General features: G+C 66.4%; 45 protein-coding genes and 3 pseudogenes (1 of these 48 running past the window's edge). 21 read left to right on the top strand and 27 right to left on the bottom strand.

Features of this window, described 5'->3' with window-relative positions; translation table 11 throughout:
* The first annotated feature begins 48 nt into the window (after positions 1-48).
* The 4 genes from ACH82I_RS09280 (at position 49) to ACH82I_RS09265 (ending at position 5,151) form a co-directional block, all read left to right on the top strand.
* Positions 49-1,473 carry a M20 family metallo-hydrolase gene (locus tag ACH82I_RS09280; protein WP_413332064.1) on the top strand — a complete coding sequence of 475 codons (1,425 nt, stop codon included), beginning with the start codon at positions 49-51 and terminating at the stop codon, positions 1,471-1,473.
* The gene (locus ACH82I_RS09275) at positions 1,470-3,014 is read left to right on the top strand and encodes an amidase (RefSeq protein ID WP_413332062.1); all 1,545 of its coding nucleotides are present in this window, start codon (positions 1,470-1,472) and stop codon (positions 3,012-3,014) included. Before ACH82I_RS09280 ends, ACH82I_RS09275 begins: the two co-directional genes overlap by 4 nt.
* Complete coding sequence (locus tag ACH82I_RS09270) at positions 3,011-4,312, top strand: amidase (RefSeq protein WP_413332060.1); 1,302 nt, start codon at positions 3,011-3,013, stop codon at positions 4,310-4,312. The genes ACH82I_RS09275 and ACH82I_RS09270 overlap by 4 nt, the downstream gene beginning before the upstream one ends.
* Before the next feature lie 92 nt (positions 4,313-4,404).
* Positions 4,405-5,151, top strand: a complete 747-nt coding sequence (locus ACH82I_RS09265; RefSeq protein ID WP_413332058.1) for a DUF1345 domain-containing protein — start codon at positions 4,405-4,407, stop codon at positions 5,149-5,151.
* Between the two features lie 64 nt (positions 5,152-5,215).
* Here ACH82I_RS09265 and ACH82I_RS09260 read toward each other — a convergent pair whose 3' ends face one another.
* The gene (locus ACH82I_RS09260; protein ID WP_413332056.1) at positions 5,216-5,944 is read right to left on the bottom strand and encodes a sulfite exporter TauE/SafE family protein; all 729 of its coding nucleotides are present in this window, start codon (positions 5,942-5,944) and stop codon (positions 5,216-5,218) included.
* Between the two features lie 301 nt (positions 5,945-6,245).
* On the opposite strand from ACH82I_RS09260, the gene ACH82I_RS09255 reads away from it, so the two are divergent.
* Positions 6,246-7,619: an Nramp family divalent metal transporter gene (locus ACH82I_RS09255; protein ID WP_230748506.1), complete on the top strand. Its 1,374-nt coding sequence runs from the start codon at positions 6,246-6,248 to the stop codon at positions 7,617-7,619.
* A 104-nt stretch (positions 7,620-7,723) separates the two neighbouring features.
* Positions 7,724-8,893 carry a sialidase family protein gene (locus ACH82I_RS09250; RefSeq protein WP_413332053.1) on the top strand — a complete coding sequence of 390 codons (1,170 nt, stop codon included), beginning with the start codon at positions 7,724-7,726 and terminating at the stop codon, positions 8,891-8,893.
* A 36-nt stretch (positions 8,894-8,929) separates the two neighbouring features.
* Here the strand turns inward: ACH82I_RS09250 and ACH82I_RS09245 are convergent, their stop codons facing one another.
* From ACH82I_RS09245 to ACH82I_RS09235, 3 genes are all read right to left on the bottom strand, one after another.
* On the bottom strand, positions 8,930-9,703 hold the full coding sequence (locus tag ACH82I_RS09245; protein ID WP_413332051.1) for a DeoR/GlpR family DNA-binding transcription regulator: 774 nt from the start codon (positions 9,701-9,703) through the stop codon (positions 8,930-8,932).
* Positions 9,704-10,010: 307 nt separating this feature from the next.
* Positions 10,011-11,006, bottom strand: a complete 996-nt coding sequence (pdxA, locus tag ACH82I_RS09240; protein ID WP_413332049.1) for a 4-hydroxythreonine-4-phosphate dehydrogenase PdxA — start codon at positions 11,004-11,006, stop codon at positions 10,011-10,013.
* Positions 11,003-12,409 carry a four-carbon acid sugar kinase family protein gene (locus tag ACH82I_RS09235; protein ID WP_413332047.1) on the bottom strand — a complete coding sequence of 469 codons (1,407 nt, stop codon included), beginning with the start codon at positions 12,407-12,409 and terminating at the stop codon, positions 11,003-11,005. The genes pdxA and ACH82I_RS09235 overlap by 4 nt, the downstream gene beginning before the upstream one ends.
* Before the next feature lie 152 nt (positions 12,410-12,561).
* Between ACH82I_RS09235 and ACH82I_RS09230 the strand changes: the two genes are divergently transcribed.
* Both ACH82I_RS09230 and ACH82I_RS09225 read left to right on the top strand, forming a co-directional pair.
* Entirely contained in the window at positions 12,562-13,542 is a 981-nt protein-coding gene (locus ACH82I_RS09230; RefSeq protein ID WP_413332045.1) for an aldo/keto reductase, read from the top strand.
* A 95-nt stretch (positions 13,543-13,637) separates the two neighbouring features.
* Positions 13,638-14,531 carry a dihydrodipicolinate synthase family protein gene (locus tag ACH82I_RS09225; RefSeq protein ID WP_413332043.1) on the top strand — a complete coding sequence of 298 codons (894 nt, stop codon included), beginning with the start codon at positions 13,638-13,640 and terminating at the stop codon, positions 14,529-14,531.
* A gap of 159 nt (positions 14,532-14,690) precedes the next feature.
* Here the strand turns inward: ACH82I_RS09225 and ACH82I_RS09220 are convergent, their stop codons facing one another.
* The 6 genes and pseudogenes from ACH82I_RS09220 to ACH82I_RS09195 form a co-directional block, all read right to left on the bottom strand.
* Positions 14,691-15,635, bottom strand: a complete 945-nt coding sequence (locus ACH82I_RS09220) for a phosphoglycerate dehydrogenase (RefSeq protein ID WP_413332041.1) — start codon at positions 15,633-15,635, stop codon at positions 14,691-14,693.
* The gene (locus ACH82I_RS09215; RefSeq protein WP_413332039.1) at positions 15,635-17,110 is read right to left on the bottom strand and encodes an Nramp family divalent metal transporter; all 1,476 of its coding nucleotides are present in this window, start codon (positions 17,108-17,110) and stop codon (positions 15,635-15,637) included. Before ACH82I_RS09215 ends, ACH82I_RS09220 begins: the two co-directional genes overlap by 1 nt.
* Before the next feature lie 232 nt (positions 17,111-17,342).
* On the bottom strand, positions 17,343-18,785 hold the full coding sequence (locus ACH82I_RS09210; protein WP_413332037.1) for a lipase family protein: 1,443 nt from the start codon (positions 18,783-18,785) through the stop codon (positions 17,343-17,345).
* Positions 18,786-19,170: 385 nt separating this feature from the next.
* Positions 19,171-20,601 carry a purine-cytosine permease family protein gene (locus ACH82I_RS09205; RefSeq protein ID WP_413332035.1) on the bottom strand — a complete coding sequence of 477 codons (1,431 nt, stop codon included), beginning with the start codon at positions 20,599-20,601 and terminating at the stop codon, positions 19,171-19,173.
* A gap of 215 nt (positions 20,602-20,816) precedes the next feature.
* Positions 20,817-21,953 (bottom strand): acyl-CoA dehydrogenase family protein, encoded by a 1,137-nt coding sequence (locus ACH82I_RS09200; RefSeq protein WP_413332033.1) that lies wholly within the window; start codon positions 21,951-21,953, stop codon positions 20,817-20,819.
* Positions 21,954-21,993: 40 nt separating this feature from the next.
* Positions 21,994-23,066 (bottom strand): annotated as a pseudogene (locus tag ACH82I_RS09195) (CaiB/BaiF CoA transferase family protein).
* A gap of 347 nt (positions 23,067-23,413) precedes the next feature.
* Here ACH82I_RS09195 and hutU point away from each other — a divergent pair.
* From hutU to ACH82I_RS09165, 6 genes are all read left to right on the top strand, one after another.
* Positions 23,414-25,135 (top strand): urocanate hydratase, encoded by a 1,722-nt coding sequence (gene hutU, locus ACH82I_RS09190; RefSeq protein WP_413332031.1) that lies wholly within the window; start codon positions 23,414-23,416, stop codon positions 25,133-25,135.
* A gap of 121 nt (positions 25,136-25,256) precedes the next feature.
* Positions 25,257-26,630 (top strand): imidazolonepropionase, encoded by a 1,374-nt coding sequence (gene hutI / locus ACH82I_RS09185; protein ID WP_413332029.1) that lies wholly within the window; start codon positions 25,257-25,259, stop codon positions 26,628-26,630.
* Between the two features lie 91 nt (positions 26,631-26,721).
* Positions 26,722-28,407, top strand: a complete 1,686-nt coding sequence (gene hutH, locus ACH82I_RS09180; RefSeq protein ID WP_413332027.1) for a histidine ammonia-lyase — start codon at positions 26,722-26,724, stop codon at positions 28,405-28,407.
* A gap of 1 nt (position 28,408) precedes the next feature.
* Positions 28,409-29,629: an allantoate amidohydrolase gene (locus ACH82I_RS09175; RefSeq protein ID WP_413332025.1), complete on the top strand. Its 1,221-nt coding sequence runs from the start codon at positions 28,409-28,411 to the stop codon at positions 29,627-29,629.
* The gene (locus ACH82I_RS09170) at positions 29,626-31,068 is read left to right on the top strand and encodes an amidohydrolase family protein (protein ID WP_413332023.1); all 1,443 of its coding nucleotides are present in this window, start codon (positions 29,626-29,628) and stop codon (positions 31,066-31,068) included. Before ACH82I_RS09175 ends, ACH82I_RS09170 begins: the two co-directional genes overlap by 4 nt.
* A gap of 3 nt (positions 31,069-31,071) precedes the next feature.
* On the top strand, positions 31,072-31,815 hold the full coding sequence (locus tag ACH82I_RS09165; RefSeq protein WP_230748487.1) for an IclR family transcriptional regulator: 744 nt from the start codon (positions 31,072-31,074) through the stop codon (positions 31,813-31,815).
* Positions 31,816-31,836: 21 nt separating this feature from the next.
* Here the strand turns inward: ACH82I_RS09165 and ACH82I_RS09160 are convergent, their stop codons facing one another.
* Genes ACH82I_RS09160 through ACH82I_RS09150 form a run of 3 tightly spaced genes read right to left on the bottom strand, consistent with a single transcriptional unit; the run spans position 31,837 to position 34,984 of the window.
* Positions 31,837-32,136, bottom strand: a complete 300-nt coding sequence (locus ACH82I_RS09160; RefSeq protein WP_413332021.1) for a hypothetical protein — start codon at positions 32,134-32,136, stop codon at positions 31,837-31,839.
* Complete coding sequence (locus ACH82I_RS09155; RefSeq protein WP_413332019.1) at positions 32,133-33,548, bottom strand: acyclic terpene utilization AtuA family protein; 1,416 nt, start codon at positions 33,546-33,548, stop codon at positions 32,133-32,135. Before ACH82I_RS09155 ends, ACH82I_RS09160 begins: the two co-directional genes overlap by 4 nt.
* Positions 33,536-34,984 (bottom strand): CitMHS family transporter, encoded by a 1,449-nt coding sequence (locus ACH82I_RS09150; protein WP_413332017.1) that lies wholly within the window; start codon positions 34,982-34,984, stop codon positions 33,536-33,538. Before ACH82I_RS09150 ends, ACH82I_RS09155 begins: the two co-directional genes overlap by 13 nt.
* An 85-nt stretch (positions 34,985-35,069) precedes the next feature.
* Between ACH82I_RS09150 and ACH82I_RS09145 the strand changes: the two genes are divergently transcribed.
* Positions 35,070-35,954 carry a LysR family transcriptional regulator gene (locus ACH82I_RS09145; RefSeq protein ID WP_413332015.1) on the top strand — a complete coding sequence of 295 codons (885 nt, stop codon included), beginning with the start codon at positions 35,070-35,072 and terminating at the stop codon, positions 35,952-35,954.
* A 50-nt stretch (positions 35,955-36,004) separates the two neighbouring features.
* Here ACH82I_RS09145 and ACH82I_RS09140 read toward each other — a convergent pair whose 3' ends face one another.
* Entirely contained in the window at positions 36,005-36,385 is a 381-nt protein-coding gene (locus ACH82I_RS09140; RefSeq protein ID WP_413332013.1) for a VOC family protein, read from the bottom strand.
* A gap of 369 nt (positions 36,386-36,754) precedes the next feature.
* Between ACH82I_RS09140 and trpS the strand changes: the two genes are divergently transcribed.
* Positions 36,755-37,795 carry a tryptophan--tRNA ligase gene (trpS, locus tag ACH82I_RS09135; RefSeq protein WP_413332011.1) on the top strand — a complete coding sequence of 347 codons (1,041 nt, stop codon included), beginning with the start codon at positions 36,755-36,757 and terminating at the stop codon, positions 37,793-37,795.
* Between the two features lie 27 nt (positions 37,796-37,822).
* Here trpS and ACH82I_RS09130 read toward each other — a convergent pair whose 3' ends face one another.
* On the bottom strand, positions 37,823-39,124 hold the full coding sequence (locus ACH82I_RS09130) for a methyltransferase domain-containing protein (protein ID WP_413332009.1): 1,302 nt from the start codon (positions 39,122-39,124) through the stop codon (positions 37,823-37,825).
* A 186-nt stretch (positions 39,125-39,310) separates the two neighbouring features.
* Between ACH82I_RS09130 and ACH82I_RS09125 the strand changes: the two genes are divergently transcribed.
* The 3 genes from ACH82I_RS09125 to ACH82I_RS09115 all read left to right on the top strand — a co-directional run bounded on the left by ACH82I_RS09125 (position 39,311) and on the right by ACH82I_RS09115 (position 42,613).
* Positions 39,311-40,783, top strand: a complete 1,473-nt coding sequence (locus ACH82I_RS09125) for an amidohydrolase family protein (protein WP_413332007.1) — start codon at positions 39,311-39,313, stop codon at positions 40,781-40,783.
* Positions 40,780-41,490 carry a sulfite exporter TauE/SafE family protein gene (locus tag ACH82I_RS09120; RefSeq protein ID WP_413332006.1) on the top strand — a complete coding sequence of 237 codons (711 nt, stop codon included), beginning with the start codon at positions 40,780-40,782 and terminating at the stop codon, positions 41,488-41,490. The genes ACH82I_RS09125 and ACH82I_RS09120 overlap by 4 nt, the downstream gene beginning before the upstream one ends.
* A 97-nt stretch (positions 41,491-41,587) precedes the next feature.
* Positions 41,588-42,613, top strand: coding sequence for a LacI family DNA-binding transcriptional regulator (locus ACH82I_RS09115; RefSeq protein WP_230748481.1), 1,026 nt, complete (start codon positions 41,588-41,590; stop codon positions 42,611-42,613).
* Positions 42,614-42,711: 98 nt separating this feature from the next.
* Here the strand turns inward: ACH82I_RS09115 and ACH82I_RS09110 are convergent, their stop codons facing one another.
* From ACH82I_RS09110 to ACH82I_RS09085, 6 genes are all read right to left on the bottom strand, one after another.
* The gene (locus tag ACH82I_RS09110) at positions 42,712-44,100 is read right to left on the bottom strand and encodes a uracil-xanthine permease family protein (protein ID WP_230748480.1); all 1,389 of its coding nucleotides are present in this window, start codon (positions 44,098-44,100) and stop codon (positions 42,712-42,714) included.
* A gap of 168 nt (positions 44,101-44,268) precedes the next feature.
* Entirely contained in the window at positions 44,269-45,891 is a 1,623-nt protein-coding gene (locus tag ACH82I_RS09105; RefSeq protein ID WP_413332003.1) for a cryptochrome/photolyase family protein, read from the bottom strand.
* Between the two features lie 154 nt (positions 45,892-46,045).
* Positions 46,046-46,558 (bottom strand): hypothetical protein, encoded by a 513-nt coding sequence (locus ACH82I_RS09100; RefSeq protein WP_413332000.1) that lies wholly within the window; start codon positions 46,556-46,558, stop codon positions 46,046-46,048.
* A 150-nt stretch (positions 46,559-46,708) separates the two neighbouring features.
* Complete coding sequence (locus ACH82I_RS09095) at positions 46,709-47,539, bottom strand: class I SAM-dependent methyltransferase (protein WP_413331998.1); 831 nt, start codon at positions 47,537-47,539, stop codon at positions 46,709-46,711.
* Positions 47,540-47,705: 166 nt separating this feature from the next.
* On the bottom strand, positions 47,706-48,158 hold the full coding sequence (locus tag ACH82I_RS09090; protein WP_413331996.1) for a DoxX family protein: 453 nt from the start codon (positions 48,156-48,158) through the stop codon (positions 47,706-47,708).
* Positions 48,155-48,871 (bottom strand): TetR/AcrR family transcriptional regulator, encoded by a 717-nt coding sequence (locus ACH82I_RS09085; RefSeq protein WP_413331995.1) that lies wholly within the window; start codon positions 48,869-48,871, stop codon positions 48,155-48,157. Before ACH82I_RS09085 ends, ACH82I_RS09090 begins: the two co-directional genes overlap by 4 nt.
* Positions 48,872-49,032: 161 nt before the next feature.
* Between ACH82I_RS09085 and ACH82I_RS09080 the strand changes: the two genes are divergently transcribed.
* Complete coding sequence (locus tag ACH82I_RS09080) at positions 49,033-50,319, top strand: Nramp family divalent metal transporter (RefSeq protein ID WP_413331993.1); 1,287 nt, start codon at positions 49,033-49,035, stop codon at positions 50,317-50,319.
* Here ACH82I_RS09080 and ACH82I_RS09075 read toward each other — a convergent pair.
* A pseudogene (locus ACH82I_RS09075) lies at positions 50,288-51,873 on the bottom strand (lipase maturation factor family protein). The gene ACH82I_RS09080 and the pseudogene ACH82I_RS09075 sit on opposite strands and share 32 nt — an antisense overlap.
* A 128-nt stretch (positions 51,874-52,001) precedes the next feature.
* A complete protein-coding gene (locus ACH82I_RS09070) occupies positions 52,002-52,544 on the bottom strand; it encodes a hypothetical protein (RefSeq protein ID WP_413331991.1) in 543 nt (180 codons plus the stop codon).
* Between the two features lie 96 nt (positions 52,545-52,640).
* Here ACH82I_RS09070 and ACH82I_RS09065 point away from each other — a divergent pair, with 96 nt between their 5' ends.
* Complete coding sequence (locus ACH82I_RS09065) at positions 52,641-53,315, top strand: metal-dependent transcriptional regulator (RefSeq protein ID WP_413336731.1); 675 nt, start codon at positions 52,641-52,643, stop codon at positions 53,313-53,315.
* 69 nt (positions 53,316-53,384) lie between these two features.
* Here the strand turns inward: ACH82I_RS09065 and ACH82I_RS09060 are convergent, their stop codons facing one another.
* The 4 genes and pseudogenes from ACH82I_RS09060 to ACH82I_RS09045 all read right to left on the bottom strand — a co-directional run.
* The gene (locus ACH82I_RS09060; RefSeq protein WP_413336730.1) at positions 53,385-54,887 is read right to left on the bottom strand and encodes an inorganic phosphate transporter; all 1,503 of its coding nucleotides are present in this window, start codon (positions 54,885-54,887) and stop codon (positions 53,385-53,387) included.
* A 655-nt stretch (positions 54,888-55,542) separates the two neighbouring features.
* Positions 55,543-56,265: pseudogene (gene erm, locus ACH82I_RS09055) on the bottom strand (23S ribosomal RNA methyltransferase Erm); the annotation flags it as partial.
* Positions 56,266-56,763: 498 nt separating this feature from the next.
* On the bottom strand, positions 56,764-57,360 hold the full coding sequence (locus tag ACH82I_RS09050; RefSeq protein ID WP_413336729.1) for an HdeD family acid-resistance protein: 597 nt from the start codon (positions 57,358-57,360) through the stop codon (positions 56,764-56,766).
* 99 nt (positions 57,361-57,459) lie between these two features.
* Positions 57,460-57,671: the end of a glutamate racemase gene (locus ACH82I_RS09045; protein WP_413336728.1), read on the bottom strand. Its footprint extends 586 nt past the window's final position; 212 of the gene's 798 nt are visible here — the last part of the coding sequence; its start codon lies off the right edge, out of view; it ends in the stop codon at positions 57,460-57,462.

Raw genomic sequence — 57,671 nt, 5'->3', positions numbered from 1 at the left:
CAGCCCCCGCAAAGTGACAGCCCGACAAAAAGAAAGGGAACACGCACCATGACCGCACCATCCCCCACCCCCTCGACCGACGCCGCCTTCCTCGCCGACTTCCACCATGTCGCGAGCATTGGCGCCACCGACAACAACGGCGTCGACCGCCAAGCGCTCACTCCCGAGGACAAGGCGACGCGCGACTGGATGCGCGACTGGGCGGCACGCAACGGATTCGACCTCCGAATCGATGCGATCGGCAATATGTTCGCCTGTCTCCAGCTCGTCCCCGAGGGCACCGCCACCGCCGCCTCCACCCACAACCCCGACACCACCGACAACCCCACGGCTCCCTACGTCCTCATCGGCTCCCACCTCGACTCCCAGCCGCTCGGCGGGCGCTTCGACGGCGCCTACGGTGTCATCGCCGCACTCTTCGCGGCACTGCGAGTCAAGGAGAACCTCACCGAATCCGGGCAGGTGCCCGAATTCAACCTCGCCGTGGTCAACTGGTTCAACGAGGAGGGCGGCCGCTTCGCCCCCTCGATCATGGGCAGCTCGGTCTACGCGGGCCTCTTCGACCTCGAGGAGATGCTCGCCGTGGAAGACCTCGAGGGGACCTCCGTCGCCGAGGCGCTCAAGACCATCGGCTACGCCGGCACCGATACCCCGCCCGAGGCGATCTCCTACGCCGAGATCCACATCGAGCAGGGCCGCATCTTAGAGCGCGAGGCCACCGACATCGGCGTCGTCGAAGCCAGCTGGTACACGCAGAAGCTCGATATCGACGTCCTCGGCGAACAGTCCCACACCGGCGCCACCGCCATGGCCGACCGCCACGACGCCCTCGTCGCCGCCTCCAAAGTCGTGCTCGCCGTCGCCGAGGTGGTCAACGATTTCGAGGACGAGGCCCTCGTGTCCTCGGTCGGTCAGCACGTCGTCGAACCGAACTCGCCCATCGTCGTGCCCCGCCGTGTGCACATGGTCGCCGACCTCCGCTCCTCCGACCCGGCCATCGTCACAGCCGCCCGCGACCGCCTTCGCTCCCAGATCGCCGAAATCGCCCGCGACCACGACATCACCATCGATGTCGCGGACTTCGACCTCCGCGACAAACGCCACTTCCCCGAAACCGGTGTCGAACTCGCCGAGAAGTCCGCGGCCAACGAAGGGCTGAGCATCCGCCGCCTCGAGACCATGGCCGGCCACGATTCCGTGGCGATGAACCACCGCGTGCCCGCCGTGATGATGTTCGTGCCCAGCGTCGACGGAGTGTCCCACTGCGAACGCGAGTTCACCACCGATGAGGACATGGTCCGCGGCCTGCGAGTCCTCACGAATGTGGCCACGGAATTGGTCGGCGGGGAGCTCGGCGAGGACCGCAACGGCGAAGTATGGGTCGGCAGATCCGTCGCGGAGGTTCGGGTTGGTTCGCCCGCAATCGCCGAAGGCGCCACCGTGTCAGCCTCGAACGCTAGGGTGGACGCATGAGCTCCACACCCACCTCGGCGGGCACACAGAGCACGACCGCCGACACGGAGACCTGGGCCCTGTCCGCCACCGAGGCGCTGGCCCGGTTCCGGTCGAAGGAGCTCTCCCCGGTCGACTACCTGTCCGCCCTCATCGGCCGCATCACCACCGAGGACGAGCGCATCAATGCGGTCACGGAGGTCGTCGAGGAGGCGGTCACCGCTGCGCGGGAGGCCGAACGCTTCTACGCGAACGCCACATCCGATGACCTCGCCGAGGCGGCAGACTCCCGGCCGCTGCTCGGACTGCCTGTCATCGCCAAGGAGAAGCACGCGATCGCCGGGCGCAGCCTGAGTCAAGGTCTCATCCACGAACGCGACACCATCGCCGAGGCGGACGCCGCCGTCATCGCCCGCATCCGTGCTGCCGGCGGCTTCGTCCACGCCCGCGTGACCTCGCCCGAGTTCAGCTGCGCGACGGTCACGCATTCGCCGATGTGGGGCGTGACCCGCAACCCCTGGAACCCCGATCTCTCACCCGGCGGCTCGTCCGGCGGGTCCGGGGCGGCTCTGGCCGCCGGTTTCGGCCCGTTGGCGACGGCCTCGGACATCGCCGGTTCGACGCGGCTGCCCGCCGCCTTCACCGGCACCGTCGGTTTTAAGGCACCCTACGGTCGGATCCCCGGCGCCCAGCCTCTGGCCGCCGACTGGTACCGCGGGGACGGACCGATGACGCGCACCGTCGCCGACGCTGCGCTGGTGTCGCGGGTGATGGTCGGCGTCGATCCCGGCGATCACGCGACGATCGATTCGCCGGATTTCCTCTCCGATTTCGACCCCGCCGAGGCGGTCGAACGTCTGCGCGGACGTCGGGTGGCGCTGTGCCTGCGCTTGGGGGACTTCCCCGTCGGCGAGGGCATCATCGCCAATACCCGGGCGGTCGCCTCGGCGCTGGAGGCCGCAGGAGCCGTCGTCGAAGAGATCGAACTGCCATGGACGGCCGAGCGGATCTTCGAGACCGCCTTCACCCATTTCGGCCATCTGCTCGCGCCGGCGATGCGGGCGGCGACCCGCGGTCACGAAGACACCCTGGCCGACTACACGCTGCGATTCATGGCCGACGCCGAGGCGGTGGCCGACCGCCGCTCGTTCTTCGAAGGACTGACGATGGAAGCGCAGATCCAGGCGGAGCTCGCGGCCGCGATGGACGGGTTCGATGTGCTCTTGGCGCCCACCTCGGCGGTGGCGGGATTGGAAGCCGGCGGCAGCTATCTCGACGGGATCACGATCGACTCGACCGGTGTGGGGCGGGAAGATGCCGGCGACGGTGGAAATGGCGCCGCCGGGGGAGTGCGGCTCGAGCACTACTGGCAGGCGCACATGACGATGCCTTTCAACATCTGCAATCGGGTGCCGATCGTCAATGTGCCCTCCGGCATGGCCGACTGCGGAATCCCGACCGGACTGCAGGTCATCGCCCACCCCTATGACGACCGGACCGCCTTCGACGTGGCGGCCGCGGTGGAGCAGCTGAGGCCGTGGACGGGGATTGCGCCGGGATGAGCCTGGACGAGACGATCGCCGCCGTCGACGGCCTCGGACGCGAGCTCAATGCGGTCACCTCGGTGATGGCCGATCGGGCGCGCAACCTCGGGCGGAAGTCCGCGGAACGTGTCGCTTCCGGTGAACCTGCACGTGCCCTCGAAGGGGTGCCCTTCGCGATCAAGGACGTCATCGACGTGGCAGGCTTTCCGACGACGATGGGGTCGAACGTCAGCACCGGGCCCGACCCGAGCACCACCGCGCCAGTCGTCACCCTCTTGGAGAAGGCCGGGGCACTGCCGGTGGCGAAGACGAACTGTCAGGAATTCTCGTACGGCATCCTCGGCGACGAGAGTGCCTTCGGGCGCGTGGTCAATCCGCTCGATCCCGCACTGTGCACCGGAGGATCGAGCTCCGGCTCGGCAGCGCTGGTGGCCGCCGGGGTGGTGCCGCTGGCGCTCGGCACGGATACTGCCGGATCGGTGCGAGTTCCGGCAGCATGCCAAGGCATCATCGGCTTCAAACCGACCTTCGGAACCGTGTCCCCCGACGGGGTGTTTCCCCTGTCACCGTCCTTCGACACGGTCGGACTGTTCGCACGCGACATCGGGCTGCTCACCTCGGCGTTCGAGGTGATTGCGGGCTTCGGGGAGGGTGACTCCCGAGCGGACGACTCTGGGTCAGACGTCTCTGGGGCGGATACCGTTCCCGCTGTCGACCTCAGTCTTCTCAACGCAGCCGAGGCATCGGCGGACACCGCGCACCGCTGGGTCGAGGCGCACCTCGGGAACGTCAGGACCACCTCGTCGAGGTCGGAAGAACTGGGCGAGATCATAAAACGGCTGTTCGGAATCTATGACATCGTGCGCCGATTCGAGGCCACGGTCCTGCACCAGCGGTTCGCCGAGGAACAGGGGGAGCTGTACCAGCCGGGCGTGTGGGCGAAGATCATGGCCGGGCAGACCATCACCGAGGTGGAATACCGGGAACAGGTCGGGGCGCTGGAAGAGCTGCGCGCCTCGGCACTGGGGATCTTCGACGAGGTCGACTTCATCGTCACCCCGGCCATCGAGGGTGACGTCCTGCGCTGGGATCAGGTCGGCCCGGAATCTTCTTCACCATTCATCCGCTATGCGATGCCATTCAATGTGCTGGGCTGGCCCGCGGTGACAGTGCCGATCGGTGCTGTCGCCGAGGTGGTGTTGGGGGATGACGCGGATGGTGCCGGTCTGGTGAAGCCGGAGTCGGTGCAGATCGTCGGCCGGCCACACGACGATCGCCGACTGCTCGATTTCGTCGCTGGGCGATTGGGTTCCTGAGGGCATCGAGGCTGAACCGGTCGCTCGAAGCTCGGCCTCGGCTAAGCTGAAATCGAGCCCACCGGCCACGAACGAAGCGGAGCTGTCCGGACATGCGACCCAAGCACAGTCAGACCATTACGATCTCCGACGATACACGCGCGAACGTGGCCATGGTGCCCGCGCTGATCGTCGGACTCGTCTTGGTGCTGGGATTCGGATTCGACCCGCTCGACACGGAAGCTGACGCCACTGACCTGGTCGGTCTCACCGAGAGGCTCATCTCGATCTTCCTTGTCGCCTGGCCGCTGTTCGCGTTCGTCTACCTGCTGTGGACTCATGCCGGGCTGAACGAGCTGGACGAAACCGAACTCATCGTGCATTCTCGGTGGGCACTCGCCCGCAAGCGCACGCCCTGGGCGCGGTATTTCACCATGGGCGGAGCGGTGTCCTGGGCGGCGTTCGCGGCGTATATCGCGGTCATTCTCAACGTCTTTCTCGTCACGACGGGATCCGGGGCGAGCGTCAGTCTCGCTGTGATCCTCGGACTGGCGAACGTCGTCGCCTCGTGGGCGGTCATGGTGTATTCGTTCGCCCTCGAATACATGCGCCTCGACCTCGGAGGCGGAGGCAGCGCACACGCTCGGCAACTTGAGTTCGATATGCCGGAGGAGCGCGCGTTCGGCGACTATCTGACCTTCTCCGTACTCTCCTCGACGATGACGGCCGCACTCCCTGGGAAAGCGACGACCCGACCCGGATGGCGACTGGTGCGCACCAACGTCATCCTCGCGTTCGTCTTCAACTCGGTCGTCGTGGCCACGCTGGTGTCGATGTTCCTCACCTACATCCCGACGTAGGCAAGAGGCGATTTCGAAGGTCGCGTCCTACGTGGAGAGCCCTCGAATGCTTCACCCGGCTGCTTCACCCGATCGCCGAGAACACCACCTCGCCGATGACCAGCAGCGCGCCGGCGATCGACGCGCACACCGCCAAACGGTAGAGAACCTTGCGGTCGGCGCGGCGAATGACGAAGTTCGACAGCCACAGGCCGACGAGCATGAACGGCAGCAGGGTCGCCGCGGCAATGAGGTGGTCGCTTCTGACTTCGCCTCCGATGGTCAGGCCCGTCAGCGAGAGGATGCTTCCCAGGGTGAAATAGGCGCTCATCGTCGATCGCATCTGAGACGGATCCAGAGCGCGGAGGACCAGGGCGATGGGAGGTCCGCCGATGCTCGTGGCGGTGCCGAAGATGCCGGAGACGCTGCTCGCGAAGAACATATTGCGTCCGTTTGCCTCGGGGGACCAGCCCACCAGGCTGAAGGCCACGCCGCCGAGGACGGTGATCGCGAGCAGAAGTGAGAGGCCTGTGTCCGGCAGCATCACGACGGCGGCGGTTCCCACGGCGATGCCGGGCAGCCGGCCGAGGGCACCCCATCCGACGAGTCTCCAATCGACATCGCTGCGTTCGCGCAGAAACGCGGTGAGCGAGGTCAGCGTGGCCAGGAGAAGCAGGGCCGCCGGCAGCAGATCGGGTCGCAGCAGTGCGAGAACCGGGGCGGTGATCATGCCGAGACCGAAGCCGATCGAGCCTTGGAGACACGCTGAGCCGAGGACGACGACACCGATGATGATGTAGCTGACGATCTCCATCGGCCCAGTGCTCCTCTGCTTCGTCGCTCGACTTCTCCGATGCGGGCAATGAGCGGCAGCGACATTGCGCTCGGAGGTCTGCGCTGCCGATGCCAACGTATCCACTCTGCCACGGTATTGCGCGAACCGTTCCGTCGTCCTATGATTTGGACACAGCATCTGCGCGAAACACGCAATATGTGTTTCACTGATTACGTAAATCACGCAGAAGGCAACAGAGAAACAGCCGGTGGCACAATGTCGTGAATGCACGACGCTGTGGACACCTCCACATAGTCAATCAGCAATCGGAGCGTACGACATGGCCAGTGACGTCCATAGCCCCACTCAGCATTCCGCTTCGGCCAAACCCGAGCAGGTGCCCATCCCGCGCGGACTCTCACTGATCACCTCGGTGGGTCCGGGACTCGTTCTCGCCATGTCGTTCCTCGGCACGGGCGACCTCGTCAGCTCGTCGGTCTCGGGTGCTTCGTACGGCTACGCGCTCCTGTGGACCTTGGTCCTCTCGCTCGTTGCCCGCACGTTCATCATCTCGTCGATCGCCAAGTACACGCTGATGAACAAGCACGGGGACACCCAGATCCTCGACGGCTTCGCGCGGCTCTCGCCGATCCTCCCCGGTGTCATGGCTGCGGTCGTCCTCATCGCGGGCTTCATCACCCAGGCGACCTTCGTTCTCGCGGCGGCCACGGGCCTTCACGAGCTCACCGGCGGCGAATGGGGAGGTGGTTGGGGTCGCTTCATCTGTGCCGTGATCATCGTGGCGCTCACACTCACCCTGGTGATGCTGCGCAAACAGTTCACCGTGCTCGAGTACTTCGCCCGTTTCGCCTCGGTCGCCATGATCGCGGCCTTCGTCTACGCGCTCATCCAGATCGGCACCTTCGACATCGCCGGCTTCTTCCAAGGCCTGGCCTTCGAGATTCCCAAGGAGCAGAACACCTCGGCCTTCGCTCCGATCGTCATCGCCTCGGCGACCATCGGCACGATCGCCGGCAATATGCCCAACCTCCTGTATTCGGGATTCATGCGCGACAAGGGTTGGATCGGCCCGAAATACAGGAAGCTCCAGCAGTTCGACCTCATCGTCGGCATGGCCCCTCTGCTCATCATCAACCTGCTCTTCTGGATCGTCGCGGCTGAGTTCCGCTCCGGCAACCCGGGGTTCTCGATCGGCGATGAGTACGACCTCTCGCATATGCTCACCGTCGCAGTCGGGCCGGTCGGTCCCTTCCTGCTGTGGATGTGCATCTTCTTCGCAGCGATGACGAGCTTCCCACCGCAGTCTCGCGGCTTCGCCCAGCTGGCCATCAACGGCATCAACCACACTGTGCCGTCGATGCGTCGATACCTCGGCCGCGACGAGGAGAACCCGGCTTTCCGCTGGATCCAGGCCATCGTCTTCATCATCGTGCCCCTGGTCTCCACAATTCCCGGCGCACCAGATCTAATCTCCCTGAATATCGTCGGCACCGCGATCTCGACGGTGCTGAGCCTGCCGATCATCGTCGTCTGCATCCTCCTGCTCACCTCGCGGAAGAAGCACATGACGAACTACGGTGTGAACCGGGTGTGGCAGACTATTCTGCTGGCCGTCCTCGGCCTCATCGCCATCATCGTCGGTGTACAGATCGCACTGCAGATTCCGGCCATGTTCGCCACGGCCTTCGGGTGAGTCACGCTCGGCGCCCATGAGGACATGCGACCAGCGCCGCACATGACCGGTGCGAGACACGACCGACGTCACAAGCAACCATCACAGCACCACAGGAGTGAGACATGAACCTGCTCTCGAATCCGTCACTCGACCACATCGCCCCGGTTCCGGCCGACGGTCGCCTGCGAGTCTTCGAGGACTCCGGCGAAGCTGCCGCGGTGATCCCGACGGATCGTCGCTCGAATCATGCTCCCTCGATCCTGGCGCTTCGCAGCGGTGGCCTGCTGACGGCCTGGTTCGGCGGCAGCGACGAGGGAAACAAAGACATCGACATCCTCGTCTCCGCCTTCGACCAGGCCTCCGGCACCTGGTCAGAAGCGGCGGCAGTCACCCACGACGAGATCCGCTCCGCCCAGAACCCCGGCCTGTTCGAGGCACCGGATGGGCAGGTGTGGCTGGTCTACACCTCCCAGCTCTCGCGGCAGTCCGGAGTTCCGGAGACCTTCAATCTGCAGCACACCTCCGTGATCAAGGTCGTCCGCTCCGCCGATCAGGGGCAGACATGGTCCGATCCGGAGACCCTCTTCTCCCGTGAGGGCACTTTCGCTCGGCAGCCGATCCAGGTCCTCAGCGACGGAACCTGGGTGCACCCGCAGTGGCTGTGCTTCGACGATGACACGAAGAACGGCTCGGACCTGCCGGTGCTGCAGCTCTCCTCCGACAGCGGCGAGACCTGGGAGCAGATCGATCTTCCGAACAGCGCCGGCCGAGTCCACCCCAATGTCGTCGAGCTCGAGCCGGGCCGACTGGTCTGCCTGTTCCGCTCGCGCTTCGCCGACTGGGTCTACCTCAGCCGCTCCGAAGACGGCGGACGCACATGGACGGAACCGTCAGCAACGGAGATTCCCAATAACAACGCCGGTCTCAGCGCGTTTCTCCTGCCCTCGGGAAGGCTCGCGCTGGTGTCGAACGAACACCAAGCGGCGCAGGGTCCCGGTGAGGTCGTCTGGCCCTACGAGCGCATGCGCATCGTCATCGCCGTGTCCGCCGACGAGGGACGTTCGTGGCCGGTGCGTCGCGTGATCGAGGCCGGCGACGGCTTCGCCGGCGACGGCAACCTCCGCAGCAATCGCCGACAGGAATACCCGCATGGAGTCGTCGACGCCGACGGACTCATCCACGTCGTCTACGCCTACAGCTCCCGCCGCGCGATCCGCCATGTCGTCTTCGCCGAGGACTGGATCTCCGGCGTGGAAGATCAGGTGCACACCGACTGCAAGCTCTGGGGCTGACCCCGGCGCCGAGGTACGGGCTCAGTCCGAGGCGGCTCAAAGGCCCTCGGCATCGACCCTGACCACGGTGATGCCCCGCGCCTCGAACGGTGCGATCTGATCGTCGGTGACCGCAGAATCGGTGACGAGCGTCCAACCGCCCCCGAGATCGGCCCAAGCATGGAAGGGCCGCTGCCCGACCTTGGCGGCATGGGCCACCACAAAGACGTGCGCGGCACGGCGGCTCATCAGCTCCTTGAGACGCACCTGCTCGACCGAAGCCTCGCACACCCCATCCTCCGCGGTCACGGCGTCGGCGCCGAGGAAGGCGAAGTCGAAGGTGAACCTCTCCAGCCCAGCCTCGGTGACCGGACCGATGAAGCCCTGGCTGAGAGGCCGGAAACGACCGCCGAGGAGGGTGAACTCCACATCCTCGACGTCGGAGAGCTGCTGTAACGGGGTGAGACCGGTCGAGACGACCGAGAGCGGCGTCGTCCCGCGCAGGGACCGCGCGATCTGCGCGGTGGTGCTGCCGGCGTCGAGGAGGACGTGCGAGCCGGCCGGAACCTGACCGGCGCACCACGCTCCCAGCGCTCGTTTCACCTCGGGGACTTCGTGAGAGCGTTCGTCGAGTGTGGTCTCGGCCTGAGCGGCCACGGCGATCACTCCGCCGTAGGTGCGCGCGAGATCGCCGGAATCTGTCAGCCGGGCCAGATCGCGGCGGATCGTCGAAGCGGTGACGCCGAGCATCTCGGATAGCGTCTCGACGCTCATCTCGCCCTTCGTCCTTGCCAGCTGGACGATCTCTTCGCGCCTATCGCGTGCGTTCATCTCTCTCCCGGCTCGTTCGTCCGGCGACGATCACGCGACCTCTGAGGCCGGTTGATCGTGCCGTGCTGTTCTGCGTCCCGTCAGGGGATTTCTCGTGCGGCGCCTCGATGCGCCGTCGTGCCGTCACTGTATCGCGAAACGACGCGAACGCCCGTGCGAGCCGCGTTCCCGTCCCGTGGGCGGACCCAGCTGGCGGACCCTGCGAACCCTGTGGCCGCTCGCGAACCTCGCGGCCGCTCGCGGACCCCGCGACCGCCGCTGCCGAGCTCGCCCTCGCACTCGAGGGCCCACCTCGGCGGGGGTGGACTCAGTCGACCGAGGCCAGCGCGGCGGCCTGCCGCATCGCCTCGCTCATCGATTCGGTGTCGACTTTGCCGGTGCCGGCGATGTCGAACGCCGTGCCGTGGTCGACGGAGGTGCGGATGACGGGCAGGCCGACGGTGATGTTGACTCCGGCGTCGATGCCGAGGACCTTGATCGGCCCATGTCCCTGATCGTGGTACATCGCGACGATGAGGTCGTAGTCGCCGCGACCGGCGAGGAAGAAGGCGGTGTCGGCCGGCAGCGGGCCGGTGGCGTCGATCCCGTCGGCCTTGAGCGTCTCAATGGCGGGCACGATCTTCTCCTCTTCCTCTCCGTAGCCGAAGAGGCCGTTCTCTCCCGCATGGGGATTGATCGCGCAGACGCCGATGTGGGGCGCCGCGATCCCGGCGCGGATGAGCGCATCGTTGCCGCGGCGGACCGTGCGCTCGACGAGACCGGGTTCGATCTTGGCGACGGCATCGATGAGCCCGATGTGGGTCGTGACGTGGATGACGCGCAGCTTCGGTGACGACAGCATCATCGACACCTCCTCGGTGTCGGTGAGGGAGGCGAGCATCTCGGTGTGGCCGGGGTACTTGTGGCCGGCCGCGTGCAGGGCCTCCTTGTTCAGCGGTGCCGTGCAGATCGCCTGGACCTCGCCGGACATCGCCAGGCTCGCCGCCCGTTCGATGTAGCGGAAGGCAGCATCCCCGGCGATGGGGGAGAGTTCGCCCCAGGGGAGGTCCGCCGGCAGCAGGTCGAGGTCGAAGACGTTGATGATGCCGGTGCCGTGTTTGGCCTCTGTCGGGGCCGCAACGACGCGGATCTCAGCGTCCACGCCGAGCACCTCGGCGGCTTGCCGCAGTCGCGCGGCATCTCCGATGACCACCGGATCGGCCACCTCCAGCACCGAAGGGTCGAGGCAGGCCGCGATGCAGATCTCCGGACCGACGCCTGCGCCGTCGCCCATGGTGACGGCGACCGTGGGAAGCGAGTTCATTCATTCTCCTTCGTGGTTCCCGGAGTCGCGGCGGGCTGCGGGAGCCCGACTCCGGTCAGAACTTCGTGGATGAGGGTCAGCGACGAGACCTCGCCCTGGTTGCCCGGTCGAGTCACGACGCGGTTGAGTCGAGGTGCGATTCCCGCCGAGGCTGCTGTGACCTCGGACAGCACCGCCCCCGGATGGATCTCCCCGGTCACGTCGAGGGCTCCGACGCCGAGGCGGTCGAGCACGGCCCGGGCCGTCTCGCCTCCGGAAGCGACGAGGTCCACCGGCCAGAGTTCGCTGTGCTCGATTGGAACGTCGGCGGAACCGGCCGGCGGTCCGGAAGTGGTGAGGGCTGGTTCCGGTTCGGACGCCGGGAGCTGGTCCGGCCGGGCGGCGAGCACCCGCGCGGTCAGCTCCGCGAGCAGACCGGGCAGCGGCCGGGGGTCGATGGTTCGACCGTCGTCGGCGATGCGCACGACGACATGGCCGGCTGCCAAGCCCGCGCGTACGCGGTCAGCGGCCTCCTGCAGGGCGGCGCACTCGGTCGTCCACGAGGACAGCGCCGAGGCGGGCAGGTCGATGACCTCGACCGTGACGTGTTCCCGGAGGTCCTCGACCTGTGCTCGCGTTCGCTCGGCGGCGGTGCCGAGCACGGTGAGGACGCTGGAGGAGGCCGGCCGGGGCGAGCTGGAAGAGGCTGACCGCGGCGAGCCGGCAGTGGATGAGGGCGAAATGGTTCGCTTCGTGGCAAAGGCCCGGGCCAGCGCGGCGGTGCCGACCACGGTCGCCTCGAGCGAGACGGCGAGGTCGACGATCGCGGCGATGTCGGACATCGACTCGGCATCGGCGATGATGAGCCGGCCGTCGCGGCTGACGTCGAGGAGTTCCTCGGGCGTCGCGGTGCGCAGCCGGTCGAGAGTCAGATGGAGTGTGGGCTGCGGGCAGAGGTCGCGCAGGGATTCCGGCGCCGGTGAGTCTTCGACGCTCCAGGCATCGGTCTCGGCGAGGCGGACCCCGTCGACGATCGGAGCACCGTCGACGATGGTGCGGTTCAGCTGCGGCAGCGCCGGTGCGAGGATCACCGGGGCGTCCGTCGACTCGAGAGCAGCCTCGATCAGTGCGGGAACATTGCCGCGCAGCAGCGAGTCGATCTTGATCAGCGTCTTGCGGCGATCGCCGGTAGAGCGTTGAGCCGCTCGATGCGCTTCCAGGGCCTGCTTCGCCCGCAGAGATGCCTGCGCGGGGGAGAGGTATCGGCAGTCGAGATCGACGGCGAGGTCGAGTGTGTCGCTCGAGCCGTTGTTCGCGGACCCACAGAGATGGATGCGCACTGCCGATCCCAAAGTGGCTGCGGCCTCTGCCGCGCCGCTGAGGTCATCGGCGAGGATGAGCAGACCGGAGTCGACGGTTGTCATGCCACTCCTTCGGGTCCGATCGGTGATTCGGATACCAGGTTTCCATGATTGCGCGAAATACGCAAGTTGTTGCACGTTGCGCGCATAAGTGGGAAGATTCTCGAAGACGCACCACCTGATTCGACCGCCGACTCACTCAACGAGGAGACCGTATGACCGCTGAGAAGAATCTCTCCATCGACGGAGTCTCCGTCCCACTGACCCCGCTGGTCCTGGGCACCATGACCTTCGGAGACACGGTCGACGAGCGCACCGCCCACGAGGTCATCGAGGCGGCGCTCGCCGCCGGCATCACCGGCATCGACACCGCCAACGGCTATGCGAAGTCGACCACCGAAGGGCTCATCTCCCGGCTGGTGAAGAAGCATCGCGAGAACATCGTGCTCGCCACCAAGGCTGGCATGCCGCATGCGGATGCCGGAGATCACTCGCCGCTCTCGGCCGCTGGCCTGCGCGCGAGCGTCGAGGGTTCGCTGCGTCGCCTCGATGTCGAGTCCGTCGATCTGTTCTACCTGCACCAGCCCGATCGTGCCGCCTCTCTCGACGAGACGCTCGAGACCGTCGCGGCGCTGCGCGCGGAAGGCAAGATCACTGCCTTGGGCATCTCGAATTTCGCCGCTTGGCAGGCAGTCGACGTGATCGCCGCCGCCGAACGTGCCGGTGCTCCGAAGCCCGTCGTCGCACAGAACGTCTACAGCGTCCTCGCCCGGCAGATCGAGGACGAATGGCTCGAATGCGGTGCGACTCATGGGATTGCGACCATGGCCTACAACCCGCTCGCCGGGGGACTGCTGGCCAGGCGCCCGTCGACCGAAGGCACCCCCGATCGCTTCACCGGGTCGGTGCTCGCTCAGATGTACTCGCAGCGCTATCTCTCGGATTCGGTCCTGGCCGCCGTCGAGGCCTTCGCCGCCGTGGCCGCGGACGCCGGGATTCCCCAGGCCGAGCTGGCCCTGCGCTGGGTGGCCGGGGCCGAGGGCATCGACTCCCTGCTCTTGGGGGCCAGCCGCGTTGCGCAGCTCGAGGCGAACATCGCCGCCGTCGCCAAGGGCCCGCTGCCCGAGGACGTGCTCGCCGCCATCGACGAGGCGACCGCCTCGGTGCGCGGATCCCAACCCAAATACAACCGCTGACCGCAACCTCCGCCTCGGCGGCCGGGACAAAGACCACCGGACCGCCGAAGCGCACGAGCATGACGAACACCGAGAACACCACGAAGGGAATGCCCATGTCCTCCATCAGAGGAATCCTCGCCGCCGTCGCCACCCCGTTCGACGATGACGAACAGATCGTCGAAACGGCCCTGCGCGCTCATGTGCGACGTCAGCTCGAGGCCGGCATCCACGGCATCTTCGCCCTCGGGACGAACGGCGAGTTCTACGCCCAGTCCGCGGCCGAGCGCGCCGAGGCGGCACGCATGGTCATCGACGAGGTGGCCGGCCAGGTGCCCGTCGTCATCGGTGCCGGAGCCGCCACCACACGTGAGACGATCAGCGTCGCACAGGACGCAGCTGCGGCCGGTGCCGACGCCCTGTCGATCATCACCCCGTTCTTCGCTGCCGCCTCGCAGACGGAGATCGAGAACCACTTCCGCGCCGTCGCGGATTCCGTCGAGGTTCCGGTCATCGTCTACAACATCCCGGCGCGCACAGGCAACGCTGTGGCCCCGGCGACCTTGGAGAAGCTCGCCGAGGTGGACAACATCACCGGAGTGAAGGATTCGAGCGGCAACTTCGACACGATCCTGCAGTACCTCGAGCGCACCGACCGGGAGAGCTTCGACGTCATCTCCGGCAACGACTCCCTCATCCTGTGGACCCTCATCGCCGGGGGAGCGGGCGGGATCAGCGGGATCGCGAATATCTACCCCGAGACCATGGCTTCGATCTATGACCTCTTCGCCGCCGGCGACGTCGAGGCGGCTCGAACGGCACAGGACAGCATCCGTCCCATCCGCAACTGCCTGGCCCTCGGCAATCCCAACACCGTGGTCAAGCATGCGGCCAATGCGCGTGGATTCGGTCTGGGTCCGGCGCGTGCCCCGTTCAACGCGCTCTCGGACGAAGCGAAGGCGAAGGTCGAGGAGACGGTCCAGGCTGATGTGGAGCGGGGCCTGGCTTGATCGAGTCGAGTCCAGTGGACGTTTTGGGCCGATCTGCTTGTGGCGGATCGGCCCAAAACGTCCACCCAGCGCGCTGAATTCGGTTCGCCGTGGGCCTGTTTTGTCGAGGCGAGGTGCTCGCGCAGCCATCGTTCGGCCTGCGTTAGGTCTTTCGCACAGTCACTTCACGGGGAAGCGCGGCTCCTGACCCTCCAGCACGCGGACAACGTCCTCGACCGCCCAGGTGCCCATGTTCGCATTCGCAATGTCCGAGTACGCCCCGATGTGCGGAGTGGCGATGAGGTTCGGTGCGGCCAGCAGCGGGTCATCGGGACTCGGAGGCTCCGAGGCAAAGGCATCCAGGGCCGCGAAGGCCAGGCGTCCCGTGACCAGCGCTTCGGCCAATGCCGTTTCGTCGACGAGCCCGCCTCGGGCGGCATTGATGAGTCCGGCCCCTTCGGGCATCGACGTGATGAGCTCGGCCGACAGCAGGGGCTCGTCTCCTCCGGGCAGGTGCAGGGTGAGGAAATCGGACCCGGCCACCACCTCGGCGAGGGACATCGGTGTGGCCCCCGCCTCGGCGATGGCATCGTCGGGGACGAAGGGATCATAGGCGGCGATGCGCAGGTCGAACCCGGCAGCCCGCTTGGCCACCTCCCGGCCGATCCGCCCGAACCCGAGGATGCCCAGCTGTTTGCCCGAGAGCTGAGTGCCGAAGAAGACGCCCCATTCACCGGAACGCAGCGAGTCCTCGGCCTCGCGGATGCGGCGGGCGCCCACGAGGAGGAGGCCGAGGGTGAGGTCGGCGACGGATTCGGCGTTGGCACCGGGAGTGTTCACCACGGTCACCCCGGCGGCTGCCGCTGCTTCGAGGTCGATGTTGTCGACCCCGGCCCCGTGCTTGGCCACGACCTTGAGTTCGGGGCAGGCGGCGAGCACCTCGGCGTCGATGCGGTCGAGACCGACGAGAACCGCCTCGGCGCCGGACAGAGCGGAGATGAGCTCAGAGCCGGACTTGGGATGGTTCTCGGTTCGGTCCTCGAGGTCGAGGCCGAGCTCGGCGGCACGCGCCCGAGGCGCGGTCGAGTGCTTGCCGAAGGAAGGGGTGAGGACTCGCAGGCGCATCAGGCTCCGATCTCGATTCCGAAGGTCTCGAACACCGTGTAGATGCCCAGCAGGCCGATGGCCAGCGAGGCGAAGACGAGCATCACGGTGAAGAAGTGATTGGACTTGAACTCTGTGGGCACCTCTCGGGAGCGAAGGTACCAGACGGCGATGACCACGGCGACGAGGAAGACGCCGCTGGCGACGCCGCCGATCTGGACCATGATCACCGGCGATTGGATGATGAGGTAGCTCAGCGCCCAGATGATGGGAAAGACGATGGTGAGGACGCGGATGATCCGCGAGCGGGTGCGCACATTCGTCCAGTCGAAGGCGCCGAGGATGGACACCGTGTTCGTCCACAAACGGGGAACGCTGGCCGAGGAGGCGATGAAGGTCGAGAACAGGACCGCGAAAGCGCCGATGAGGAAGATCCAGTGGCCGGTCTCGCCCATCACCGAGGAGTACATCGACGACAGTGTGGTGATCATGTCGTTGCCCTCGGGGACGAGTCCCTGCGGGTGGAGGATCGCGGCGCCGATGACATAGAAGGACATCGTGCACACCGTCGAGACGATCCAGGAGACCAGGACGTCGGTGCGCATGACGGAGATCCATCCGCGGGCGCGGCGGGCGCGCTCCTCTGTGCCGTCGTTCGGTCCGGTGTAGCGGGCGTAGCCCTTCTCGAGGCACCAGTAGGTGTAGGTGGTCATCTCGTCGGCGCCGACTCCGGTGATGCCGAACATGGCCACGGCGAAGCCGAGTGTGCCTGCGGGGATTGCGAAGGTCAGACCTTCGATGACATCCGCCGAGGTGTAGGCGAAGTCCGTGAATGGCAGGGCGACGGCGAGCCCGACAGTGGAGACGGTGAAGATGATGACGGCACTGACGGAGAACTTCTCGACGATGCTGTACTTGTTCGTCACCAACAGGGAGATGACGACGGCGAGGGAGACGATCGTCCAGAAGATGAGTGAGGGCGATGAGAGCGGCTCGCCGAAGACCGGGAGCATGATCGACAGCGAGGCGACGGCACCGCCGATGATTCCTCCGCGCTGGAGGACCTTGGCGAAGTCCATGAGGATCCACAGCAGGTTGATCCAACCGGCACGGCCGATCAGACGCGGACCGACGTGCGCGTATCCCTCGAGCGCGGGTTTGCCGGAGAGGATCGTCCACTGGGCGAGTTCGAGCTGGACCCAGACCTTGACCGCGGTCGAGATGATGACGAGCCAGAGCAGCACGAAGCCGGCCTTGGCGCCGAGGGCGGTCGTGGTGATGAGCTCGCCCGAGCCGATGACCGCGGCGGAGATGACGAGCCCGGGACCGAGATACTTCAGTTTGCCGGCGAAGGTCGTCGGGGGTTCGAGCACGTCGCGCGGATCCAGATGATAGGGATCGTCATTGTGGTGCGAGGTGTGGGACGCGGGAGCGGCGAGAGCGCCGTCGGCGATTTCGTCGCCGTGTTCGTCTCCGACTGTTCGACTCGTACTCATTCTCGGCTCCCTTGCGCGAAATGCCATGCTGCTGGGGCGGTGAGTGGCGCAGAGTGCGCAGTCAACCGCAGGATCAGACTTGATTCTGTCACTGCTGCGTGATTTGCGCAACTAGTGTGCATGCAATGCGCATATCGGGTAGCGGCGAAGGAAATGGCCCCATCGACAAAAGCGGCACCGCCCGTCGAATGACGAGCGGTGCCGCATTGTGTCGGGTCCGGCTGGTCGACCCTCACAGCCTCCAGCAGCTGTCGAGCGGCGCCTTGCCGGCGAAGGTCCGCGAGGTGAACGCTTCGATGCGCGGCACGGATGCAATGTAGCCGCCGATGTGAGTCGGGCCGAGGTTGTCCTCGAGCGCGACCTTGTGGCCGGCCCTGCACCACGTGGCGGCAAGTTCCTTGCCCTGCGAGAAGGGCACCACGTCATCGAGTCGACTGTGATTGACGAGCAGTGGGATGACGGGGACCTCGGCCTTGCCCAACCGCTGTTTCTCTGCGACTGACATGAAGTTCTCTTCGACGATCTCGGCGAAGGTCTGGCCGTGCTTCGTCAGTGTGGACGTATCGAGGAGGGCGGTGGACAGAGTGGCTTCGATGGTGCACTGGTTCGAAGTCTTCTCGACGACATCGAGGCCCTTCTGATTGAGGAACTCGGACAGATCCGCGCCGGTCTGTCCGGCAAACGAGTCAACTCCGTACAGAGCGAATGCCGAATAGGGACTCGAGAGCTGAGACACGGTCTCGTACAGGTCCGTGGGCACAGCACCCGCCGAGGCGGACGTGACATTGAGCTCAGGTGCCCAGTCGTCCTTGAGCTCCAGGGCCGCCGTGGTGGCGTGCCCGCCCTGCGAATAGCCGCGCAGCTGCAGCTTCGTGTCGGCAGTGATCGAGCTTCCCTCGACGTTCTGGACCGCCTTCGCAGCGTCGAGGACCGATCGGCCCTCTTCGACGCGGTTGAGGTAGCGGTGCGCGCCCTCGGTGCCGAGACCGACGTAGTCGACGACGATGACCGGGTGCTTCGCCGCCAGCGCCGAGGTGACGGAGATGCCCTCGTACTCGGTGCCCATGGCCATCTGCCGGCTGGGGGCGCACTTGTCCGCGATGCCCTGGGTGCCGGGCGAGATGACGACGGCATCATCGGCATCGCCGCTGGCACCCTTGGGGGTGAGGAGCGTGGCGGTGGCGGCCCTCGCATTGCCCTTCTCATCGGTGGTTTTGTACATGAACGTCTCGGAGGTGGCGCTGTGCTCGACGAGCTTCGCGGGGTCGAGGTAGAACGTCGACGGCGTCTGCTTGACGACGGCACCGTCCTCGTCGGGGAGGGCCGCGGGAGTCGTGTAGAAGTCCTCCGGGACTCCGGACGCGGGCAGGTCCTCGAGCGTGGCGGCGTACTCGACATCGGAGGTTGTGATCTCGTTGGACTTGTCGACGATCTTCTTGGCCTGCTCGACGCTCACACTCTCGGGGACGTTGCTCCTGTTCAGGGAGCTTGAGTCCTCGGCTTCACGGTCTTTGACCAGGCTTTCGGCCTCAGTGTCGGTCTGGGGGACCAGGTCCTGTGCCTGGGCGGGGGCGGCAGCTGTGCCCATCGTCAGTGCCAGTCCGGCGAGGGCTGCGGCGCTGGCTGCGGTGATTTGGCGAAGTGGTGGAAGCGTTCCGTATCGGTGCTTGCTCATATGCGTGTCATCCTGCTCTGTCGGGTGTCTCGGCGGTGAGAGTGCGCGGACAGTTATCGTGTCGCAGACCGGTCTGACGAGGGTGCGCGTCATTGCGGCCGTCTCGATTGAAGCATCCGTGGGTGACGGGCATCACAACCCTACTCGATAGTAGGACTGGTGGGTAACATTTTTTATCGGCCGATCGAGATGTGAGACGTATGGCACGTCGAGAAGCGGGGCGAATGTCACGTCGCGAAGCGGGACGAATGTCGCGGCGGACAGCCGGCAGCCGCCTCGGCGAGGGGACGGGAATGGGCCCCGAACGGATTATTCCGTTCGGGGCCCATCGAGAATCTCGCGGAGCCTGCCGACGGATTTGAGGGATCCGTCGGACTGGTGCCGCCTACTTCGCTTCGAGCGGTTCAACCTCGGGGTAGATCGTCTCGGCCGGAGCCACGCTGCGGTTGCGGATGAGGAAGAAGTAGAGGACGAAGGTGACGACGATGCCGACGAGCCACGAGATGTCGGCTCCGCCCAGTTTTTCGACCAGAGGCCCGGTGTAGAAGGACTGCGCGAGGAACGGAATCTGGATGAGCACGCCGACTCCGTAGGCCAGCAGGGCTCGCCAGTTCCAGTCCCCGTAGCGGCCGCGCCGGTCGTAGAAGGCCGGGATGTCGAAGCGGTCCTTAGAGATGAGGTAATAGTCGGTGAGGTTGATGACGCTCCACGGCGTGAAGACCATGAGCAGGGCGAGGACGAAGTTCTTGAAGTTCGCGAGGAAGTCCGCCGAGGCGAGCAGCGCCACGAGCACGGTGAGCGTGACGATGCCGATGACGAAGACCGCACGGGTCCAACGCCGGATGTTCGCCCTGTTGCCGAAGGAGGTGAGGATTGTCAGGGTGCACATGAACGCGCCGTAGGCATTGAGCGTGTTGACAGTGAGCTTGCCGAGCAGGATGACGATGAAGATGAGCAGGGCGAAGACGCCCCCGCCGACAATGTTGCCGATGTAGCCGACCTGGTTCTCGACGAACTCGTTGCCGGTCTCCGTCATGGCGGCCGCGCCGATGAGCGCACCCAGCGTCATCGACCACTGGGAGCCGATGACCGATCCGCCGAAGGTGAACCAGAAGGTCTTCGAGGACGGGGTCGAGCGCGGCAGGTAACGGGAGTAGTCGGCGACATAGGGGCCGTAGGTCATCTGCCAGCCCACGGCCAGGGCGATCGCGGAGAGGAAGGCGGGGAAGGCGAAGCTGGAGTTCGAGACCAGACCGGGAACGTCGATCTGAGTGACGACGCAGACGGTGATGAAGAGGAAGCCGAGCAGGCCGGTCACCGAGTAGATCCGTCCGAGGACGTGGATGTACTTGTAGCCGAGCAGCGCGACGAGCGCGGTCAGTGCGCCGAAGATGATGATGCCCACGGCCGGTGCCTGGACGCCGATGATGAGATTGACTGCCTGGCCGGAGAGCACGGCGCCCGTGGAGGCGAAGCCGATGTACATGAGGACGACGAGGACCAGCGGGATGATCGCGCCGACGATGCCGAACTGCGCCCTGGAGGAGATCATCTGCGGCAGTCCCAGCTGCGGGCCCTGTGCCGAGTGCAGGGCCATAACGATTCCGCCGAGGATGTTGCCGATGAGCAGACCGATGATCGCCCACAGCGCGTCGGCGCCGAAGACGACGGCGAGTGCGCCGTCGACGATGGCGGTGATCTGGGTGTTGGCGCCGAACCACAGGGTGAATTGTGACCGGGGCGTGCCGTGCCGCTCTGCATCGGGCACCATCTCGATGGACCGTTTTTCAATCCCCGAGTTTAATGTGGTCGCCATGAGTTTCTCCTTCGAAAGTTGAATCAGATTCAGTGTGAACCGGTAGTCGGTCCCAGACGAGAGCTGAGTCACACATTCTGTCCGATATATCGGAATCCGATTGGATCCGACACGTGGAGCTCAAGGGCGGTTGTTCTCCCTTGAGCTCCGGTGAGATCGTAGTCCTTCGCAGATGTCGGCGGTGTTACGGAGGCCGGGGGCGTGCGAACCGCTCGTCAGTGCGCGAGCGACCGGGCGATGATCGTCCGCTGGATCTCCGAGGACCCTTCGTAGATGCGATAGATCCGGGCGTCGCGGACATAGCGTTCGAGCGGGAAGTCCCGCGTGAAGCCATAGCCGCCGTGGATCTGCAGCGCCTCGTCGGCGATGAACGCTGCAGCCTCCGAGGCGGCGAGCTTGGCTGTCGCCGATGACCGGGTGAAGTCGACCTCGGCATCTCTCTGCTCGGCGGCATCCATCGTCAGCAGCCACGCCGAGCGGTACCTCGTGTACATATCGGCGAGTTTGAACGCGATGCCCTGCAGGCGGTTGAGCGGCTCGCCGTTGATCCTGCGCTCGCCGGCCCAGGCCACGGCCGCGTCGAGGGCAGCCTTCGAGATTCCCAGACTCATCGCCGCGACCTCGATGCGCCCGCGGTCGAGGACCCGCATGGCCGTGGTGAATCCCTCGCCCTCGACGCCGAGCAGGGCATCTGCGGGCACAACCGTGTCGATGGTGAACTCGTAGACCGGGCTGCCGCGCAGACCCATCGTCCTCTCCGGAGGGTTGAAATTCATGCCCTCGGCCGCCGCCGTGTCGACGATGAAGGCGCTGATCCCCTTGTGACCGGCCTCGCTGTCGGTCTTCGCGTAGACGACGATGAAGTCGGCGAAGCCGGCGTTAGTGATGAAGCACTTCGTGCCCTTGAGCTGCCAGCCGCCCTCGACCCTCGTGGCCTTCGTCGACATCTCCGCCGGGTTCGACCCGGCGCCCGGTTCGGTCAGTCCGAAGGAGCCGATGACCTCACCCGCGGCGGCCTTCGGCAGCCACTCGGCCCGCTGGGCATCGGTGCCGCCGAGCAGGATCGAATCGGTGGCGAGGAACTGGGCGGTGATGATCGAGGCGGTCGAGGCGCAGGCCTCGGTCACGGCGGCGACCATCTGGCTCATCGCCACGGATCCGACGCCGGGCCCGCCGAACTCCTCGGGCAGGTTGAGACCGAGGACCCCCACCTCGGCGAGGGTCTTAAGGGTGGCATCCGAGACGCGTTCGCTGTCATCGGCGGCCGCAGCCTGCGGGGCAAGGACGTCCGTGCTGATCCGGGTGACGGCGTCGACGAAATCCTGCTCGTCGGCGCTGATGTCGAAAGCCATGGTGGTGCTCCCTCGGTGAGTGATCGTGGGGTTGTGATTTCTACCAGTCGATGGCCGACGGCTTCTGCGGTGCGCGGAACTCCGCGTTGTGTTCGCCGAGGCGGGGCGCCGGAAGTGCGGAAGTCGGCCTGACGCCGTCGACGAGCAGGGGGTGGCACAGATAGGAGTGTCCGGTGCGTTCGTCGGTGACCGTGAGCTCGCGGTCGTGGGCGATGGAGCCCTCGACCGCCTCTGCGAAATCGAGGACGGGGGAGTAGGGGACTCCGGCGCCATCGAAGAGAACGCAGAGTTCGGCGACCGACCGGGAGGCGGTGAAATCCTCGATCTCGGCCCGCAGCTCCGCGTCGTTGGCGGAGCGCAGGCCGTCGGTGACGAAGCGAGGATCGTTTGCGAGTTCGGGTCTGCCAAGAGAGTCGGCGAGTGCGGCGAAGAGCTTGTCGTTGGCCACGGCGATGACGATGAGACCGTCGGCGGCGGCGTAGGTGTCGAAGGGGGCGGAGACCGGGTGCCGGTTGCCGACGCGGGCAGGGGTGTCGCCGGCGGCGTGGATGGCGGCATTGGTCGGCTGCATGGCGAGCATGACGTCGAGCATCGGGATGTCGATGTGTGCGCCGTCGCCAGTGAGCTCGCGGTGGAGGAGCGCGGAGGAGACGCCGAATGCTGCGAAGACTCCCGCCGAGACATCGGCGATCGATTCGCCGACCCGGGTAGGGGAGCCGTCGGGGAATCCTGTCGAGGACATGAGTCCGCTCAGGGCCTGGATGACCGTGTCGTAGGCGGGCGTTCCGCCTGGGCGCCGGTCTGTCCGAATCCGGAGATCGAGGCATAGACGATGTCGGGCCTGATCTCCCTGATGTCGTCGTAGGCCAGGCCGAGCTTCGCGGCGACGCCGGGGCGGAAGTTTTCGACGACGACGTCGCAGGTGGCGATGAAGTCGAGCAGGTTCGCATACTGCGCATGGTCCTTGAGGTCGACTTCGATGGAGCGCTTGCCGCGGTTGAGGCCGGTGAAATAGGTGGAACCGGACTCCGTGAACGGGCCGAGTTGCCGGGAGTCATCGCCGTGCCCGGGCATTTCGATCTTGAACACCTCGGCGCCCTGATCGGCGAGCATCGAGGTGGCATAAGGGCCGGCGAGGACACGGGAGAAGTCGGCGACCCTGATCCCGCTCAGCAGATGCTTCGTTGCGTTCATGAGGACAATCCTCGAGGTCAGAGCCTCGGTGGACAATGGGGTACGCGTGGGAAGCGTCCGAAATATCGGACAGAACTTGATCCAGACCACTTTCGCTTCCGCCCTCGTCGGACACAATGGAATGTGTAGTCAGCGACGACATCATGCAGCTGCGAACCGCCCTCATGGCAGAGCCGCCGCGTGAGACATTCCGCTCCATCGGACAGTTCGACCGCCCCAGCGGACAGGTCGAACCGGGCCGAGGGACCGACCCAAGGAGAGACACCATGGCCACCAAGCCCGGCTTCACCCAACACGACCCCAGCCGCGTCATCCGTGCCGACCGCGGCACGGAGATCACAGCGAAATCCTGGCAGACCGAAGCCCCGAAGCGCATGCTCATGAACAACCTCGACCCCGAGGTCGCCGAGCGCCCCGAAGACCTCGTCGTCTACGGCGGCACCGGTCGCGCAGCCCGATCCTGGGAAGCCTACGACGCGATCGTCAAGACCCTCGACGACCTCGAGGACGACGAGACCCTGCTCATCCAGTCCGGCAAGCCCGTCGGCGTCATGCGCACCCACGAATGGGCTCCGCGCGTGCTCATCGCCAACTCCAACCTCGTCGGCGACTGGGCGAACTGGGAGCACTTCCGCGAACTCGAGGCCGAGGGCCTGATGATGTACGGCCAGATGACAGCTGGCTCCTGGATCTACATCGCCACCCAGGGCATCCTCCAGGGCACCTACGAGACCTTCGGAGCCATCGCCCGCAAACGCTTCGACGGCACCCTGGCCGGAACTCTGACGATCACGGGCGGCTGCGGCGGCATGGGCGGAGCTCAGCCCCTGTCGGTCACGCTCAACGGAGGCGTCTGCCTCATCATCGACGTCGACAAGACCCGCCTCGACCGCCGCCAGGCCAAGCGCTACCTCGAGGAAGTCGAGACCGACCTCGACACCGCGCTGGCCAAGGTCATCGAAGCGAAGAAGAACAAGCAGGCGCTGTCCGTCGGACTCGTCGGCAACGCCGCCGAGATCCTGCCGCTCATCCTCGACCGCCCCGAAGCCGCCGAGGTCGACATCGTCACCGACCAGACCTCGGCGCACGACCCCCTGTCCTACCTGCCCATCGGCGTGAGCGTCGAGGACTGGCACGAGGAAGCCGAGCAGGACGCGGAGAAGTTCACCATCCGCGCCGAGGAGTCCATGGCCAAGCATGTCAAGGCCATGGTCGAATTCCAGGACCGCGGCGCCGAGGTCTTCGACTACGGCAACTCGATCCGCGACGAAGCCCGCAAGGCCGGCTACGACCGCGCCTTCGAATTCCCCGGTTTCGTCCCCGCATACATCCGCCCGCTCTTCTGCGAGGGTCTCGGACCCTTCCGCTGGGTCGCGCTGTCCGGAGATCCGAAGGACATCGAGGTCACCGACGCAGCCCTCAAGGAGCTCTTCCCCGACAACGAACACCTGCACACCTGGCTCGACGCCGCCCACGAGTATGTCGAGTTCGAAGGCCTGCCCGCCCGCATCTGCTGGCTCGGCTACAAGGAACGCCACCAGGCCGGCCTGCTGTTCAACCAGCTCGTCGCCGAAGGCAAGGTCTCCGCACCCATTGTCATCGGCCGCGATCACCTCGACTCCGGCTCGGTGGCAAGCCCCTACCGCGAGACCGAATCCATGCTCGACGGCACAGATGCCGTGGCCGACTGGCCGCTGCTCAACGCTCTGGTCAATACCTCGTCGGGTGCCACCTGGGTGTCCATCCACCACGGCGGCGGCGTCGGCATCGGCCGTTCTATCCACGCCGGACAGGTCTCCGTGGCCGACGGCACCGAGCTGGCCGCAAAGAAGCTCGCTCGTCTGCTGACGAACGACCCGGGCATGGGCGTCATCCGCCACGTCGACGCAGGCTACGACCGTGCCGCCGAGGTGGCCGCCGAGCGCGGCCAGCGCGTGCCGATGGTCCCCGAACTCGACGTCCGCGACGAGGAATCCGCGGCACAGTAAGGTCACGGGAGAAGGACCCTGTCGGAAATGCACACTCTAAGTCATCATGCACCGGTTGAAACCAGTGCATGATGACTCAAAGTGTTCATTCGCCGATATCCAGCATTCGAAAGGCAGCCCGATGCAGCTCATCACAGGAATCAGCGAACTCGTCACCAATGCGCAGCCGGCCGGCGCGGCGACCACGCCGACGGGGGCGTCATCCGTAAATGGTCCCACCGCCGAGGTGGGGGCGCTGGGCGTCATCACCGACGCGGCGATCATCATCGACGGCGATCACATCGCGTGGTCGGGTCCGGCGGCAGAGGCCGAAGATGCGGTCGCCGCCCTGCGCGCGGGCACCGTCTCCGGCGCTTGCGATGCATCCGGCGCCAATGCGACGCCCCGGGCCGATGTGGCGACGATCAGCGACGATGACATCGTCAACGGCGAAGTCACCTCGGTGGGTGAACTCGCCGCCGTCGAGACCGTCGACCTGGGCGGGAAAGCCGTCATCCCGGGCTTCGTCGACAGCCACAATCACCTCATCTTCGCCGGCGACCGGTCCGAGGAGTTCGCCGCCCGCATGGCGGGGCAGAAGTACTCGGCCGGTGGCATCGCGACCACGGTCGCCGCGACCCGGGCCGCGAGCGAGGAGGAGCTCGAAGCCAACCTCGTCCACCTCCTGAACCAGGCCAGGCGGCAGGGCACCACGACCTTCGAGATCAAGTCCGGGTACGGGCTGAGCCTCGACGATGAGATCCAGGCGCTGGACATCATCAACCGGTACACCGAGGAGTCGACTCTCATCGCCGCCCACGTGGTGCCGCCTGAGTACAAGGAGAACCCGGAGGCCTACGTCGACCTCGTCATCGAGGAGATCATCCCGGCGGCGGCCGGCAAGGCGAAGTGGATCGACGTGTTCTGTGAGAAGGGCGCCTTCACCGAGGAGCAGACCCGCCGCATCATCGACGCCGGCAAGGCTGCGGGCATGAAGCCGCGGCTGCACGCCAACCAGCTCACCGACGGGGGAGCCCTCAAGCTCGGCGCGGAACTCGGCTGCGTCTCCGTCGACCATGCGACTTTCGCCTCGGATTCCGACCTTGCGGCACTGGCCGCAGCCGGTACCGTGGTCACCCTGCTGCCGAGCATCGAATTCTCCACCCGTCAGCCCTACCCGGACGCTCGACGCTATGTCGAGGCCGGAGTGACGACGGCGATCGCCACGGACTGCAACCCGGGCTCGGGGTTCTCCAACAGCGTCCCCTTCGCCATCGCCATCGGCGTGCGCGATATGCACTTCACCGTCGAACAGGCTGTGTGGGCGGCGACCGCCGGCGGCGCTCATGCCCTGCAGCGGGCCGATGTCGGCCACCTCGGTGCGGGTGCGCGAGCGGATCTGGCGATCCTCGACGCACCGAGCTACCGGCACCTGGCCTACCGGCCGGGAGTCCAGCTCGTCGGACGCGTCTACTCCGGCGGCGACCTCGTCGTCGACAACCGACCACAAGCTTGATGCGGGGCAGGGCGTCCTGGCGGCCTCTTCGCGGCCACATCGTCTGATCTCGCCACACGAACGTACGAATCTCTCAACCGAAAGGCACACGATGTCAGTCTTCATCGATCTCGATCCCGATACCCTCACCTTCGCCCAGGTGGTCGACGTTGCCCGCCACGACGCGAAGGTCTCTCTGTCAGAGACCACGCTGGCCCGGGTGAACAAGTACCGCGAGGCCATCGACGCCCTCGCCTCCGCGCCGAAGCCCGTCTACGGCGTGTCCACCGGTTTCGGTGCGCTGGCCCAGCGCCACATTCCCGCAGAACTGCGCACCCAGCTCCAGAAATCGCTCATCCGCTCCCACGCGGCCGGAGTCGGCGACCCTGTCGAACGCGAGGTCGTCCGCGCCCTCATGCTGCTGCGCGCCCGAACCCTGGCGACCGGTCGGGCGGGAGTCCGCGCCGAGGTGCTCCAGACCTATGTCGACCTGCTCAATGCCGGCATCACCCCCGTCGTCCACGAATACGGTTCGCTCGGCTGCTCGGGTGACCTCGCGCCTCTGTCCGCATGCGCGCTCGTCGTCATGGGCGAAGGCGTGGCCGAAGGCCCCGACGGAGTCGCCGGCCCCGCCGACGAGATCCTCGCCACGGCAGGCATCACCCCGGTGACCCTCGCCGAGAAGGAAGGCCTCGCGCTGGTCAACGGCACCGACGGCATGCTCGGCATGCTCATCATGGCCCTGACCGATCTGGAGAACCTGCTCACCGCCGTCGACGTCTCCGCAGCCATGAGCATCGAGGGACTCTTCGGCACCGACGCGGTCTTCGCCCCCGAACTCCACTACGCCCTGCGCCCCCACGACGGGCAGGCAGCGGCGGCGGCGAACATGCTCGCCGCGCTCAAGGACTCGGGCATCACCGCCAGCCACCGCGAATCGACCCATCTCGTCCAGGACGCCTACTCGATGCGTTGCGCCCCACAGGTCAACGGCGCCGCCCGCGATGCCGTGTCCTTTGCGACCGGGGTCGCCGAACGCGAACTCCGCGCGGCCATCGACAACCCCGTCGTGCTCACCAACGGCATGGTCTCCTCGAACGGCAACTTCCACGGCGCACCCTTGGCCCATGCGCTCGACTTCCTCGCGATCGTCGCCGCCGATGTCGCCTCGATGTCCGAACGCCGCACCGACCGGATGATGGACGTCGCCCGCAACCAGGACCTCACCCCGTTCCTCGCCGACGATGCCGGCGTCGACTCCGGGCTGATGATCGCCCACTACACGCAGGCCGCAATGGTCTCCGAAGCAAAGCGCGGAGCGACTCCGGCCTCGGTGGATTCGATCCCGTCCTCGGCCATGCAGGAGGACCACGTGTCGATGGGCTGGTCGGCCGCCCGGAAGCTGCGCAAGGTCGTCGACAACCTCGCCTCCGTCATCGGCATCGAGCTCTACGCGGCCTCCCGCGCCTGCGATATGCGCGAGGCCGCTCCGGCACCCGTCACCGGTGCCGTGATCGCGAAGATCCGCGAGACCGTGCCCGGTCCCGGACCCGACCGGTTCCTCTCTCCCGAGCTCGCCGAGACGATCGCCAAGGTCAAGGACGGCTCACTGGTCGCCGCCGCCGAGGCGGTCGCACCCCTGCAGCACACCGTGACCGCTGCCGCCGGCACCTGGCTGCCCGAGGGCGGATCGCCGGCCGTCAACGACCCCGAATTCACGGCCCTGGGCAACCTCGACGCAGCCGCCGAGGCCTCCGGCACCGATGCGGCCACGACGCACCGGGACGAGGCGAACTGAGATGAGCGACGTCGTCTCACTGCTGGCCCAGATCGAGCACACCGGTCGTGACACCCGCGGCCCCGGCTACCAGCGGCCCGGGTTCTCCTCGACCGAACGTGAGCTGCGCGAGTGGTTCCTCGCCGAGGCGGCCCGCCGCGGCCTCGACACCGAGATCGACGGCAACGGCATCACCTGGGCGTGGGCGACCCCGCCCGGGGACAACGCCGTGGTCACCGGTTCCCACCTGGACTCCGTGCCCGGCGGCGGTGCCTTCGACGGACCGCTCGGAGTCGCCTCGGCGCTTGCGGCCTTCGATGAGCTCAAGGCATCGGGAGCACTTGAACGGGCCACCCGGCCGCTGGCACTCGCAGTCTTTCCCGAAGAGGAGGGCTCGCGCTTCGGCGTCGCCTGCCTGGGATCGCGGCTGATCACCGGCGCCATCGAGGTGGACCGGGCGCTCGGCCTCAAGGATGCGAACGGCGACACCTTCGCCGACGTCGCCCGTGGCTATGGCCTCGATCCGGAACGGATCGGGCGGGACCAGTCTCGGCTGGCCGGAATCGGTTCATTCATCGAACTCCATGTCGAACAGGGCATCGGACTGATCAACACCGATCAGGCCGTGGCCATCGGCTCCTCGATCATCGGTCACGGCCGCTGGCACTTCGCGTTCTCCGGTCAGGGCAACCATGCCGGGACCACTCCGATGAGTCACCGCGCGGACCCGGTGGTCGCAGCCTCCCGAGTGATCGGTGACATTCCAACCCTAGCGGCCGCCACTGACGCGAGCGCCGTGGCCACCGTGGGACGGACACTCATCCACCCGGGCGGAACGAACGTCATCGCCTCGGGCATGAGCTTCTGGCTCGACATCCGCCATTCCGACGATGCCGTGGTCCAGCAGGTGCTCGATGCGATTTCGGCACGTGCGCGCGAGCATGCCGACGGCACCGGCGTGGAGATCTCCATCTCCCGGGAGTCGTACTCGCCGACGACACACTTCACCAAAGAGCTCAATGATCGCCTGACCTCCGTGCTGCCGAACGCGCCCCTGCTGCCCTCGGGTGCCGGACACGATGCGGGCATCCTCGCCCCGCACGTACCCTCGGCGATGCTCTACGTCCGCAACCCGACCGGCGTCTCCCACGCCCCCGAAGAGGCCTGCGAGGATGACGACCAGCGAGCCGGAGTCGCCGCACTCGTCCGTGTCCTCGTAGGGGAACTCGGGGTGGCATCATGAGCACCCGTTTCTGGTGCGAATCTGCCTGGGTCGACGGAGCCGTGGCCACCGGGGTGCTACTCACCGCCGATGACACCGGCACTCTGACCTCGGTGGAGACCGGCATCGACGCTGCACCCTCCGGCGCCGAGGTGGTGCCCGGGTTCACGCTTCCCGGCGGAGTCAACGCGCATTCCCACGCCTTCCACCGCATCCTGCGCGGTCGCACCCACGGTGACGGCGGAACCTTCTGGACCTGGCGCGAGGTCATGTATTCGGTGGCTGCGAAGCTCAGCCCCGAAAGCTATGAAACGGTGGTTAGAGCGGTCTTCGCGGAGATGCTCGCCGGCGGCTACACCTCGGTGGGCGAGTTCCACTACGTCCACCACGCACCCGACGGAACGCCCTACGGTGCGCAGGACGAGTCCGGCGCGGACGCGGAACGTCCCCGCGGGGACGTCTCTGTACCGGCGAAGTCCCGCGCACACGCGATGGAACGGGCGCTGGCACGGGCGGCCGCCTCGGCAGGGATCCGCATCCGGCTCCTCGACACCTGCTACCTCACCGGGGGCATCGACACCGAGCTCTCGGCCGAGCAGGCACGCTTCGGCGATGGGGCCATCGACGGATACATGGACCGGCACGCGGACCTGACCGAGGCCTTCGCCGCCGAGTTCCCCGTCGGTTCCCCAGGTGAGAGCTTCGTCCACGTGGGAGCGGCGATCCATTCGATCCGCGCGGTCCCGGCGGCGAATCTGCCTCGCTTCGCCGAACTCGACGGGCCCGTGCACGTGCACCTGTCCGAGCAGCCGGCGGAGAACGACGCCTGCCAGGCCGCCTATGGGACGACGCCGACGCAGGTGCTTGCACGCTCCGGCGTAGTCACCGCCGATCTCTCGGCCGTCCACGCCACCCATCTCAGCGCCGAGGACATTGCGAGCTTGGGTGGGGCCGGAACGAGCATCGTGATGTGTCCGTGCACCGAGGCCGACCTCGCCGATGGGATCGGTCCGGCCCGGGAACTCGCCGACGCCGGGGCGACGATCGCGATCGGCTCCGACCAGCACGTCGTCCTCGATGCGATGCGCGAGACCCAGGGTCTGGAGGCCGGGGAGCGCCTGCGCTCAGGTCAGCGCGGTCGCTTCTCACCGGCCGAGCTCATCGCCTCACTGACCACGGGAGGGGCGCGCAGCCTCGAACTGCCGGTGGGGGAGCTCGCAGTCGGGAAGGCCTGTGACTTCGTGGCGCTGTCGACCGAGAGCATGCGCACCTTCGGATCGGTGGGGGAGCAGATCATCCTCACCGCCACCTCGGCGGACGTGTCGCTGACGGTCAGCGGCGGACGGGTGCGGGTGCGCGACGGTGTGCACACCGAACTCGGCGAGATCTCCGAGCTCTACCGGGACGCGTTCGCGGCCCTCGGGATGGCGCCGAGGTCGTCCGCCGAGGCGGAAGGCTGAGCCATGGCTGAGGTTCCGGCACTGCGGCGTTCGATCGCGATCCTTCGGCATCTGGCCTCGTCGAATCGCGCGATCTCCGCCGGTGCCCTGGTCAGGGCCTTGGAGATTCCCCGTTCGAGTGCCTACGAACTGCTGTCCGTGCTCGAGGAGCTCGGGCTCGTCGCGAGGATCGAATCCGGGTACGTGCTCGGGTCGGGCGTGCATGAGCTGGGCAGCTCCTACCTGCGCACCAACCCCCTGCAGCGGCTGGCTCAGCCGATCGTCCGCCAGCTCGCCGACGACACCGCGGCCACCGCGCAGCTGGCGGTCATCCGCGGGTGGGAGACCGAGTACGTGCTCAAGGAGCAGTCCCTGAAGTCGGTCGCCGTCATCACCGCCACCGGCGTGCGGATCCCCAGCTACCTCACCGCCACGGGGCGGGCGATCCTTGCGAATCTGCCCAAGTCAGAGGTGCTCGCGATGTTCCAGTCCGAGTCGGGCTTCGTCACGCGCACAGGGCAGGGGCCGACGACGGTCAAGGCGCTCAACGCGATCCTCGCCCAGGACCGGCGATCCGGCTGGGCGATCGAGCACGGCGAGGTCACCCCTGGAATCTCGACGATCGCGGCGCCGGTCTACGATGTGCTCTCCCGCCCGATCGCCGCGATCGGAGTGTCGGTGGCCGGGGATGCGCCGAAGGAGGACATCGAACCGCTCGTGGAACGTGTTCTCGCCGCGGCCGCCGAGGTGACAGCGAAGCTGCGGTGAGGTGCGTCGACGCGCGGCCGGTCAGATCTGCAGTGTGAGCAGGTGGTAGCTCAAGGCCTTTCCATGTCCGTCGAGGCTCGGTGAGCCCGTGACCCCGCCACCGAGCATCCCCGAGAGTTCAAAGCTGAACGAATGCAGACCGGGCAGTTCGCTGCGTCGGACCGACTCGGCTGACAGACCGAAATGCTCTGCGACTCGAGCACCGGTGAGTTCTGCGTCCAGGAGGATGTAGGCCTCCTGGACATGGGCGATGACGCCGAGGATGAGTGTGTCTCCCTTGTCGCCGGTCCTCACCGTTGCGAGCTCGTCAATGGCAGTCATCGCACTCCTTCCGTCTGCGCGGCGTCGACGAAGTTGACTGAAGCCGACGGTTCGATGATCGTTCGAGGTACGCTGCATGATTTGACCGAGATGACGCTGTGCACTGACTTGCGCGCACCACCTCCTCCAGCGGGACCATTTGTGTAGAGAGCCTCGACCTCGTCACCGAAGATCGCCGCGCGGTTCTGGGACGGTGCGTGTCCGACGATCCTGAGCCGAACCTCGGCGGGAGTCTCGACCGCCAGCAGGCCCCGGAAGGCCGCGGCCATTCCGATGTATTCGGTGAAGATCTCGTGTGGATCGACGTCATAGAGGACCTCGAGGCGTCCACGGACGATCGATGCCGCCAGCTCGGCGCGCTCCCGTGACCGGAGCCCGCTGTAGGTGATCTGCCCTTCGCCCTGCCAGCCGGAATCATATCCGAGCGTGACCTTGAGGTCAGCGGGCCGCGGACCGCCGGTCCCACCGGATACGCGCACCCGGTCATCGCCCAGCTGTTCGAATCGCACCTGGCTGAAGTCGGCCGTGACGTCGGGAGTGATGTACGCCCCCGGGTCCGCAACCTCGTAGAGGAGCTGTTCCGTGCAGGTGCGGGTCGTCACCTCCCCGCCGGTCCCATCGAGTTTGCTGATGACCGCCTGTGCGTCGGCATCGACATCGGCGAATGGGAATCCCAGCGAGGCAAGACCGCTGACAGGCTTCGTCACCGGGTCGGCGAAGTAGCCGCCGGTCACCTGCCCGGCGCATTCCAGCAGGTGGCCGATCACCGTGGCGCGACCGATGAGATCAGCTTGTCGAAGATCCCAGTCGAAATGATGCGCCAGCGCACCGACGTACAGCGACGGGTCGGCGACCCGGCCCGTGATGACGATGTCAGCGCCCGAATCCAAAGCGCGCCGGATCGGCTCGCTGCCGAGATAGGCATTGGCCGAGATCAACTCACCCTCGGCCTCCGAGGTGGGCCGCCCGGTCTCCCACGTCACTGGATCCGAGTCTGCAACGATGCCGAGCACATCATCCCCGGTGATGTAGGCAACCGTCATGTTCACGCCTATACCGCGGATCGCCTCGGCGACGGCAGAGGCAGCAGCCTTCGGATTGGCTGCACCGCCATTCGTCACGATGCGCGTGCCGTAGGCTTCGCACCGGCGAGCGACCGAGACGATCCTGGCGACCAGAGTCGGATCGAAGCCGGTGCCGCCGGAGGCCCGCTCCCGCCGTTGAGCCGCGGCCACAGTGCGCTCCCCGAGAAGTTCGAAGACGAGGTAGTCGAGCTGACCGTATTCGGCGAGAGCGATCGCTGGATCGTGCCGGTCACCGGCAAAGCCGGCTCCGGCCCCGACCCGGGCGTGGCCAGTCGGCTTGGGAGACGACGAGAGCCCGGAGAGGCTCGAGAGGTTCAGACTGTCCACAGGGGAATCACTCCAGTCACGATTGCTGCAACGAGCATGATGATACTGACCAACCAGGCCCAGCCGATCAGGCCGAGGATGTGTTTTCCGATCGGAACGTTCGCGAGTCCGACGAGGAGGTAGAACGCACCGGTCAGGGGGCTGATGGGGAATCCGACGGTCTCCTGCCCGATCATCGACGCCTGGGCGAGGATGACGGGGTCGATGCCGTAGTTCGACCCGACGGCGGAGAGGACGGGGAGGACTCCGAAGTAGTAGGCATCGGGTCCGAAGAGCAGGCTCATCGGCACGCCGAGTACAGCGACGACGATCGGCAGCACCGGCATGATCCCCGCGGGTAGGACCTGCACAGCGGAGTCCGCCATGGCCTCGATCATCCCGCTCTCATCGAGGACGCCGAGGAGAACGCCAGCGGCGAGGAGGGTGCTGGCCATGAGCATGGCTGATTTCGCGCTGATGTCGAACTGTCGCGACTGATTCTCCAATCCGCGGAAGTTGATCATGAGGGCGATGATCGTCGCGGCGAGAAAGGCGATGGCCGGCGAGACGATGCCCCACATGAGAACGGCGAGAGTCGCGAGCAGGAGCAGACCATTGACCCACAGCGGAATGTTCCGGAAATCCTTCTCCGCACCAACCTCAGAGTCTCCTCCCGCGTCGGACTGAAGCTCACCGTCGGTCACCGTCTCGGTGACAGTATCGACCGACGCTGAGGAGGTGTAGTCGCTGCCAGTGCCAATGCCAGTGCCAGTCGAGTGTCCGACATGAGCATCGCTGTGCGCGTGGACCACCTCAGCGAATTCCGAGGGCTTGCCTTTGGCGATGCGTCGAGCTTCACGTGCGCCGAGGAACCACGCGACTCCCAGTGCGGCGATGATGCCGACGATCTGGGCGGGAATGAGCGGTGTCCACAGGAGGTTCGCATCGACGCCGACTGTTGCGGCCGCGCGTGCGGTCGGTCCACCCCAGGGCAGAATGTTCATCACCCCTGCTCCGAGCCCGACGCAGGCCGTGAGGGTCAGCCTGCTCATCCCGAGTCGCTGGTAGATCGGCAGCATGGCGGGAATGGTGATGAGGAAGGTCGTGGCACCCGCTCCATCGAGATGAGCCACGGTGGCCAGCAGCGTCGTCGCCACTGTGACAGCCTTCGGGGAGGAGCCGCCGAGGCGAACGATCCTCTGGACGATCGGGTCGAAGAAGCCGACATGACGGAGGATTCCGAAGAAGACAATCGCGAACACGAACATCACGACGACGTCGGCGACGCTCGTAATGCCGGCCAGTGCGAATTCACTGACTTCGGAAGGCGAATTGCCGAGGATCAGAGCCGCCACGATCGGGACTCCGGCGAGGGCGACGATTGGTGAGACCTTCTGCCAGAGGAGCAGAGCGAGGATCACCAGCATTGATACGTATCCAATGAGTGAAAGCACCATTGATTCCTTTCTCAGATATCGGAGTCTATGATTCCTCGACATCGAAGAGCACGTCCAATATCGATTCGCTCTACACTGATGACCTATGGTTATCAATCTGGCGATGTACCACCTGCGCACCGTCGAAGCTCTGCATCGGCTGCGCAGCTTCACCCTCGCCGCTGAGGATATGGAGATCAGCCAGCCCGCCGTGAGCCGAGCGTTGGCGGAAGTCGAACGACGTATCGGCGGTCGGCTGTTCGATCGGAGCACCCGGTCGGTGGTGCCGACCCATCTGGGAGACGAAATCTCCGCTCATGCCGCAATGGCGGTGGCTACCTACGATGAGGCACTCAACCGAATTGCCCGGCACATGAACGGCGATGACGGCGTCGTCCGGTTGGCCTGCCTGCCGTCGGTGACTGCGGCACTGCTGCCCGCGGTGATCTCCGACTTTCGACGCGACCTGCCGCAGGTTGGGTTGAAGATCCACGATGAGCCGCAGGAGAACGTCGCGGAGAAGATACTCAACGGCACTGTGGATCTGGGGATCCTGGCGTTCGATTCAACCATCCCGCCCGAGCTCGAGGTCGAAGAGGTGGCCTCGGACCGGCTTGTCGCCATCGTTCCGGCCGGTCATCCTTTCGCCAAGTGCGATGAACTCGCATGGAACGATTTCGCCCACGAGAAGTTCATCGCCTTCGACGCGGTAACGAGCATCGGCCCATTGGTCGGTCACGCCTTCGCCAAGCATGATGTCGCCGTCGAGACTGTGCAATCGGCGCGCAGCATCCCGGCGGTCGGCGGTCTCGTGTCAGCAGGTCTCGGCGTCTCCGTGGTGCCCGAGATGGTCGTTCCGCTGGTGAAATTCGAAGGCATCGAGAGCGTGCCGATCCTCCCTCCCATCGAACGGGCTCTGGTCGTCGTCCATCGCAAGCGGGGGCCTCTGCCTGCTGTGGTCGAGCGATTTCGGCAGCGTCTGCTGGCATAGCGCTGGGGCGGTCGCCGGTGGCCGCAATTGAGCGATGAGGCGGCTGCATCTCACAGGTAGGGCTGGGTGATGAGCTCGAGATACATGCCGGACGGGTCGAGGAAGTACACGCCGCGACCGCCGTGCTCCTCATTCGTTTCGTGCAGACGCGTCCGCTGCGGGTCGGCCCAGTAGTCGAGGCCGCGTTCGCCGAGGATCGTGACCGCACGATCGAAGTGCTCATCCGTGCAGAGGAACGCCATATGCACCGGCAGAATGTCGTATCCCGATGGGGGACTCGCAAACTGGAGCATGACCCCGTCCGAGAGCAGGACGTTGGCGAAGACACCCCACGAGGTGGTGTGTTCGGCCTCGAGGAGGTCGACGTAGAACTGTGCCGATTTGACCGGATCGGCCGCGGCGATGATGGTGTGGTTGAAGCGTGCTGACATGATGTCCTTTCGAAGAATGGTCCGCCGAGAGAGTTCTCGTTGAGGTGATCTCTTCGAAAGGGGCGGTCCGCGAATGAAGCATTCGCGTCCGCTGGGGCTCAACTGTCGGCCGGGTCACCGATCCGTGAGCGGCTGAAAGCCTGTCCGGTCATGGTCGACAGCGTAGCCGCATCAACCCGTCGCCACCACCCGCCGGCCGCAGGATTACACTGAGACCATGCGCAATTCCGGACTCAACTGGTGGTGGCTGCCTCAACTCGCAGCCGTCTGACGCATACCCGCGGGCTGCATGGCAGCCCGCGACACCTGTGGGATCTCTCCGTGCGACCCGTGCAATTCTCACCGCACGCACCGCACAAGGAGAACCACATGGATTCCTACACCGCCACACTCGAACGCATGCCGCAGATCCGCGCCGACGTCGAGGCGCGACCTCAGAGATTCCGGATGCTCACCGGAGAACGGCCCACCGGAATGCTCCACCTCGGCCACCTGTTCGGCTCGATCCTCGAACGGGTCAGCCTGCAGAATCGCGGGATCGAAACCTTCATCGTCCTTGCCGACTATCAGGTCATCACGGACAGGGCCACCTCGGCGGATGTGCGTGGGAACGTCCACCAGGCGATTCTCGACTATCTCGCCGCCGGGATCGACCCGGCGAAGACGACGATCTTCACACATTCAGCCATCCCCGCGCTCAACCAGCTGATGCTCCCCTTCCTCAGTCTCGTCACCGACAGCGAATTGCGCCGCAATCCCACGGTCAAGGCCGAACTCGACGCCTCCGACCGACCGCTCAGCGGTCTGCTGCTCACCTACCCCGTCCATCAGGCCGCGGACATCCTCTTCTGCAAGGGCGATCTGGTGCCCGTCGGCAAAGACAATCTGCCGCACGTTGAAATCACCCGCACGATCGCCCGGCGGTTCAACGATCGTTACGATCACGTCTTCCCGGAGCCCGAAGCGATGCTGACGACGACTCCTGAGCTGCCCGGACTCGACGGACGGAAGATGTCGAAGAGCTACGGCAATGCGATCTCCTTGGGAATGACCGCGGACGAGACGGCCGCGGTGATCCGCAAGACCCGAACCGATTCGGAGCGGCGGATCACCTTCGACCCGGCAACCCGCCCCGGAGTCTCGGCGCTGCTGACGACGGCGGCGCTGTGCGAGGGGAGCGAACCGGAGGCGATCGCCGAGGAGGTCGGAGATGCCGGGGCCGGCACACTCAAAGCCCGGACCAGCGAGGCAGTCAACGACTTCCTTGCGAGACATCGGGCGCGACGTCGGGAGTTGGAAGCCGACCCGGAAGCAGTTCGGAAGGTGCTCGCGGACGGAAACGACCGAGCCAACGCGATCGCCGAGGCGACTCTGGCCGAGGTGCGCGAGGCGATGGGGATGAGGTACTGAGAACCGCGAAGGCTCACGCGAGCGGTTTCACCGTCGCCGCAGCAGCACGGCCACCTCGAGGTGCTTCGTGTGGGGGAACATGTCGAACACGCGCGCCTGCTCCACCGTGTAGCTCGGCATCCGGTCGAGATCCTTGGCCAAGGTGAGCGGATTGCAGCTCGAATACACGATGTGATCGACACCGGAATCCTCGAGTGCGGTCGACAGTCGGGCCCCGATCCCTCGCCGAGGCGGATTGACGATCACGCAGTCCGGGCGAACGCCGGTGGCCAACTTCGCCTCGGCGAACTCCGTGGCATCGTCGGCGAGGAACTCGACGGAAGTCGTTGACCGGGCGTCATCGATGTGGTCGCGTGCTCCGACGCTAACTGCTCCGTCGGATTCGAACCCGCCGAGCCCCAGCTCGCCGGCGCTGACCTTCGCCGATTCGATCGCCTGCTCGGTCAGCTCGACCCCGGTGACCAGTCGTGATCGTCCACCGTGGACGTCGGCTCTGGTGACCGCACCCGGGCCGTGCGCGCTTCCGACCCCTCCCGCACAGTAGAGCGCAAACCCGCCGACCCCGCAGTAGAGGTCCCACAGCGTCGCCGGCGCAACCGTGTCCACCCAATCGGCGACCTGGTTGTAGAGGGCGATGGCCACCTCGGTGTTCGTCTGGAAGAAGGACTGCGGCCGCAGATGCAGATCGACCCGGTCGAGATTCATCCGCAGCGAATCGCCGTGCAGCACGATCTCGCGGCTGCCTTCGAGGGCGGCCTTGTGCTCGGGCAGCAGATTCACCGAGACCACGGTCGCCGCCGGGATCGCCGCGAGCAGTCGGGCACGCCGTGACTGCAGCACCTCGAGCCCGAACTGGGAGCGCACGACGAACCGAATCATCAGATCCCCCGACGGTGCGGCAGTGACGTGGACGAACTTCAGCTCACCTCGGCGAGCACCCACGTCATAGGGCTCGAGTCCGGTGTCATCGAGGAGCTCGGCAATGATCGGAATGACGGCGCGGATGGCCGGTGCTTGGATCCCGCATTCGCGCAGATCGACGCCGTGGAAGTCCTGGTCGAGAATGCCCAGCGTCACCGCACCGGCCTCGCCGCCGACGGCGAGCTTCGCGCGATTGCGGAAATCATGGTCAGGGCCGAACGCGGCGGGCAGCCAGGTAGCAGGGGCGCGGGCGGCGAGCACCTCGCGACACCACGCCTCCTTCTCGCTGATCTGCTGCCGATGCGGCGTCTCGAGGAGAGCGCAGGAGCGGCACAGCCCGGCAGTGAAATAGTGGCAGTCCAGGTGCCCGGAATCCGCCGAGGCGGGGGTGAGGGGCAACGTGGTCATGGGACCATTTTACTCGTTGACCGGAGGGGTCGCGGACCGTAGACTGGATAGGGCCAAATCGATTTGGCAAATGTGGTTCGCTCGAGTTCCGGCGAGGGTGGCAGGATTGCCCCCACAGGGGTCCGGCACCACAAGGACGCATCACCGAAGGACCGCACCACCGGATCCCCGATCGCAAAGGATGACATGACCGAGCTGCGTGACCTGCATCAGAGTCCGACTCTGCTCGCCCCCGAACAGGTCCTCCTGCCCGAAGGTCCGCAGCGCGACCACGCGGTCCTCGTCACCGAGGGGCGCATCGTCGCAGTCGGACCGCTCGCCGAGGTGACTGCGCGGGCCGAATCCGAGCAGGCCGAACCCGGCAGCCGCCCCCCGCGACCCACTGCCGGCTTCACCCGCATCGACCTGCCCGGACGACTCCTCATGCCCGGCTTCATCGACTCCCACCACCACCTCACGCAGTCCTTCGGCAAGTCCCTCGTCTTCGGCGAACCCTCGGAGATCTTCCAGCGCGTGTGGGTGCCGATGGAGTCGAACATGGACGCCGAGGCCATCGAGGTCGCCACCCGACTCGCCGCCTGGGAGTCTCTGCGCGGCGGCTTCACCACCGCTGCCGATGCCGGAACCCGAGCCAGCGTCGACGTCTCCGCGATCTCCGACGTCACCGCCGATGTCGGTCTGCGCTGCGTGCTCGGGGTGATCTGCAACGACCTCGGCGGAGGAGCGCGCACCGCAGACCTCGCCGAGGTGGTCACCGCCGCCGAACACCACCTGAACAGGTGGAATGCTGAGGAGCTCGTCCATCCCTCCCTGGCTGTCTCCATCCCCGAGGTCGCCTCCGACGAGGCACTCGTCGCGGTCACCTCGCTTGCCCGCGACGCCGGAGTGACCTTCCAGACTCACCTCAACGAACACCTCTCCGCCGTCGAACGCTCCCTCGTCGCGAACGGGGAACGGCCGCTGGAGCGGCTGCACCGCCTCGGCGCACTGGGCCCGGAACTCCTCGCAGCCCACGCCACACTGCTCACCCCGCGCGAGATCCGACTGCTGCAGGAATCCGGCGGCGCCGTCGCCTACAACCCGGTGGCCAGCTCATGGAAGGGCAACGCCGTGGCCCCGGCCCACCTCATGCACGAGCTCGGAATCCGCCTGGGCCTCGGCACCGACGGAACCCGCTCCGATGCCTTCCGCCTCCTCGACGCCGCCGAGACCGCCCAGCGTCTGACCGCGGGACTCACCGCCGGCGACTCCTCGAGCGGCGGCGGCTGGACCTGGCTCGAACAGGGTCTGCGCGGGGGAGCCGACGCCGTCGGACTGGCCGGCCAGATCGGCGAGATCACCGCCGGCGCCCATGCCGACCTGCTCGTCGTCGACATCGCGACCCCCGAGTTCGTTCCCTCCTGGGACCTTCCCTGGGAGCTGGTGCGCATCGCCAACCGGGATCAGATCGAAGCGGTCATCGTCGGCGGCAGGCTGCGTCTGGAGAACGGCTGGCCCATCGACTGGGACGGGTCCGCCTTCCTCGAACGTGCCCGCGAGGTCTCGACACGCGTGGTCGCGGACTCGCCGATCACTCGCATCGACCCGTCTGCGACGACGCACCGGGCGACGTGGATGGGCGAGCACCCTGAGAGCCACCTCGGTGGGCGCAGGGCATGACGCTCCTCGCCTTCTCCATCGTCGGCATCACCGTCCTGCTCTCCGCATTCGTGCAGGGGTCGACCGGGATGGGCTTCGCCATGATCACGGCCCCGGTGGTCAGCTTCATCGACCCCAGCCTGATCCCGGTGATGCTGCTGGTGCTGATGATCCCGCTCAACTTCTACGTCGCCGCCAGAGAACGCAAGGACATCGACTGGCACGGGGTGAAGTGGATCAGCGTCGGACGCTTCGCCGGCACCTTCTTCGGGCTCTGGATCCTCGTCATCGTCAACCTCCACCAGCTCTCCCTGCTCATCGGCTGGTCGACCCTCATCGCCGCGGTCATCGCCCTGCTGGCCCCGAAGTTCTCACCGAACCGCTCGGCGCTGACGATCGTCGGCCTCATCACCGGCGTCACCGAGACCTCCACCGGGGTGGGTGGGCCGCCCTACGCCCTGGCCTACCAGCACAGTCCCGGCCCGGAGCTGCGCTCCACGGTCGCGGTGTGCTTCCTCGTCGGCGAAGTCATCTCGATCATCGTGCTCGCCATCAGCGGCCAGGTGACCGGCCCGGTGCTGCTCTTCACGCTCACGATGCTTCCGTTCCTCGCCGTCGGATCGTTCCTCTCCCGCTACGTCCATCATCGCCTCGACGGACCGATGCTGCGCTACATCGTGCTCGGCTTCGCGATCGTCTCCGGGGCCGTCGTCATCGTCCAGGCCTGAATGCGGACCCCGCCGAGGCGGTTCCTCGGGATCGTGCGCGTGTGCCCGAATCTCTGCCCGGCCCGGGTCCGACCCGCCGATCCATTAGGCTGAATCCATGAGTTCACCGAGGGGTTCGCGTCGCGCCACCATCGCCGACGTGGCGCGGGAGGCCGGTGTCTCCCGCACGACGGTGTCCCACGCTCTCAACGGTCTCGGCAAGGTCAATGAGCAGACGCGCGACCGGGTCAGGACCGTGGCCGAGCGGCTGAACTACCGACCCAGCGTGCGCGCCCGAGGCCTGCGCTCCGGCCGCTCCCAGGCGCTGGCTCTGCTGTCCTCGATGCCGTCGGCCGTCTCGGCCGGACCGTCGCAGTTGGGCTTCTTCACGGAGCTGGCGATGGGGTGTGCGAGAACGGCCCTGCTCAAGGGCTACGTGTTCGTCCTCGCGCCCCCGGAGGCCGAAGCCAATCCGGTCGATCGACTCGACATCGACGGTGCCATCCTCCTCGAACCCGCCGCCGATGACCCCATCGCCGCCGCCCTGAACCAGCGCGGCATCCCCTTCGTCACGATCGACGGTCCCGCGAGCGACCGCAGCGTGGATCTCCATCATGAGCAGACAGCAGAGGTTCTGGTCGAGCACATGCTCGAGCGCGGCGCTGCGCGGCCCGGGCTGATCATCGGGACGAGTGAACGCAGGTCACAGCGCGCGGCCCGGGAGGTCTACCTGGACGCGGCGGCGAAGCATGGTTTCGACCCCGCCATCGCCGAGGCGGACGAGACCGACGGCGAAGACGCAGGCTACCGGGCGGCACAGACGCTTCTCACGGACCGTCCCGAGACCGACGCGCTCATCATTCCCATCGACACCTTCGCCACCGGTGCGGTGCGTGCCGGTACCGAGGCGGGGCGGGTCATCGGTCGGGATCTGCTCGTGGCCACCAGGTACGACGGTCTTCGCGCCCGGACCAGTGTTCCACCGCTGACCGCCGTCGACCTGGGCCTTGACGAGGTCTCCAGGCAGGCCGTCGAACGACTCCTGACGATCCTCGATGGAACAGATGAGCCCGACTCGAGCGAGTCGGAATCGACTGCACCGAGCCTGGTGATCAGGGAATCCACGGCAGGCCCGACGGCCTGAGCACGCAACGGCGCACCACCTCGGCGAGGTTCAGCCACCTCGGCGAGGCCGGCCACCTCGGCCATGACACCCGCCTCGGCGCACCACCTCGGCGCGGGTCAGATCCGGTAGTCGCCGGGACGCTGCGCCAAACCGCTGGGATCATCGATCGGGGTCCGACTCTTCGGGTGGCGGTTGCGTCTGCCCGTGTGGTGGAAGAGCAGGTTGAGCAGCACGGAGACGAATGCGGCCATGGCGACGCCGCTGCCGAGCAGGGAGGCGGCGTTGGGTGAGAGCTGGGAGTACATGCCGGGGATGAGCACCGGCAACAGCCCTGCCGCGAGGCCGACGGTGGCGGTGATGAGATTGCCGGTCTGGTTGAAATCGACCTTGGCGAGCATCTGGATGCCGAGCACGGCGATGATGGCGAACACCACCACCGCGGTCCCGCCGACCACGGCCGGCGGGATGCCGTTGAGGATCCTCGCCAGCGGGCTGATGCCGATGAGGATGAGGAGGACGCCGGCGAAGGCGGTGACGTAGCGGCTGCGGACTCCCGAGGCGCGGACGATGCCGACGTTCTCTCCGCTGGTCACCATCGCCGGAGTCCCGAAGAAGCCGCCGATGATCGTGGTCAGTCCATCGGCTCGGATCAGGCGGGGGACTGCGCGGCTGGGTTCGACCTTCTTCCCGACGATCTCGCCGTTGATGATCGTCTGGCCGGTGGCCTCGGCCATCGAGGCCAGGGCCCACAGGAGCATCGGAATGGCGGCGATGAGGTCGAATTTCGGGGCGCCGAAGGGGAAGAGCGTGGGGGCGGCGAGCAGTGGGCCGGCCGCCTGCGCGGAGAAGCTCGTGGCTCCCATGCAGGCGCCGACGATGGTCCCGCCGACGAGGCCGATGGCGATCGAGAGCTTGCCGAGCATGCCGCTGAGGAACCTGAATGCGAGCACCGTGATGATGATGGTGACCGCGCCCAGGAGCAGGTTCTGCGGGTCCCCGAAGTTCTCCGCATCCGCTTCGCCGACGATCAGCTTGCCGGTGACTTGGACGAGGTTGACGCCGATGACGATGACCATGATGCCGATGACCAGGGGCGGGAAGAATTTGAGGACCTTGACGAAGAGGGTGACCGCGAGGATGTAGAAAACGCCGGTCAGCAGCACCGCTCCCACGGCGGTTGCGAGGTCTGTGCCCTGGGCGATGGTGATGAACAGAATCGTCGCCGCGCCGCCCGGCAGCATGACGAACGGCAAGCGGACGCCGATCTTCCAGGCGCCGACCGATTGGAGGATCGATCCGAGGCCGGAGAAGACGAAGACCGCCGACAGCACCGCCGAGGTGACCTCCTCGGACAGGTCGAGCGCGGTGCCGATGAGGAAGACCGAGGAGATCGGAGTGGCGACCATGACGAGGACGTGCTGGATCGCGAACGGAATCAGGGTGTGCATCGGGCGGAGGCGGTCGACCGGGTGGACGTCCTCGGTGGGTTCGGGTGATGCGGTCACGGACCATTCTCCTCAGGCGGTGGTGGCTGTCGGCGTTGACAATACAGCGGCCAAATCGATTTGTTCAATCGTGCCCTGCGTCACAGTGACTGTCAAGGGTGAGTTCGCGGAATGGACATGACGTCGTCATCGTCCGGGCCTGAGCACGGACCTCGCCGAGGTGGTGCGTCAGGCGTTCTTCATCGCCTCGTAGGCGTCGAGGGCCTCGAGTCGGGATTCGCCGAGGTCGACGATCGGGGCGAGGCCTGCGCCGTCGCCATCGGTGTCCGTGCCGTCGCTTTGGGTGCCGTCACCGTCCGCACCGACTCCGTCACCGTCCGCACCATCGCCGTCCGAGCCGGCCCCGCGACCCCACTGCCGCACATACTCACCGTCGGGATCGAAGCGCTCGCGCTGGCGTTCGGGGTTGAAGATCCGGAAGAACGGCGAGGCGTCGGCGCCGCAGCCGGCCACCCACTGCCAGGACACCGGATTGTTCGCCTCGTCGGCGTCGACGAGGGTGTTCCAGAACCACTGCTCCCCGAGTTGCCAGGGCTGAAGCAGATTCTTCGTCAGCAGACTCGCGGTGACCATCCGCACCCGATTGTGCATCCATCCGGTCTCCCACAGCTGCCGCATGCCCGCGTCGACCAGGGCGATCCCGGTGCGCCCGCGCTGCCACGCCCGCAGCGTCTCGGGGTCACGCTGATAGGGGAAGCTCGCGAATTCGGACCGGATCGGCTGCCAGTCGAGATCGGGCAGATGGAAGGTCAGGTGCCATGAGAACTCCCGCCAGTACAGTTGCCGAACCCACGCCTCACGGTCGTCATCGGCGGCCTCGGCCATCGCCCCCACCTCGGCGAAGAGCTGCCGTGGAGAGATCTCTCCGAAGCGCAGTCGCGGCGACATCTGCGAGGTTCCTTCGGCTCGACCGGGAAGATCGCGTTCCGTTCCGTAGTCGGCGATGCCCGCGCCGAGGCTCTCGAGCGCTGCCTGGGCAGAGGTGCACCCGGGTGCCCAATGGCGGGCAAGGGTCGTCTCCCACCAGGCGGGTCTGGGGGACGCGGAGGTTCGGCTGTCGATCTCGGGGACGGCTCCGCTGGCAGGAACCGCGCGGTCGAGGAGGCCGAGGTCGGCCACCTCGGCGCTCAACATGTCGGCCCCGTGTTTCGCGCCGGCGGTGGACGGACGACCGTCTGGTGCGCGGTCGCCGGAAGCGCTGTCGTCCGGCGCGTGATCGGCGAGGACGCTGTCGATCCTCTCGCGCAGGTCCTTCCCGGGCTGCTGCGGTTCGACCCTCGGCAGCGGTGCCTCGACCGGCAACTCCCGGGCGGCCTTCCAGAATGGGGTGAAGACCTGATAATGATCGCTCGCCGAGGCGGGAGCGACCTGCCAGGGCTCGACGAGAAGGTGGCCGGGATGGCTGTGCGCCGCGATGCCGGCATCGTTCAACTCCGTCTTGATGCGGCTGTCGAGCTCACGCGAACGAGGGGCGTATCGGCGCGACCAGCGCACCGCTTCGGCGCCGAGGCTGCGGGCGAGAGTCGGAACGATGGTGGCCGCCTGACCTGCGGCGAAGAGGAGAGGGATGCCGAGTTCGGTCAGGGCGGAGTGCAGTTCCTGCAGGGATTCGTGGGCCCACCAGCTCGCGGCTTCGCCGAGCGGACGCGGGCCGAGACCGTCCTCGTCGCGGGACTCGCGGATCCATAGGGCGACGACATCGCCGTCGGCGCGCGCAGCGGTCAGCGCGGGGTGGTCGGTGACCCGCAGGTCATCGCGGAACCAGAGGAGAGTGATCTGCTCAGTGCTCATGACTGCAGTATGTCATTAGCCAGGCGAACGATCTCATTCGGGGAGGTGCCGATTGGTTGGGGTGCGAGGGTGCACCGCCGGTGGGGGAGTGCGTCTTTGGTGGGGGAGTGCCGCAGCCTGGGTGCCTTAAGGCGGGTGCCGCAGTCCGTGTGCCTCAGGCCGCGGCGAAGCTCATGGTGACGAAGACACCGAAGGAGACGAGGGGTGCGAGCACTGCCACCGCCGTGGCGATGATTCCCTGAGTGCGTCCGCGGGCCGTCACCGTCGCGATGATTCCGGTGATCAGACCGGCGATGCCGAGTCCGGTGAGCAGTCCCTGAAGCCCGAGGAGTCCGATCGACAGAGTCTGCATCCATTCGGGAATGTCGGTGAAGTAGTAGCCGGATGCCGCCTCGGCGGGGCCGACCGTGAGGGCGAGGACGATCGAAGCGACGAGTGAGACGCTCGCCGCGATGATCGAGAGGGTGAGGGCGACGACGCCGAGGCGAGGTGACTTCTCGACCAGTGGGTGTGTCTGCTGATGCAGCGCGGCCTGCTGCGGACTCGGCCCTCCATAATCGGAGTGCGGCTCCCCTCCAGGGGCGCTCGGCGCTCCAGTCGACCCGGGCTGTTGCGAGGCGAGTTCGTCATCGGTGGGCTGGGGGTACATGAAGTTCGGCGAGGTCATGTCTTCGACGCTAGTCGGCGCTGCACCCCCGATACATGCGGGTACCCGATGACCGGGGTCAGGAAATCCTCACCTTCGTCCCAGGTTCCCAGCCTAGGGCCTCGCCGCCCAGTCGCGGCCCACGGTCCCGTCTCAGGCTCGGGCGCAGCCTCACCCCTTGGCGGTATCCCCTTTGGTGGTAGCGAGCAGGAACCGCTTCTGCGTCACGGTGATCGGCCCTGATTTCGCGGCCAGGCGTTCAAGGGCGCCGAGGTTGTCCTTGACGGTGAATCCGGGCACGTCCCAGGGGATGTAGGCGAGGTATTCGAGCACCGCCTCGACGTCGGTGAACTTCATCGTTCCCTGCCAGCGGCGGGCGGCATCGATGGTGAGTCCGTATCGTTCGGCCTCGTCGATGCACAGGTCGAGCTGGATGTCGGAATCGGGCTCGCCGCCGAACCAGTCCCGGAACTCGGCCGCCTCGGTGCTGTCGACCTGTTGGGTGAGGAAGATGCCGCCGGGTGCGAGCACACGCACCACCTCGGCGATGTCATAGCTCTCATGACGATTCATCACGAGATCGAGTTCGCCGTCGTCCCATGGCAGGCGATCCCCGGCTTCGCTGTCGTACTCACTGACCTCGACGCCGAACTCCTTGAGCGCCGAGGTAGCCACCGGAAGGTTGTCCTCCCAGCCCTCGGTCGCGTGGATGAGCGGAATCGCATCGGAGTCGGAGCCCGTAGACGCGCGGAGTGCGCGAATGAGGCGGATCAGTCGTTCGCCGCCGCCGGTACCCATGTCGAGGCAGTTCGTCGACTCGAGCATGGCCCTGCGGCACAGCAGATCGAAGTCCCAGGGCGGGTCATCGGCGTGGAGGCGATCAGAGAGGGCAGAGAAGTCCCAGCCGGTCATCGCTGCGGTGTCGTGGATCCAGCTCCAGCGCGAGTGCCGTTCGGCCGGGGTCTCGGCGCGTGCGCGGCTGCTGTCGGCGAATTCGGGCATGAGCACACTCCTCCGTCTGGCGCGGCGGCCGCGGAGACGATGCCTGCGGACGTGTCCACTGAGGCAGCGGCCGGACCGTTGCTTCGAGCCTAACCCAGGCGCGCGGCCGAATGAAGGAGGAATCGCAGATTCGGTCGGCACGTCACGGATGGGCCGGCGCGCGCTTTCAGAGAAGGAAGCAGAAGATGAGGATGAGCACGTTGAGCGTGAGCAGCCCGAGACAGTTGATCCACAGATCCCGGCCGATGTAGCGAGCCCGCACATGCGCTGCTGCTGCGGTGAGGAAGTAGACGATGAGTCCGACCACCGCCGAGAGTCCGACTCCCGGCACCCAGATCCCGATCATCAGCCCGGCCGTGGCCAGGAACTTCACGACTGCGAGCACCCACCACCAGTCGCGCGGCAGCTCGACCCCGTCGAGGCACGCGGCGATGGCCCTGGGTGGCCGGAAGGTCGTCAGGCCGTCGCCGAAGACGATGACGGCCATGACGACGACCGGCCAGACGGGATCCGGCAGAAGCATCGACCCCAACGGCATCGACCCCAACGGCAGCGACCCCAACGGCAGCGACCCCAACGGCAGCGACCCCAACGGCAGCGCCTCGGACAACAGCGTCATCGGGGCCCTCCGAAGCGAGTGTGGAAGGCGATGATGCCGAGCAGCGCATGGATCGCCTCGTCCAGGGACATTGTGCTCGCGGCCCACCGGAAGAGGATCCCGAGGTAGGAGTCGTAGAGCGCCGAGGCGCTCGTCCGAGCGTAGTCCTCGCCGATGCCGATCGAGGTCAGGCTCGACACGAGCTGCTCCTGCAGGTCGAGGGCGAGGCTGTCGAAGACCTCCGGCTTCCCGCGCACCCGCATCAGTGCCGCAGCATAGTCACGGGAGAGGTCCTCGTGGGCGGCGAAGAATTCGAGGAACGGCAAGAAGATGCCGAGCAGGTGGGACTGCACCGCCGACGGCCGTTCGCCGGAGCGCGGTCCCGCCGAGGTGGTTCGGGCCGAGTCAGTTCCGCCTGAGTCGGTCCCGTCGAGGACCGTCCCCGCCGAGGCGGCCGCGGCCTCGGCGTCCGCCCGCGATTTCGTCTTCGCCGGGGCAGCATAGGTCCCGGATTGGAGCTGGCCGATCCAGCGGTCGAAGCAGCGGACGAGGAGGACGTCCTTGTCGCCGGTCGACATCACCCGGCCGACCGACACCTCGGCGGACTGGGCGATTGACCGCACGGTCGTCGCCCGGTATCCGTGCTCGAGGAAGAGCGCAGCGGCCGCGGAGATGATCTTCTCCTCGGTGCGCAGCCGTCGCGACGACCGTGACTGAACATGTTCACTGACCATGATCGAATCGTATGCCTTTCCGTGTTCAGCGACCAGGGGTGAGCAGAGAGTGCGGGCAGTGGAGGCGAGTCGGCGCGGGAGAGCGGAGGTGCGGTCGATATCTGCCGCGCGAGAATCCAAGAAGTTTTGCCCGCCAGAGAAAGTTAATGTACCTTAACTCTATGACGCGCAAACCCTCCGCAGCAGCTCCATCCGGCATCAGTGCCGCCTCGGCGAGGTCCACCGGCAAACCTGCCAAGCGGAAGATCCCGACGATCGCGCTGCTCGGCCCCGCCTTCGTCGCCGCCATCGCCTATGTCGACCCAGGCAATGTCGCGGCCAACCTCACGGCCGGAGCCGAATACGGATACCTGCTGGTGTGGGTGCTCGTGGCCGCGAACCTCATCGCGGTGCTCGTCCAATACCTGTCCTCGAAGCTCGGCCTCGTCTCCGGCCAGTCCCTGCCCGGCATCCTCGGCAAACGGCTGAGCCGGCGGTCGCGCCTGGCGTACTGGGGGCAGGCCGAGATCGTCGCCATCGCCACCGACCTCGCCGAGGTCATCGGCGGAGCCATCGCCCTGAAGATCCTCTTCGACCTGCCGCTGCTCCTCGGCGGCGTCATCGTCGGAGTCGTCTCCCTGTTCCTGCTCTCGATCCAGTCCACGCGCGGTCAGCGTCCCTTCGAGACCGTCATCATCGCCCTGCTGGCGATCATCGCCATTGGATTTCTCGCGGGCCTGTTCGTCGGGGATGTGAACTGGGGGCAAGCCGCGGGTGGAATCGTGCCGAGGCTCGAAGGCACGAACTCGGTGGTGCTCGCCGCGAGCATGCTCGGCGCCACTGTCATGCCCCACGCGATCTACCTGCACTCGGCGCTGTCCGTCGACCGCCACGGCAGATCGCCGCGGGCCTCGATCCCGCAGCTGCTGCGGGCCAGCCGCTGGGACGTCGTGCTCTCCCTCGTCATCGCCGGGTCGGTTAACATCGCGATGCTGCTGCTCGCCGCCGCCTCGCTGCGCGGTCAGGACGGCACCGACACGATCGAGGGCGCCCATGCGGTGGTCACGGCCAACCTCGGTGAGGTCGTCGGTCTCTTCTTCGGCATCGGACTCCTCGCCTCGGGCCTGGCCTCGAGCGCGGTCGGCTCCTACGCCGGGGCCTCGATTATGCAGGGACTGCTGCGCGTGAACATCCCGATCGTGTGGCAGCGGGCGGTGACGATGATCCCCGCGCTCATCGTGCTCGGCATCGGCGCCGACCCCACGTGGTCGCTCGTGCTCAGCCAGGTCGTGCTCAGCCTCGGCATCCCGTTCGCGATGATCCCCCTGGTCAAGCTCACCACCAGCCGCGCGGTGATGGGTCAGTACGCGAACGGCCGGTGGATCACGGTTGCCGCGGTGGCCGCCTCGGCGCTCATCATCGCCCTCAACGTCGTCCTCATCGTGCTCCTGGCCCTCGGCGTCGAGTAGCGGACGTCGGTGGCAGCAGCGTCCGCGGGTCCGATCGCACCCACCACGGGCGGGGCCGACCGGCGGCAGCGGCTTCGCGGCGTTCGTCGGCGGTGGCGTAGCGGTAGGTGAAGACCCGGACGCGGATGAGCGCTGGGCCCGACCGGCGAAGGGGTCGCGGCCCATGAGTCGGCGGATCTGCGGATCGCCGGAGCCGATCTTCTCGAGCAGGCGGGAGAACCAGGCCTGTCGACAGTCGCCGAGCGCGGCGAACCACATCAGCCAATCCAGCCGCAGATGGTAGGGCGCGACGATCGGTCCGCGGCGGGTGACATCGCCCGGTTTGCCTTTGAACTCGTACTCCTTCCAGCCGGCCGCACCCTCGGGGTCGAGGGTGCCTTCGATGATGATCTCCTCGCGGGTCTCGGTCATCGACCCGAAGGCACCGTAGGCATTGCCGAGACCCCACCGGTTGAAGCTCGCGTTCATCAGCTGGTGGGAGGAGAAGAGGTTGCGCAGGGCCGGGATGTTCAGCCAGCACTGCCAGACGACGAACACGGCGACGAGGATGGGCCACCACAGCGGCGACGCGCCCGCCGCGGCGCTCAGGTCTCCGCCGGAGCCCGCGGCGACCTCGGTGCCGGATGACCCGGTTCCCGCATCGGCGCCTGTGGGTCGGTCGATAATCGATTGCCAGCCCCATTCGGGGAACGGCCCGCCGCTGATCCACCGGAAGAAGGAATCACTCATCCCGGAGACGGCGAGGATGATCGTCGCCCAGTTCAGCCAGGCATAGTTGCCCGAAACGACGAGCGCGAGTTGGGTGATGATGATCGCGACCGCAGCGAAGGAGGCGATGGGCTGCGGGAGGAAGAGCAGCCAGGGGGCCGCGAGCTGGACGATGTGGCTGCCCAGGGTCTCGCCGCGGTGCCACCACCAGGGCATGAGGTGGGCCAGGCGGCTGAGCGGGCCCGGCATCGGCTGAGTCTGGTGGTGGTAGTCCATGGCGGTGAGATCGCGCCAGGAGGAGTCCCCGCGCATTTTGATCATGCCCGCCCCGAACTCGACACGGACGACGAACCACCGCAGGAGGAGGATCATCAGCAGCGGGGGAGCCGCCTCGTGGGAGCCGAGGAAGCCGACGAGGAATCCGCCCTCGAGGAGCAGTGACTCCCAGCCGAAGCCGTAGAAGCGCTGCCCGATCGACGAGATCGAGAGATAGAGGCCCCACATTGCCAGGAACACGGGAACCGGTGTCCACACCGGGCCCAGCTGTGGGAGTCCGATGACGACGGCGGCGGCGAGGATCATGCCGAGGACGCAGACGAGGCGCAGCCTGCGGTCGGTGTAGGCAAACCGTGCCCAGCGGAAGAGGCTCGGTGCCTGGGCGGCGGTGGTGCGGGCAATGAAACTTGGGGCCGGGGTCAGGCCGCGCTCGCCGAGGAGGGCCGGGAATTGGTTGAACGCGGAGAGAAAGGCGATGAGGAAGAGCAGGCCGAAGCCGCGTTGGAGCACCTCACGGGCGATCGTGTAGTCGCCGGCGCTCAACAGCTGGGTGATCGTATCGAAGTCCATGGTCGACCTCCCTGTGCGGTGGGACCCTGCTTCGACTATGGCGGACCGGCGACCATGGCGCAATCAGACGGAAGCGATCGTCGCTGACGGCGGACCATCACCTCATCCCACCGGGCCGGGTACCGTGGTCAGGTTCGCAGCCGGTCGACCACCTCGGTGACGGCGGTGATGAAACGTCGCGCCTCGGCCGGAGTCGTCCTCTCGAGACGCATCGACGAACCGACGTGGAATTCGATGCCTACACACGCATGACCGTGAGTGTCCTCTGCACGAGCGATCACGACCTGCCGCAGAGCGGCTTGAGAGAGCTGAACGACGGCACCCTCGGCATCGGTGCGCACGCGCATGATCCGCAGATCGGTGAGGATGAGCAGGTCTGAGTCGGAAGGAGGCAGGCTCTGCAGTCGCGCGTACTCGATCTCGCGTGGCTGGAACAGGTTGGTCGAGGCCGACGGCCGGAGCCCGGCCCGAAGGCCTGTCGGTCGGCGCGGCGCTGGTCCTCGGGCCCCTATCTGACGTGTTTCCGCATTGCGGCGGAACGTGAGCAGAGTCGACCGAACGAAGTCGAGCAAGGCACTGCCGAGCTTCTCAGGCCATGCCGTCGCCGGTCGACCGAAGTCGGATTCGCCGGTCGGGGGATCCGAATCGGATGGAAGGGGGTGGGGGGTCATGTCTGTGATTCTGGCAGGGTCGCCTCGGTGACGCATCGGATGCCAGGTAATCGTTTGGCAACATCTGTGTCTGATCGTCCATGGAATACTGAACTCATGCGTGCAGGCGAAGTGTCCGAGGTCAGCCAGGACTATCTCAAAGTGATCTGGTCAGCCCAGGAATGGGGCGGGACGCCGATGACCGCGACCGAGCTGGCGAACCGCTTCGGGACCACGAAGGCCAATGTCACCGAGGTCCTCAAGCGCCTCGACGAACTCGGACTCGTCGCTCGGGTCCCCTACAAGCCTCCAGTTCTCACCTCCGAAGGGGAGATTCTCGCTCTGTCGATGGTCCGTCGGCATCGGCTGATCGAGACCTTCCTCGTCGAGTCGCTCGGCTACGGCTGGGACGAAGTCCACGGTGAGGCCGAGTCCCTCGAACACGCCGTCTCCGACCGGCTCATCGACCGCATCGATGACTTCCTCGGGCGACCCGCTGTCGACCCGCACGGTGACCCGATCCCGGGGCCCGACGGGCGAGTCGAGTCCCATGATGCGTCGTTGCTGCTCGCCGAGGCGACACCGGGATCCTACGATGTCCTACGTGTCTCCGACGCCGATCCCGAGGTGCTCCCTCACCTCGCCGAGGCGAATATTGTGCCAGGTTCGCGCGTGGAGGTCAGCGATGGAGAGGATTCCGCTGTGACGGTGGTCGTCGACGGTCGGATGCACTCGGTGAGGCGAGAGTTCGCCACGGCGGTCTACCTGCGACGGCGGACGCCTGGCCTCTGAGCACCGGGCACGGAAGGGGCGACGCTTCCGCAGTTCTGGGTGAGTCGTTCGACGCCGATTGAGCGCGCGTCAGCCGAGCAGTGCGCGGAGGCAGAGGACACCTGCGGCACCGATGGTCGCAGCGGCGGGCAGGGTGATCACCCAGGCCATGGCGATCGGCTTCATCAGCTGCCAGTTCGCCGAGCGATTGACGAGTCCGACGCCGATGATCGCACCGATGAGGATATGTGTCGACGAAACGGGAAGTCCACTGATCGAGGCCGCCATGACAACGGCCGCGGCAGCGAGCTCGGCGGCGAATCCGGAAGCCGGGTGGATCTCCGTGAGTTTTGTCCCGACGGTGGAGATGACCTTGCGGCCGATGAACCACAGTCCCGCGATGAGTGCGATTCCACACGTGAGCATTGCCGCGAACGGGACGTTCGCCTCGGCGCTGATGCTGTCGGTCCGGAGCACGTCGAGGACCGCTGCGAAGGGTCCGATCGCGTTGGCGATGTCATTGGATCCGTGGCTGAAGGCGAAGGCCGAGGCCGTGAATACTTGCATCCAGGAGAACAAGATGTAGGTCGCCCTGGGCACAGTCTGCTTGCGCAGGGTCTTGGCGAACACGAAGACAGCCATCCACACTGCTATGCCGATCATCGCCATGACGAGGACGCCGCCGAAGGTGCTCACGCCCATGTCGAGGTTCTTCAGACCCTTGAACAGGAGCATCGCGGTGATGATCACGGCCCCGGCGGCGGCGATGAGTGGAACCCAGCGCTGCAGTGCCGAGTGCGTTCCGATGTCGGTTCCGCTCGGGCGCGTGGTCCGGTCATCGGCCCCGGAATCAGGGTCGGTGGCGTGGCCGGTGCTCGGGGTCGTCACCAGCATGTGCGGCTTGAGCGTGTGGGACAGAGCGCTGCCGAGTACGTACTTCTTGATCGCTCCGTAGATGAGGAAGGCGACGAGGCCGCCGAGCACGGGGGAGAGGACCCAGGAGATCGCAATCTGGCCGACCTCGGACCATTGAACCATGGCCATTGAGCCGGTGCCAGTGACAAAGCCGATGGTCAGGGAAGCTCCGATGATTCCGCCGATGATCGAGTGCGTGGTCGAAACGGGCCAGCCCATCCGGGTCGCCAGCAGCAGCCAGACTGCGGCGCCGAGGAGAGCGGCCATCATGATGAAGGCGAAATCCATCGGGTTGAGTGCGACAGCGCCGAGGTCGACGATGCCGCTCTTGACAGTGTCGGTGACCTCGCCTCCGGCGAGCAGGGCGCCGCTGACCTCGAAAACAGCTGCGACGAGAAGCGCCTGCTTCATCGTCAGTGTGCCCGCGCCCACCGAGGTGCCGAAGGAGTTCGCCACATCGTTGCCGCCGATGTTGAACGCCATGAACGCACCGAAGAGGATCGTCGTGATCAGTACCATGCGCGGCGCATCTCGACCGACGAAGTCGAAGGACCACAGGGTGAAGGCGATGAGGGTGATGGCGAGCAGGACGCCGAACGCGAGGTGCCAGAGACGATCATTGCTGCGGCCGACGGCGCGCGCCGGAGAGAACCTTTCCGGGGCCAGAACCTGGGTCATTCGGATCTCCTTGCTGGGGACGTGGAGCGAGGTCTCGGTCTCCTTCCATGGTTCTCAGGCCGAATGACCTGAAGGTTACGAGCAAGGTGAACGGCGGGTGAATGAATGTTCTGGCGGCAAGGAAATCTGGATGCACATTTGCTGCAGTTCGCTGGCGGTTTACGTGAAATTCCAGGTCAGCTGGTATACGGCGAGGCTGGCCGGGGTGGTGTCTGCTGCGCTCAGGCACCGGGGATCGGGCTGTGATGATGGACACGTGGGCACGATGTAGCAGTGCCCACGTGTCCTTGCGGGGGTGCAGCCCACGGGTGCAGTCGGCTCAGCCTTGTCGTCTGGGCAGATTCCACCTCGGCTGGGGCTGCTGCGGCTTCTGATGCTGGGGCATGAAGCCGCGTTCGGCTTGGAGGTTGCCCTTGTCATGGCCCTTCGCCTTGGCGTCGAGGCCGGGGATCGGGGCCGTGAGCTTCTCCACCGATTCCTCGGCGCCGATGATCGGCAGTTCGCCGGTGATCACCGGCTTCTCGGGAACATCGGTGGCGGGGAAGACCCCGGCCGCCTTGGCGGGGTTCTTCTTGGGGGTGTCGCTCTTCTGATTCTTACTGTTTCGCATGGTCGTTCCCTTCTTCGATGTGGTGTTGTCGCTGGTGAGCTCGGTGTACAGTCCGGTCCACTGCTGGGGTGTGAGGTCGCGGGGCAAGGTGTCTCCTCTAACGTCGTTGCGGTCCATGGTCGTGTGCAGGTGCTGCTTGTCGGTGATGCTCATCGTCGACAGGATTCCTTTCATCCCTCGCCCACGGCCGGTGAAGACCGAGTGGACGAACTGCTGATAATCCGACCGGAGCCGATGCGGGATCAGCCCCGGTGAACAGCGATCGATGGTGAGGATCCCACCGTCGACGCTGGGTTTCGGTGTGAACGCGTGGGCCGGTACGCGTTCGATGAGGCGGAAGTCGAACCAGGGAGACCATTGGGCGGTCAGCATGGTCGATCCGCCGATTCCGGCACGTTTGCGGGCGACTTCCCATTGGGTGAGCAGGATTGCGTGGCGCCATCTGCCGGTGCGGAGCAGCCTGCGCAGGATGGGTGTGGTCAGGTGGAAGGGCAGATTGCCGACGATCACCGGGTGATCGAACCGGGTGCTCAGGGCGTCTTCGTGCCTGATCCGTGCCCGCGGGAATGATTGTTCAAGATGATCGAGCCTCGTTTCGTCGAGTTCCACGAGCGTGAGCGGCCGCCGTAGCCGGTGCAGCTCCTTGGTCACTGCTCCTGCGCCGGGACCGATCTCGAGGATGGGGCCCTCGGTGGCGCGGGCAAGGTTCGCGATCGTGGTGATCGTGGTGCGTGAGCGGAGGAAGTTCTGCCCGAGTTCCTCACGGCCGCCGAACCGCGAATAGGATCGGGCGGAATGAGGCTGGGCGGAACGGGTTTGGGCCGCACGGGGTTGAGCCGTGCGGGACTGGTTCGAACTGGTCCGTGTGGGATGGGGTCGCATGGGATGGCGCTCCAGAAATGAAGATGGAGGCACCCGAGGCAGCGCAATGATGGTGAGTCAGAGGTGATCGTCACAGACCGTGAGCATGCGGAGCAGGCTCGGTTCAGGGGTTGGACGATCGGGCAGAGTCAGCCGATTGCCGCATCGCCCGGATGCCGATGGCTTTCCGGGAGGACAACGCGCTTGCGTGAGAGTCCGTGAGACCAGACGGTCAGTGTTCGCCGAGGTGGCTCACGGTAGGCGAATCGAGCGCGCTGTCAGGCGCGGCGAAGCCGGATGTAGAAGCAAGGCGCAGTCATTGCGCTGCTGTTCAATGTACCCATGCCGAACAAGCTAGCACAGGGTGGGGTGTGCGATCCAGGGTTCGGCCGATATCGGTGCGAATTACTCGATGATCTCGCCGCTGATGACATCGCCGCCGCCGTCATCGGGTCCGCGACGATGAGGATCGGACCGGATGGCCTGATCGGCCTTGCGCAGCCGCCAGCCGAGGGCGATGAGCGAGCCTCCGACGATGAGGATGAAGACCGCGAGCGTGTAGATGAGTGCGGTGATTCCGGCCTGCGGAGCGAAGAGGAAGAAGCCGCCGAGGAGGATGCCGAGGACGCCGATGACCGTGAGCACCCACCAGCTGCGCACGCCCATCCGGCGGAGGAACAGGGAGACCGTGATGCCGAGGAAGCCGAAGAACATGACCGCGAAGCCGGTGAGGATCGTGACGAATGCGGCGAAGAACATCGGAGTGAGGAAGATGAGCACGCCGAGGAGGACGAGCAGGACCGTGCGAACGATGAGGGCACCGCTCCTCCCGCCCTTCGGCGCGAAGATCAGGGAGGCGAGGCCGATGACTGCGAGCCAGCAGGCGAAGATGCGCACGACCACCTCGGCGGTGGCACCGGGCCACGCCAGCATCAGCACGCCCATGAGGGCGGCGATGATGCCGTTGACGATGACGGTCGTGCCGGTGCGTTTGAGGTCCATGCACCAAGCTTAGCGATCAGGTTTGGAAAGACGCTGAACACCGGACTCGCCGAATGGGTCCGGGTCATTGACAGTGTGGAGCTTTCTGTGGGGTCGGGTTCAGGACCGTCCTGGTCCAGCCTCCCGAGTGAGGAGGCGGTTGCCGGCCGGGTAGGCCGCGAGAGATGCCGGCAGGCGGACGCGCCGACCGGAGGCGAAGGTGGCGAGGACCTGCCCGGTATCCGCATGGTCGGGACCGATCCCGCGGGCGTCGATGCCGATCCGCCGCAGCGTCTGCTTGGCCACGGGGATGGGGGAGTCGAAGAGGGTGA

Origin of the sequence: Brevibacterium sp. GP-SGM9, assembly GCF_047300845.1 — a bacterium.
GTDB lineage: Bacteria > Actinomycetota > Actinomycetes > Actinomycetales > Brevibacteriaceae > Brevibacterium.
This window is presented reverse-complemented; position numbering and strand designations above follow the sequence as displayed.

Coding starts and splice junctions, on each gene's coding strand:
- ACH82I_RS09280 (WP_413332064.1), top strand. CDS start 49: ATGACCGCACCATCCCCCACCCCCTCGACCGACGCCGCCTTCCTCGCC.
- ACH82I_RS09275 (WP_413332062.1), top strand. CDS start 1,470: ATGAGCTCCACACCCACCTCGGCGGGCACACAGAGCACGACCGCCGAC.
- ACH82I_RS09270 (WP_413332060.1), top strand. CDS start 3,011: ATGAGCCTGGACGAGACGATCGCCGCCGTCGACGGCCTCGGACGCGAG.
- ACH82I_RS09265 (WP_413332058.1), top strand. CDS start 4,405: ATGCGACCCAAGCACAGTCAGACCATTACGATCTCCGACGATACACGC.
- ACH82I_RS09260 (WP_413332056.1), bottom strand. CDS start 5,944: ATGGAGATCGTCAGCTACATCATCATCGGTGTCGTCGTCCTCGGCTCA.
- ACH82I_RS09255 (WP_230748506.1), top strand. CDS start 6,246: ATGGCCAGTGACGTCCATAGCCCCACTCAGCATTCCGCTTCGGCCAAA.
- ACH82I_RS09250 (WP_413332053.1), top strand. CDS start 7,724: ATGAACCTGCTCTCGAATCCGTCACTCGACCACATCGCCCCGGTTCCG.
- ACH82I_RS09245 (WP_413332051.1), bottom strand. CDS start 9,703: ATGAACGCACGCGATAGGCGCGAAGAGATCGTCCAGCTGGCAAGGACG.
- pdxA (WP_413332049.1), bottom strand. CDS start 11,006: ATGAACTCGCTTCCCACGGTCGCCGTCACCATGGGCGACGGCGCAGGC.
- ACH82I_RS09235 (WP_413332047.1), bottom strand. CDS start 12,409: ATGACAACCGTCGACTCCGGTCTGCTCATCCTCGCCGATGACCTCAGC.
- ACH82I_RS09230 (WP_413332045.1), top strand. CDS start 12,562: ATGACCGCTGAGAAGAATCTCTCCATCGACGGAGTCTCCGTCCCACTG.
- ACH82I_RS09225 (WP_413332043.1), top strand. CDS start 13,638: ATGTCCTCCATCAGAGGAATCCTCGCCGCCGTCGCCACCCCGTTCGAC.
- ACH82I_RS09220 (WP_413332041.1), bottom strand. CDS start 15,635: ATGCGCCTGCGAGTCCTCACCCCTTCCTTCGGCAAGCACTCGACCGCG.
- ACH82I_RS09215 (WP_413332039.1), bottom strand. CDS start 17,110: ATGAGTACGAGTCGAACAGTCGGAGACGAACACGGCGACGAAATCGCC.
- ACH82I_RS09210 (WP_413332037.1), bottom strand. CDS start 18,785: ATGAGCAAGCACCGATACGGAACGCTTCCACCACTTCGCCAAATCACC.
- ACH82I_RS09205 (WP_413332035.1), bottom strand. CDS start 20,601: ATGGCGACCACATTAAACTCGGGGATTGAAAAACGGTCCATCGAGATG.
- ACH82I_RS09200 (WP_413332033.1), bottom strand. CDS start 21,953: ATGGCTTTCGACATCAGCGCCGACGAGCAGGATTTCGTCGACGCCGTC.
- hutU (WP_413332031.1), top strand. CDS start 23,414: ATGGCCACCAAGCCCGGCTTCACCCAACACGACCCCAGCCGCGTCATC.
- hutI (WP_413332029.1), top strand. CDS start 25,257: ATGCAGCTCATCACAGGAATCAGCGAACTCGTCACCAATGCGCAGCCG.
- hutH (WP_413332027.1), top strand. CDS start 26,722: ATGTCAGTCTTCATCGATCTCGATCCCGATACCCTCACCTTCGCCCAG.
- ACH82I_RS09175 (WP_413332025.1), top strand. CDS start 28,409: ATGAGCGACGTCGTCTCACTGCTGGCCCAGATCGAGCACACCGGTCGT.
- ACH82I_RS09170 (WP_413332023.1), top strand. CDS start 29,626: ATGAGCACCCGTTTCTGGTGCGAATCTGCCTGGGTCGACGGAGCCGTG.
- ACH82I_RS09165 (WP_230748487.1), top strand. CDS start 31,072: ATGGCTGAGGTTCCGGCACTGCGGCGTTCGATCGCGATCCTTCGGCAT.
- ACH82I_RS09160 (WP_413332021.1), bottom strand. CDS start 32,136: ATGACTGCCATTGACGAGCTCGCAACGGTGAGGACCGGCGACAAGGGA.
- ACH82I_RS09150 (WP_413332017.1), bottom strand. CDS start 34,984: ATGGTGCTTTCACTCATTGGATACGTATCAATGCTGGTGATCCTCGCT.
- ACH82I_RS09145 (WP_413332015.1), top strand. CDS start 35,070: ATGGTTATCAATCTGGCGATGTACCACCTGCGCACCGTCGAAGCTCTG.
- ACH82I_RS09140 (WP_413332013.1), bottom strand. CDS start 36,385: ATGTCAGCACGCTTCAACCACACCATCATCGCCGCGGCCGATCCGGTC.
- trpS (WP_413332011.1), top strand. CDS start 36,755: ATGGATTCCTACACCGCCACACTCGAACGCATGCCGCAGATCCGCGCC.
- ACH82I_RS09130 (WP_413332009.1), bottom strand. CDS start 39,124: ATGACCACGTTGCCCCTCACCCCCGCCTCGGCGGATTCCGGGCACCTG.
- ACH82I_RS09125 (WP_413332007.1), top strand. CDS start 39,311: ATGACCGAGCTGCGTGACCTGCATCAGAGTCCGACTCTGCTCGCCCCC.
- ACH82I_RS09120 (WP_413332006.1), top strand. CDS start 40,780: ATGACGCTCCTCGCCTTCTCCATCGTCGGCATCACCGTCCTGCTCTCC.
- ACH82I_RS09115 (WP_230748481.1), top strand. CDS start 41,588: ATGAGTTCACCGAGGGGTTCGCGTCGCGCCACCATCGCCGACGTGGCG.
- ACH82I_RS09105 (WP_413332003.1), bottom strand. CDS start 45,891: ATGAGCACTGAGCAGATCACTCTCCTCTGGTTCCGCGATGACCTGCGG.
- ACH82I_RS09100 (WP_413332000.1), bottom strand. CDS start 46,558: ATGACCTCGCCGAACTTCATGTACCCCCAGCCCACCGATGACGAACTC.
- ACH82I_RS09095 (WP_413331998.1), bottom strand. CDS start 47,539: ATGCCCGAATTCGCCGACAGCAGCCGCGCACGCGCCGAGACCCCGGCC.
- ACH82I_RS09090 (WP_413331996.1), bottom strand. CDS start 48,158: ATGACGCTGTTGTCCGAGGCGCTGCCGTTGGGGTCGCTGCCGTTGGGG.
- ACH82I_RS09085 (WP_413331995.1), bottom strand. CDS start 48,871: ATGGTCAGTGAACATGTTCAGTCACGGTCGTCGCGACGGCTGCGCACC.
- ACH82I_RS09080 (WP_413331993.1), top strand. CDS start 49,033: ATGACGCGCAAACCCTCCGCAGCAGCTCCATCCGGCATCAGTGCCGCC.
- ACH82I_RS09070 (WP_413331991.1), bottom strand. CDS start 52,544: ATGACCCCCCACCCCCTTCCATCCGATTCGGATCCCCCGACCGGCGAA.
- ACH82I_RS09065 (WP_413336731.1), top strand. CDS start 52,641: ATGCGTGCAGGCGAAGTGTCCGAGGTCAGCCAGGACTATCTCAAAGTG.
- ACH82I_RS09060 (WP_413336730.1), bottom strand. CDS start 54,887: ATGACCCAGGTTCTGGCCCCGGAAAGGTTCTCTCCGGCGCGCGCCGTC.
- ACH82I_RS09050 (WP_413336729.1), bottom strand. CDS start 57,360: ATGGACCTCAAACGCACCGGCACGACCGTCATCGTCAACGGCATCATC.